Source organism: Blastopirellula marina DSM 3645, assembly GCF_000153105.1.
Lineage (GTDB): Bacteria > Planctomycetota > Planctomycetia > Pirellulales > Pirellulaceae > Blastopirellula > Blastopirellula marina.
In genome coordinates this window covers 2,209,120-2,266,790 of sequence record NZ_CH672376.1, presented here as the reverse complement: position 1 = coordinate 2,266,790, position 57,671 = coordinate 2,209,120, and the positions used below count along the sequence as shown (strand labels likewise).

Here is a 57,671-nt window from a genome sequence, read left to right as displayed (position 1 = left end):
CGCTCGATCGCTTTCATCCGCCTCACCGATTCGGCAGCTCGCACGGGCAAACGCGCATCATTCGCCAGGCCTATTTTGAGCACCCCAGCTATGTGCCGCTGCTCCAGCGCAGCTACGAACTATGGCGCGAGATCGAAGCGGCGTCGGAGCGTTCTCTGTATCACGAAGTCGGTCTGATCGAGATTGGTCCAACCGACGGAATCGTCTTGCCTGGCGTGATGCGCGCCGCAGCGCAATTCCATCTCGAGATCGATCGCTATAGTGCGGCCGAAGCGAAGCGGCTGTTTCCGCAGTTTGTCTTTCCGGACGATCACACCGTCGTCTTCGAGCGCCGCGCCGGCTATTTGAAAGTGGAAGATTGCGTCGCCGCGTTTCTGGCCATGGCGCAACGGCACGGAGCCGAAGTCATCGCCGATACCGAAGTGGCCCGCTGGGGTCATGACGGCGCCGGCTACTGCGTCTCGACGTCCACCGGAGAGTATCGAGCGGCCAAGTTGATCATCGCCGGCGGCGCTGGCGCGAAAGTCCTGTTACGCGGCATCAACGCGCCGCTGCAAGCGTTACGAAAGCATATGCACTGGTACGAGATCGACGATGCCCGACTGCAAGAGTCGAGCGGCGCTCCTTGTTTTTTCTTTGAATCGTCGCACGGCTACTTTTACGGCTTCCCTGAACTTGCCGGCGGCGAAGGGCTGAAAGTCGCCGAACACGGCGGGGGCGAAACGTGGGAACCCTCTTGGAACGATAACCAGTCGGCGGATCCCGAAGACCAGCGGAGGATCGAAGCCTTCTTGCAGCGCTCGATACTCGGCGTCTCTCGTCGACCGGTTCGCCATGAGACTTGCTTGTATACGATGACGCCGGACGAGAACTTTTTGCTGGGTCTGTATCCCGGCGACAAACGCATCGCCGTGGCGGCCGGACTGTCAGGGCACGGCTTCAAGTTTGCCGCCGTTCTGGGAGAAGCGCTCGCCGATTTGGTCGAGCAGGGGAGCAGCCAGTTGCCGATTGAGTTTCTCTCGCCCAATCGCTTCGCCGTTTAGGCGAAGTCTTCGATTGCGGAAATCATTTCTAAATGGCTGCGCGTGACTGCGACCTATACTTTCGCGCGCAGGCCGGCGCTTTGTCGGCGCAATCGCCAAAATCGATCCAACCCGCTTTTCCAGCATTGTACGAATCATGAACGGTTTGCTCGACTCCGCCCAACTTCAGTACTGGCGCAAAACAGTCGTCGAAAAGAAGTGGATGATCCTTGTTCCGGTGATCGTCTGCGGCCTACTTTCGATCGGCTTCGCATTGGTGAAGACCCGGCTGTGGAGCGCTACGCAAACACTGGTGGTGCGCGACGCGGCGATTGGGCACCTCGACCAGCAAGGCCGCTTTAATACGATCGACGATATGCGCACGGCGCAAGAGACGATCGTGCAGGTCGCACGCAGCACGGCTGTTGTGAAAAAGGCGCTCCAGGATGTCGGCCCGATCAAGACCACGCAAGATTTCCCCTCGCTCGATGACATTGATACGCTTCGCGGTCGAATCGGAGTCGCTCCGCCCAATGGCGCCGAATTTGGCACGACCGAAGTTTTGATTCTTTCGGTCGAAGGCGCTAGTCGCGAACGAGCGGCCGAACTAGCGACGGCTCTTTGTGACGAACTGCAGATTGCGCTGCAGCGCGTTCGCAACGGCAAAGCGGCCAGCGTGATCGCCGAATTGGAACGTGCGGTCGAACTAGCGCAAGACGACCTGAACGTCTCGACCGCCAAGCTGGAAACCTTCGAGCGATCGGTCGGCAGCGACCTGGGAGAACTACGCAGTTTGAACGAAACGAGTTCGGCCGATGGAAAAATGCAGGCGACGCATCGTCAAATCACCGACGAACTGCGCCAAGCCGAATCGCATCGGGACATGCTGAAAGAGTTGCTGAAGTTGCTCGCCGATTCCAAGGACAAACCAGAGAACCTGCTCGCCGCGCCCAATCAACTGTTGGCGGCGCAGCCCACGTTGCAACGTTTGAAAGATGGTTTGGTCGACGCTCAATTGAATAAATCGACGCTGCTGGGCCGCATGAGCGTCAATCATCCGCAAGTTCGCGCCGCGATCGCCGCCGAAAAAGAAGTGCGAGAAAATCTGCTCGCCGAATTGGCCAGCGCCCACATTGCCGTCGCCAACGAAATCCGCGTCAATCAGGCGTTGATCGACTCGCTTAGCCGGCAAGAGACCGAAGTTCAAGCGAAGCTGGGAGGGATCGCCGGGATGCGAGCCCAGTATGACAATCTCGCTTCCAATGTGCGCGATCGACTCGAAAATCTGGCCGCCGCGCAAAAGCAACTCGGCGACGCCAAAGCGAACTTGCTCGGCGCCGAATCGACCAGCTTGATCACGCGGGTCGATTCGCCGGTTGTGGGAACTTATCCGGTCGGTCCCGGCCGCACGACGCTGGTCTTGGCCGGCATCGTCGGAGGACTCGCGATCGGCGTGGGACTGCTGGTTCTGACCTCGCCTGGTCCTGTGCAGCTTGGCCGTCGGCTCAGTGACCGACTCTGGGGCAAGCGCGCCAGCGACCATCCGGATGGTCCTGCCGCCAGCGTTCAGCCTGGTGGGCGCAGATCGGTCGATCCCCCCGCTCCGGCGGCGCAAGCCGCAGAGAAAATCCAAGGAGGAGATCGTCGCACCGGTCGAGATCGCCGCGCCCCAAGCGAAGCGGAAGCGCAGCCCAAAGATCGCCGCGGCGCACCACCGATCGTCCCGCCGATTGTCGATGGAGGAAGTACGACAGCGCCGATTACCGACAACACGAACGCAAAATAATTTCTCTTCGTAGCCCGACGCGCGCGCGGGGGAAATGCGTCCGCAAGTAAACCACGAATGTCTAATGAAGCACGAAGCTCGAATAACGAAGTGCCTTCGTCATTCGGAAGTTTCATTATTCATTAGACATTGGGATTTCGACACTAGACATTTTGTCCAAACGCATTTCCCTCGCGCGCGTCGGGCTACGAAGAGAAGATGTCGGTCTAGAGCTGAGCGCCAAACTTGGCGCCGAACAGACCCGACGTCAAAAAGGCGGCCAACGCGCCCAGACTGACCGGGCCCTGCACTTGAAACTGCCAGAGGGTTGTCACCGACGCATCACCGGCAGCCAAGTAGAACGCCAAAATCGCTCCAATCGGTGCGGTCAGCACTGCCGTTAACAAACCGTAGGTGACCGCGTTGGTGAGATTGAATTGGGGGTCGTCCGCTTTTTCCGGCGTCCGTGCGATATTCGTGTTCATGGTAACTTCGGCGATGCAGAAATCGCCGCCTTGCTAGCAGATGAGATGAGTGGTGTGACGGTACTTCCATGACCGCCAGTAATACAAAGTACGGCTGAAACTCTTCAGCAGTTCGCACTTTCCTCAGCATTTTGCAATGTTCTTTGTTGCGCGAATGCGCCGCGATCCATTCCGATCGCACGTTCCTTAATATTGGCAGAATACACGAGATTCGTATGAGCCGGGGATGAATATCTCGATTTAGCGGCGATCAACCGTTTGTTGCCGCGGATCAAGCTCTGCCGAAAAACCGACGAGCAGCTTTTCGAGCGCTAGTCGTCCGCGCGCATCGTGCGAATGGGTTCCTTTCAGAGAAAGATCCAACCGCAGTAACTGCTGGAACAGCCGACCCGCGCGAATGCTGCCGAGCCGCTTCAGTCGCTCTTGCGCCTCGTCCAACGCTTTGGGCCAGTTAGGGAATCCGGCGTCCGCCAGTGCGTTGCGCAGCGACTTGGCCTCGCCGATGCGTTGCGCCCGCTGATAGATGCGGGCCGCCGCCGCATAGCGCCGCAACGACCAGGCGATCTGCCCGTACAGCTTTTGCGGTCGTTCACCCATCTGAAACAGCCGATCTAAGTCGTCCAGCACGCCGGCGGTCCGGCCTTCGACGGCGGCGTCCACCAGATCCCAGATTGCTTTCATGCGCAAACCGCCGACCACGTCACGCACGAGCTCGGCGCCAACTTTGCCGCCGGGCTCGACATACAGCGACAAACGAGCCAGATCTTGATCGATCAGTCCCAACTCGGGACCGATCAGCTCGACCATCATCTCGGCGGCGTCCCGCTCAAGCTTGATCCCATGCGATTTTTTGGCCCATTTAATCATCCAATCGTGCAGCGCTTTGGCGTCGGGGACGTTTCGCTTGCCCGCTTTCTTCTCGGGCAGATTGCAGTCAACCTGCAGACCGGTTTGATCTAGCTTTTTGAAAAGCTTGGTGTTTTTGGGCCAATTTTCGACCACCAAGACCAACACGCCGCTCCGTTTTGGTTTGTCGGCGTACTTTTCCAACTCGGCCCGATAACGCGTGACAAAATCGTCGGCCCCATCCAAGATGACCAGTCGCCGACTGCCGCCCCCAAATAGGCTGACCGTGCCGACTTCGTCAATTACGTCGCGCCAAGCGGCGGTCTTGCCGTCAAGTCGCGCGATCGGCACATCTTCTTCGTCAACGCCGACAACCGTCTGCCGAACCTGCTGCAGCGCCAAACGTGCGAGGAGCGCTTCGCGACCGTAGACGATCGCCATACCGGGAACTTCACCGGCGTCGGTATCGAGAAAATCAAAGCAATGAACGGTTTGCGACATGCCGAAGATGCGTCAAGCAGTTTGACTTGGCCCCGCCGCAGATCGACCGATCGCGGCAAAAAGCCGATACAGAACTGCTGTAGCCTAACGGTCTGTTAGCGGATTGTCACGGGTAGAGAGGCCTGGTTGGGGGAAGTCGAAGCAGGCTTGATCGACCTGATTTTCCCTTGCGGCGTTAGCCCGTCGTTGGCGATCGGTCGCGAAATCTTCGATTCATGACGATTGCCGGCCGCATCTGTCGCTACGATTTTCAGGTAGATATCGGCAGGCACTTCCGGCGTGATCCGCCACGCGAAGTGGCGATCGTTCGGCAGATTCTCGGCGACCGGTTTCCAGGGCCCCTCCGGTGAGCCTGCATAGAAGATGGAAATTGGATTCTCGCTGAGAAAGCGATCTTCCGCTTCCCATTCGATATCGAGCTGCCCGACGCGCGCCCCTTGGCCGTAAACCACATTCGCGATCTTGGCCGTCGGCGGCGTCTCGTCGACGACAATCCAAATATCGGCCAGCGATCCCGCTTGCGGACGTCGGCCGGTCAGGCCGTTGCCACCTTCGACCACGACGCGAAAGCCATACGTTCCTTCGGTTTGAACTTCGACATCGACCGGGCTAGTCTGATCAGGATCGATCCCGCCGGGCTCCCAAGTACGCCCCCCGTCACGCGTTATCCAAAGCTCGACCTGGCCGATTCCAGAAGGGCCGACCGCATCGACGCTGTAGTTCAACTCGAACTTCTTGAAGTTGACATACTCCGGCGTAACTCCAGGGGGCAAACCAAGATTCGGTTCCGGCGCCTTTGGTCCGGCGACCGGCGGTTCGATCGCACTGCTGACCGGCGCTTCCTGATTCGGGCCGGCCGAGTAATGCGAGTAACGCGATTGATCCGATGTGCTGCTGGTCATCTGCGTCGAAACGGGTTGAGCCGACGGCATCGCCGGGCCCGGCGAAGTGGGGGCCGGGTTTTCGGCCAAGGGGCCCGCCACCGGAGCCGCTGGCGAACCCGGGGCGCGATTGTCGGTCGGCCACGGAATCGACGGCGGTTGTTGATTGTCGCGCCGTCGGAACGGATCTTGCGGACCGCCGCCGCTGGGCGTTCCTTTATAAATATCGCCATCAGGAACGGGGCGCTGCCCTTGCACGCTCCCCCATTGCGGTCGCGTCGCTACCAGCGGAACCGTCGTCGTCTGCTGAGCGCTGGCGACATTGCCGGCACGGTCATGCGCTTCAAAGCGAACCATCAGATAACGGGTCGACGCATGGGGGTACCAACGCGTTTCGCCGGCGATCACGTTGTTCTGGTTGTAGGCTTTGCTCGCGTCGACCGTCACGTTGGTGAACGGCGAATCCGGCGAGGTCTGATACGACAAATAGACATGCTGCGGATCGCACAGCGGATCGCTCACCATCCAGCGGGCGATGATTTCGCCGCTCGGCAGCGGATTCAGCTCTAACTTGACGGCCGGCAGCTCGGTATCGACGCGTACCTTTAGCTCCGGCTTTTGGATCTTGCTAGAGACTTTACCGTCACGCGTCATCGTCCGGACGGCGAACCAATACTCGCCGTCATTGTTGGTTTGAAAGATAAACCGATTGGCGCTGGGAGCTTCGCTGCGGTACTGCGACCAATTGGTCCCCTGGTCGTTGGAGACCATCAGGTGAACCTCGACCGGCGGGTTGGGCCCTGCTTGGTTGACCTGAAAGGGAATCGCGAATTCCCGTTGCCGGGTCTCCATCACTTCCGCAACCGTCGGACCGCTGGGCCGTGCCTGCTGCGCAAGCAAGCCAAGTGGGCAAAGAAACAGCCCAACTAGCCCCAGCGAGATTTGGCGAACAATGGTAATCAATTTATCTAGCTGCCCTGACGACGTCTGCTGAAAGTCAATGACGGTTCTTCGTTACTATCGGACGCCAAGGAAATGTCGCTGGAGATAGCAGTCTCGTTTGGTCCCGTTAGTGAACCCTGGGAAACTTTGCCGACCACGCAGGGTTTTTAGATTCGCTATGAAACTGCCGATTGTGCCGGCCGTCTCACGACCCAATCGGCCGTTTTAACTTTCCCAAGGTGGAGACTACGACTCAAGTTCCCCATTCTGTCATCCGAACGAGCAAGCAGAGTGTAGCGCCCCCGACAAGAAAGTAGGGTTCGCTGTGCGGACCTAAGACTGCTGGTCCGCATCGCGGCGCCTACGACTGCTACGGCAGTACGTCAGCGACCCACACCTAATACTGCGGTTCGCTCAAGATGAGCTGCAATTCGTTGTAGACTTCCTCTTCGCCGCTCCGAGTCGACATATCTCGCATCAGATTCTGCTTGGTGATGTCGGGCAGCGAAAAGACTTCGCCGTCGGCCATCACGACATTTCCGGTCAGGCTGTTATTGAGCGTCGCGGCGTTCTCGGGGTCGTTTTCGATCAGCAGCGAGTCACGATTGAGCGTTAAATCTTCCGGCTGCGTCCAACTGACGCCGGGACCATTCTTTTCGACGACCATCAGCAGGGTCTCAAACTCGTCCTTGACATCCTTTTGCGAGATGCCGCCGCCATCGGGAAAAAGCGTCTCCTTCCCTTTAATCACGACAAATCGAGTCTCGAAGAACAAATTGTGAGGTTCGTCAAAGCTGCGATAGACGCTCGGCATCTCAGAGAGAATCCCCAGGTTTTGCGGATCGTCCCACGCAAGATTCATGTTGTAGCGTGAGTAAATGTCTTGGTGCCCTAAGAACGGCAGCAGCAAGACGCGCCAGGAATGCTGCGGTTGGCCTTTCGCATCGGTCGTAAAAGCAGGGGGATAGACGCCGTAAGTCGCGTGGTACGAGTTCATCGCTTCGGCGATTCGTTTCAGATTATCGCGTGACGCTTGGTTCTGCGATGTTCTTCTGGCCTGTTTGATCGCCGGCACCGCGACGCTGGCGACTCCGCCGCCGCAGATCGCGAGAATCGCGAGCCCTGCGAATGAGAAGCCGAGTATCAGCATGATCGTCGCCAACGGCATCCGTGCTTGATCGGCAGGCGAACCCGATTGGGGCGCCGCCAAGGGAGAATTCCCGACTGGCGCGCCAGCCGTACCCAAGTGCGGAATGGTGATCGCTTTGGCGCAGATGGCGCAGGGACCGGTTTGCCCAGCGTAGCTTTCGTCGATTTCCATGGGTGTCCCGCAGTGGGGACAAGTGAATGAGATCGGCATAAGATGAGCGTTTCGCGATGGAGGCGAGGGATACGGCCGATTATAGAGGGCGCTCGGCGTGATCGCTAATGACTTGCGCGGAAGTCCTGCACGATCTGGACGTATTGAGCCGCTAAGTCCGAGATCCGCTGCATATCGCCGCTGGCGACCGCATCTTTTTCGATCAGCGAACCGCCGACTCCCAACGCACAGGCGCCCGCCTTTAAAAAGTCGACCGCTGTTTTCAGATTCACTCCGCCGGTCGGCATCAGTTTTACCTGGGGCAGGGGACCATGCAGCGCCTTGAGATATTGAGGTCCGGTGATATCGGACGGAAAGATCTTCACCACGTCGGCGCCGGCTTGCCAAGCGGTCACGACTTCGGTCGGGGTTAGAGCGCCCGGCATGATCGCTTTGGAATAACGTCGGCAGAGCTCGATCGTCTGCAGATTGATCGCCGGCGAGACAATAAACTCGGCGCCTGCCAAAATGGCCAGGCGAGCCGTTTCGGGATCCAAGACGGTTCCGGCGCCCAAAACGATCTTCCCCCCCAAGCGGTCGGCGACCGCTTCCAGTACGCGATGGGCCTTGGGAACGGTGAAGGTGACCTCGATTGCGTCGACGCCGCCGGCGAGCAGCGCTTCGGCGATATCAATGACCGCTTCAGGGCGATCGGCTCGCAAAACGGCGACAATTCCGGATGCGGTGACTCTTTCGACGATGGTCGGCTGGGACATGGTTCAGGGCTTCCCAAAAATAGAAATAGGCGATGGACGGGGGGAACGCTCGCGGGAAAGAACAGGGCCTGCCGATCCGAAAAAACGGTAAGCTCTATTGACGACGTATTTTACGGAATGCTTTGTCAAACTGGCCGAACGTGAGATAATAACAAAAACAGACGCCGCTCGGGCCGCGCGGCTGTCGCCCGCTCTCCCTTCGCGCATGTTGATCGAGTATGGACGCAGAATCGTTTTTGAACCTAGGACAGGGAATTGTGCTACTAGTGCTTTCACTCGTAGCACTGGTACTAGCGTTCCAAATTATGAGAAGGTTTCGGGATCGCGCCGGCGACGACCTGCCAGAGCAGGAAACACTGCTATCAAACTTCCGGGAATTGCATTCACGGGGTGCTCTGAGCGACGAGGAATTCCGAAAGATTAAGACGGACATATCGACGCAAATCCGTAACTCGGTTGGAGATTCACTAGATGACCCGCCGGCAGGATCGCAAAGTGATGTCTAACTTTTTTGCGGTTAACTTCCGCACAAACGTAACGATGCATCCGTACAGCGAGGAGTTCAAGCCTGGGAGGCTGCTAGGTCGAAATCACACGGTGTGTGGCGCCGAGCCTGGAATGTACGGACGCTTAAGATAGATGTTGAAGAGAATTGATAGCTCGACTCTCTGCGGACAAGGATGCCCCCCGGGCCCACGGCTTCACCGCCAACGGCCAATCGAGCGACACCTGGGAGTTTGGAACCGAGTAGGCGAACGTCGCCCTCTCGCCCATGACGCGTTGTAACAGACGCGCTCGGTTCAACTTTGAGAAGCCGTAAATGGAGTAAGTGAATGCCCGCAGGAAAAGACCTCACAAGTGGTCGTCGCAGTTCGACGAACAAGAAGAACGCCTTCTGTTCGTTCTGCCGTAAAAGCTACCGAGAAGTGGGACCATTGGTCGAAGGTCCTGGCGACGTGTACATCTGCGGAGAATGTATTGATCTCTGCAAGTCCATTCTCGAACAAGAGAATCGACGTCGCGGCGCCAGCGGCAAATTGTTCAATCACGTGCCTAGTCCGCGTGAGATCATGACGCACCTCAATGAGTACGTCATTGGTCAAGGTAACGCCAAGAAGGTGCTCTCTGTCGCCGTCCACAATCACTACAAGCGATTGATGATGGGCGCCGAGGGATCCGAAGTGGAGATTGAAAAGTCCAACATCATGCTCGCCGGTCCGACCGGCAGCGGCAAAACGCTGCTCGCTCGCACTTTGGCTCGCATGCTCAACGTGCCGTTCGCCATCGGCGACGCGACCACGCTGACCGAAGCCGGCTATGTGGGCGAAGATGTCGAGAACTTGCTGCTCAAGTTGCTGCATGCAGCTGACTTTGACGTTGAAGCGGCCCAACGCGGCGTGCTTTACATCGACGAGATCGACAAGATCGGCAAGACCTCCAACAACGTCTCGATCACACGTGACGTCTCGGGCGAAGGGGTCCAACAAGCGTTGCTCAAGATGTTGGAAGGAACCGTCGCGAACGTTCCGCCGCAAGGGGGACGCAAGCATCCCGAGCAGCAGTACATCCAGATCGACACCAGCAACATTCTCTTCATCTGCGGCGGCACGTTCGTCGGAATTGAAGAGATCGTTCGCAAGCGTCTGGGACGCAAGTCGATCGGTTTCGGACAACAAACCGGATACAAGAGCGAAGCCGACTCGGCCGAGTGCTTGCGTCAGGTCAACAGCGACGACATCCTGGAATTCGGTTTGATTCCGGAACTCGTCGGACGTCTGCCGGTCGTTTGCTCGCTAGAGCCGCTGGATGTCGCCGGATTGAAGAGCGTATTGACCGAACCGAAGAACGCGTTGATCAAACAGTATCAACAACTCTTCGAGATGGAAAACGCCCAACTCGATTTCTCGGACGACGCCCTCGAAGCGATCGCTCTGCGTGCGATGAACAAAGGGACTGGAGCCCGCGGTCTGCGTTCCATCATCGAAGAAGTGATGCTCGACATCATGTTCGATCTGCCGGAAAAAGAACCAGGCAGCGTCGTCTCCATCACTCGCGAAGTGATCGAAGGTCGCGAAAACCTTTATAAGATGCCAGAAACGAAAAGTGCGTAAGGTAATCCCTCCCACTGTTTGACGTAGCAACTTTGACTCCGCAACTGATGTGAAACGCTGAGCCCCGACCGCCTCTCCAACGGTCGGGGCTTTTTTGTGCGCGCATGCCATTCGTCGCTTCGCAACTTCTCTACGTGGCCCGAAGCGTATCTTTAGGGGATGCAACGTGCGACAAAAGAAGAAATAGAACACGGTCAGACCACGGCGACCGAACGGAAAATCACGGTCGGAATGAAACGCCGAAAATTGTCACACTAGCCCGCGGCGCAAGCCCAGGGATTGCGGCCGGCGACCTGAACGGTGGTTCAAAGTATAGACGGTCACCGCACGCAGCTAGCTGCCGCCGAACTCGAGGAGCTTTCTCGCTCCTTGCTTGAGCAGATTTAGAGCGCGCCGGCGCCCGACAGTCCCAACATCCGCTCCAGCGAAAGACACAGCAAAATCTTCACGCCAACTCGCAGCCCTACATCGCCAGGCGCTAAACCTAGCTGGACCGCGACATCTTCAAAGTCGCTGACAAATTGCTCCGTTTCCATTTCGTCCAATTGTAGGACGCACTGCGCATAAAGCTCTACAAGCGTTTCGAAATTTGGCGTCGAGGTCATCTCTTCCTCCACGTCGAGCACCCCCTCTTCCTCCTCAACCTGGTCAACCATCTCCGATTCGAACGCCGTCGACTGACGTTGATACGTTGGCGGAGTCACCAAGTTTTGCGACATGGTCGTAGTCGAGTAGGGCGTGGTGGTTGTGGAGTAGGGAACCGTTGGTGTCGCCGGTATGGATGGCGTCGTCGTCGGAAGCATTGGTATCGTCGGCGTCGTCGGGACTGTTGGCGTCGCTGGCGTTATTCCCTGTACCGGCACGTAATACGGCGGCGTGGTCGTGTACTGGGGCGGGGTCGTCGTGTACTGGGACGGCGTGGTCGTGTACTGCGGAGGCGTGGTCGTGTACGCCGGCGGCGTTACCGTCATGCTTTGCGCCGACGCCGCCAGCGGCATCCACGGCAGCAAGACGATAGCGAGCGCGAAAGTGGGAAAATTCATAACAGCGATCTCCTGGGAATGCCCTGAGTCGTATCGGCGAGATGGGATCGAATCAGCCGGCCTTCATCTCTCGGGCAGATCTACTACGCCGAAAAAGGATTTGCAGAGACATAGTGCAAATTGCGTGCGGAAGGAGGTCGTTGAAGCATCCGTCATGTCTCACTTCACACAAAGTGGTTATCAGGCCCGCGGATAATGTCTTTGTTATAGGCGACGTAATCGTCGTGGGCGATGAAAAAGCAGAGGCGGTGCGCTGCAGGCGTGCTGGCTGATCGCCTCCCAATCATGTTTACCAAGCCTTTCGCATCGCGCACAAAAAAACGCCGACTGCGGGGTCGGCGATTTTTGTTCAATTCAACAGTTCGTCGCTCTAGCGGAACAGCGAAGTCCCGCCTGGTAAGTAATAGGTCGGAGCGTTGCGGCTCGTTCGCTCCCATTCGAGCAGCACTTTCTCTTTGACCGGCGGGCTTGGTTGGGCCGGGGGCAATGCCGCCGGTTGCGAACCAATCTGGCGCGTCGCCTGGTCGGCGGCGATGTTCATCGCCATGTCGTTGTGCGACGGCTCGCTGCCGCCGCGATGATAGAAACCTTCGCTCGACGCGGTGGCGTTCACTTGCATGAACGGCCGCGGCTGTCCGCTGGGCTGGGGAGTTGCGACCGCTACGGCGACGCTATTGTGGGGCGCTTCCGGGCTTTGTCCTCGCAAGACAAACGGCTCCGGTTCGTTCTGAGCGACTTGCTGTTGCGGGCCCCGAACGTTGGCGATTGAACTGCCGTCTCGCACCCAGCCGAGCCAGGCGACTTGCAAGTCGCTGAGACTGTGATAGCCGTAGAACTTGTTCGTAGTGCGGGTCCAGTTGTTCGACTTCATCCCTTCGCCGATGTACTCGACATACTTCGGCTTGCCTCCCTGGACGATCAAAAAGCGGGCGAGCGAATAGCCTTGCGCGTACAGCGGCAGAACGTCGGCAGGATAGTCTTCCATCGCGAACATCCGATTGAACGCGATGCCGCGATCGGTTGTCAGACATTCGTACAGCAGCTTGGTGTTTTTGTTCTTTTCCGAGTCATGCTCGACCGTCGTGCAGGCGCCTTCGTCAGCCCAGCGGGGCAGGGGACGACCAAAGTGGCTCGCGAAGACGGTGTGCAAGATTTCGTGCGGCAGAACCGAATCGAGGATCCGTTCGCGGGAACCTTGAATCTCCATGGTCCAGTTGAACGGCACTCCGCGGTTGAATGCGAACTGCGTAAAACCGCCGGCGCCGCCCCCCACTTTGACCAAGATCGGGCAAGGCTGCGACCACGGGGGAAGTTCACGACCGAGCCATTCGAGCGCCAGTTGGCGGCGAAATCCTTCGGCCGCTTCACAAGTCTGCTGGGCCATTTGCTTGTCGGGAGCGGTGACCACAAAGTTTTCGGTGCGGTGATTAGCGCCTAGCGAAAGTGCGGCGCCAAAGATGACTGCCGCGAAGCAGATACGAGCTTCCATGCTCTTGGAATCTCCAAGTTTTCTGGGATCTTGCCTGCGCGAGTCGCCTCCTGCAACTCGCTACTAGTCGCCGCGGCGGTTCCGGGGGAGAACGTTGGCGGCCAAAACGACGCTGATTCCGATCAAGCGCCGCATCTTTGTCGAAGGGTCGCCGTGCAGTGCGACTCTTGTGATCTTTGCTCAGCGACGGTCCCAAAATAGGGGCCAGCGACCCTCCATGCCGCAATCACCGTTTGTAAAGATTACAGAAAACCTAATCCAGAAGGCCGCGATCACCTAGAGCAATTTTCGTCAGTTCCGGAGAACCGCAGCCAACCATGCTAGCGGGGGGACGTTCCGCGCCTTCGTCGGTTACGCAGGCCGCCGCCGGTTCGTTCACGATTTGGGACGACGTTTTTTCTTTTTTACGGACGGTGGCTTTTCGCTCAGCAGAAATCGCTTTTCCGAGTTCACCAGAAAACGCCCCGCCAGCGCCGTACGGCCCAGCAACATTCGACAAAGCATCGTACGCCGACAAACGAGCCCCAGTTCGACCACGGCCTGATGTTGACCAATCTGGATCGTCGTTTCGACGATGATCCGATCATGCACGCTGCCGTTGCTCGACTTGATCCGCGTCCGACGTTTGATCGGCGCTTCGATCGTCACCAAATTGGTGCGGTTGAGCTTCGAGAGAGCGACATGAAACAGGACGCGATCCCCCGGCAGCTCTTCGAAATCGACCACGTCGATCGCGCTAGAACGAGCGCCGCTGTCCGACTTGGCCCGAATCGGCGGGACGTTCCACTCAGGCAACCCGATATATTCTTGCCAGCCGATGACGGCCAATTCGCGGATCTCTTCTGTCACTGCTACCCTCGCACCGATGCTTCATGCTCAGGCGAAAAGTATAGTCGATCCAGGGGCCTCTCGGGCAGTCCAAACCGGTCCAACCGGCTGGCCGCAGAGAGACGGTCAAGATTCCCCGGTCAATTAGTCGACCGGGGACTGATCCATGTCCAAAATCGCGCTGAAATACATCACAAATTTTCCGCTGCGCCGCCCCTTGATGGTATCAACCAGTTTTACCGCGGCGTTTAACACGTCGCGTCGGCTGATCTGCCCCACCAATTTGCCCGCTCTCAAGACCGGCAAACGCCGATACTCAGTGTTTTTGAAGATTTGAATGCACTGCAGCAAGTCGGTTTCTTCCTCAATCGTCCGATGGGGATCGGTATTCATGAAGGCGCGAACTTCGTTGGAGGGCAATTGTTCGTACATCGCATCGAGCAGGAAGCTCATCGATGTCTTTTCCGAAAATACGCCCAAGTACTGGCCTGCTTCGTCTACGACGGGAGCACCAGAAATCCGATAATGAAGCAGCTTGCGCACCGCTTCCAAAGCGTCATCTTCCGCGCGAAGCGTAATCAGTTTGGTAGCCATAAAATCGCGCGCCACCGGCGAACGATTCTGAGATGCTTGAAGAGACATCGTCACAGTCCCCTTTCCCTAAATGCATAGGTAAAAAAAACGGATGAGCGGGGAGAGTCTTTCGATTGTGATGAGAGCCGCTATTTTAACCCCCATTGCGCTGCTGCGGCAATCTTTTTTTCTCAACTTTGCGGCACAAAGAATCCCAATAATAAACCCATAAAGGAAGTCAGGTATCCACAAAGGGAGCCGTGCATTCCCATGCATCTGTTTCAGACCAAAGCGACTCCGGGCAAATGACGCTCTTTAATTTGACGAAAAATGATAACCCAAGTAACCTAAGATTGGCGCGCAGATTCCGTCATGCTTTATGTCTGGAAAGGAGACCACTATGTTTAAGCCGGGGGATCCCGTGGTCTATCGTAAGACCAAACACACGACCCATCCCGGTCCACGCGCTCACGATATCGACCCCGAACCGCGGGGTGAGTTTTATACCTACGACGTCGATAAGTACTGGGTGATCGAGCAAATCGATCAAGAAGCGATCGTGGTTCGCACACGACGCGGCAAGACCCACGCGATCCGTCGAGACGATACTCGCCTACGTGCCGCCAATTGGTGGGAACGCTTTTTCCTTCGCGGTCGATTTCCGGGTGCTGACGCTGGGCTAGAGAACACCACCTAGACGTCGACGCTTCCGCAGTCGACGTAAAAATCAACAACGCCGAACCAGGGGATCGATCTTCCCCTGGCTCGGCGTTCTTTGTTTCTTGACGCGCCGCAATCGCTACTTCGATTTGGCGATCAGCTCGGCGTAAGAATCGAGCAGCCGGCCCGGGCTTCCCATTTGGTTGTAGCCGCCGTCGACATGCAGGATCTCGGCCGTCACTCCTTGCGACATGTCTGACAACAAGTAGGCGCCTGCTTTGCCGACTTGCTCGTGGGTGATGTTGTCGCCCAGCGGCGAAACCGCGGCGTACAAGTCCGTCATCCCTTTGGCGCCCACCGCGCTGCTGGCCAACGTTTTCAGCGGTCCGGCGCTGATCGCATTGACGCGAACCCCATCCGGCCCCAGGTCGAACGCCAGGTATTTGACGATCGAATCGAGCGCCGCTTTGCAGACGCCCATCATGTTGTAGCCCGGCACGATGCGCTCGCCGCCGTAATAGGTCATCGCGCAGACCGAGCTGTTTTTGCTCAAAATCGGTCGCGCGGCGTTGGTCACGGCGATCATGCTGTAGGCGCTGATGTCCATCGCCAGCTTGAACCCGTCACGGCTGCATTCGACCGTCGGCACCCGCAGGTCCTCTAGCGACGCGTAGGCGACCGAGTGGAGCAAAAAGTCGATCTCGCCGAATTCCTGCTTCGCCGTTTCCATCACTTCGGCGATGTTCTCGTTCGACTGCACGTCGAGCGGAACCAAAAACTTGGCGCTGGGATTGCCGTCGATCAACTTGCCGACGCGATGTCGGTTCTTTTTGCGTTCGTCATCCGGCTTGTCAGGCAGATGCGTAAATCCGCACTCGCCGCCGCCGGCCATGATTTGCTCAGCAATCGCCCAAGCGATCGAGTGATTGTTGGCGACGCCGACGATCAGCCCTTTTTTGCCTTCGAATAATTGCACTGCGAGATCTCCTCCGCCTAGCCCAATGTCATGCGGCTCGTAAACCGTAGTAATAATCGCCCAGAATACCCGTTTCCGGCCCTCCTCAAAAGCGGACTTCCTGATACGGCACGCGTCGAACTCGAATCAATTTGATAACATAGGGCCGTTATCCTTTGACGACATCGGCGGAGCACGGCATGGGCGGAGCCCTTTACGACGAAATTGAATCGGCCCTCCTCTTGGGCGAACAGCGAGATCTCATCGGCGCGGCGCACCTGCGAGTCGTCGCGCTGGCTACCTCCGAAGATCGGCTCGACAAATACCTCCACGCGGCGCTCGACGCAATCTTTCAGCGGGGAGCGGCCGATTACCTGACCGTCGCCATCCGTGACAATCTCGGCCAATGGTCCCCCATCGCCGAAGCAGGCCGCCGGCATCCGTTGCCGACGCCGGCCTTGGTCGCGGCGGTCGACGCCGCCGAGCCGGTCCTGGCCGCAGATTGGCTGACCGTCGCGCTGCACGGCGACAAATCGCTCTCGCTGGTCTTGGCCGTTCGCAGCACGCCAGAGCTGATCAAAACGTTGCAATATCGCGCCGCTTTGACCGCGCATCTGCTCGGCTACGGCGTCGGCCTGATTCGCCAGCGCGTGGCGCGGTCGGCTCGTTTGAAACGGCTCGAACAACTGCTGACCATCATCGAGTCGTGGCAAAAAACGCGCGACATGCACACGCTGCTTACCGAAATGGCCGAAGCGGCCGCCGAACTGTTCGGATCCGAGCGGGCCAGTATCTTCCTCTGGGATCGCCCCAAAAAAACGCTCGTCGGCCGGCCCGCCCTCGGCATCGAAGGGGGCGAGCTGCGCGTGCCGGACGATCGCGGCGTGGTCGGGCACGTCGTTCAAACCGGCGAGCCCCGCCGCGTGGATGAACTCGATAAAGACGAGATTAACCGCGACATTGATCAGTCGCTCGCCTTTCATACACGTAACTTGCTGTGCGTGCCGCTGGTTGGACGCCGCGGGCGAATCTTCGGCGCGTTCGAGCTGATCAACAAACAACTCGGTAACTTTACTGCCGAAGACCAGCTTGGCCTGACCGAACTGGCCGCGCATGCATCCTCGGCGCTCGAAAACACCCAAGAGACCGAACGCATCTTGGCCAGCCGCAATCGTCTGGCCGACGCCGCCGCAGCCGCCGCCGAGCTGATCGGCGATTGCCCGGCGATCGCGACGCTGCGCGGCACGATCCGCCGTGTCGCCGAGTCGAATCTGCCGGTGCTGGTCTTGGGCGAAAACGGAACCGGCAAAGAAGTCGTCAGCCAGTCGATCCACTTTCGCAGCGATCGTCGCGCTCAGCCGCTGGTCGCGGTCAACTGCGCCGCGGTGCCTGACACGCTGCTCGAAAGCGAACTGTTCGGTCGCGAGAAAGGCGCCTTCACCGGAGCCGACGAAACGCGACCCGGCAAGTTTGAAATGGCCGACGGCGGCACCCTGTTTCTCGACGAGATCGGTGACCTCAGCCTTTCCGGCCAATCGAAGCTGCTGCGCGTGCTCGAAGACCAGCTCATCATGCGGGTCGGCGGCACGAGCGAGATCCAAGTCGACGTCCGCATCATCGCCGCAACCAATCGGGACCTGGGCGAACTGGTCCGCGAAAAGAAGTTTCGCGAAGACCTCTTCTTTCGCCTGCACGTAGTGACGATCGAACTGCCGCCGCTCCGCGAGCGGGGGACCGACATCCTGACGCTGGCCAACCACTTTTTGCACCATTTCTCTCTAAAAACTGGCCGCCAAACGCCGACCCTCTCGGAAGCGGCCCAACGCCGCCTGTTGGCTCACGCCTGGCCTGGCAATGTGCGCGAACTGCGCAACACGATGGAGCGGGTGATCTTTCTGCACAGCGACGAAGTGATCCAGCCCGAGTCACTGCAGTTCCACTCGCTCGATTCGCATGACGACGCCCCGATGAATCTGCCGTTAAACGACGCAACCGCTGAATTTCAAAGGCGTTACATCCAACGTCACGTCGACGCCGCGCAAGGCAACATCAGCGCCGCCGCCGAAAAAATCGGCATGCACCGCTCCAATCTCTACCGCAAGATGAAACAGCTAGAAATGCTCTCCGACAGCACCCCCAGCAGCGCCGGCGAATAAAAACGGACCGGAAAACATGGTGACCGCCTTGGTAACGGCCGATGTTAGCGTTACATTATGGAATTCCGAGGGAAGCGAACCTGCCAACAAGCAGATGCGTCCCCTAGAAAACGCTCCTTTAGCTCAATCGGCAGAGCAACTGACTCTTAATCAGTAGGTTGTTGGTTCGACTCCAACAGGGAGCACTCCCATCAAATTTCGATCAGCTGGCCCTCACGGGTCAGCTTTTTTTATGCGCCAATTGGCAGCCGTCTAATCCCCGCAATCGGACCGGACCGGATCGTTTTTTTTGTAGCATGTCGCGGTCATTCTCCGGTTCCCTTTTTCTCAAACCGCGCAAACACCAGCCAGAAGCGCGAGCCGATGGATTGCGGCCGGCCACTTCGATCCGCGCTGGGATCGATCGCCGACCCTCTTCCATCGGCTCGCGCCTCTGGCTGGTCTTGCCTACGACCTGCCGGCGGCGATACTTCGTGACAAGCTTCGCAACGCGGACTGGACCGCCGCGCGTTTTTTTTCGGAGCGGCCGAGTGGACAGGACCGGATCGTTTTTTTGTAGCATGTCGCGGTCATCCTCAGGTTCCCTTTTTCTCAAACCGCGCAAACGCCAGCCAGAAGCGCGAGCCGATGGATTGCGGCCGGCCACTTCGATCCGCGTTGGGATCGCCGACCCTCTTCCATCGGCTCGCGCCTCGGGCTGGTCTTGCCTACGACCTGCCGGCGGCGATACTTCGTGACAAGCTTCACAATGTGGACTGGACCGCCGCGCGTTTTTTTTCGGAGCGGCCGAGTGGACCGGACCGGATCGTTTTTTTTGTAGCATGTCGCGGTCATCCTCCGGTTCCCTTTTTCTCAAACCGCGCAAACACCAGCCAGAGGCGCGAGCCGATGGATTGCGGCCGGCCACTTCGATCCGCGTTGGGATCCGCCGCCCCTCTTCCATCGGCTCGCGTCTCTGGCTGGTCTTGCCTACGACCTGCCGGCGGCGATACTTCGTGACAAGCTTCGCAACGCGGACTGGACCGCCGCGCGTTTTTATTCGGAGCGGCCGAGTGGACAGGACCGGATCGTTTTTTTGTAGCATGTCGCGGTCATCCTCAGGTTCCCGTTTTCTCAAACCGCGCAAACGCCAGCCAGAAGCGCGAGCCGATGGATTGCGGCCGGCCACTTCGATCCGCGTTGGGATCGCCGACCCTCTTCCATCGGCTCGCGCCCAGAAGCGTCCGGGATTTCAGGTTTTTCATCGTTTCGGCCGCCTGGCGTGCGTCATGTGTTGGGATGAGAGGCTGGTGTGCTGATCTTGCGGTCGGCGCCGGTTCAACATCCGCGCAGGCGGCGGCGCGGCTTGCCGTCGGGGTTAGACGCCAGCTTATTACGACTCGGCTTTCTTTTTTGCGCGGCGCTTCGCGGCCGATGCTCGTTCCACGTCACGCTGTCGTTCGCGCTCGCGTAGGATCGGCGCGATTTCTTCCCACGTCGCTGCGCCGCAGGCGACTTGCTCCAGCATCACGAACATATACTTGCTCGGACGATGTCCCAAGTGCAGATAGGTCAGCAGCGCCGCGATCACCGCGACGTAGAAGCTGAGCAGCACGCCCGAGCGGTGATGACTGATCAAGTGATTGAAATTGGCGAAGCATTTCAACCAGCGGAAGAAGAGTTCGATCTGCCAGCGCTGTTGATAGAGCTGGGCGATGACTTCGGCCGACACGTCGAGCAAGTTCGTAATCAGACGCACGGTTTTCGTTTCGTCCTGCTCTTGATACTCGATAATCACCTCGCGCAACGGCACATCGAGAACGATATGTCGCGCTGCTTTCGACGAGCGAAAACGGCCGCGCCGATCACTGACGACGCCTGCTGCGAGATCTTTTTCGCTTAGCGGATTTTCGTCGGCGTCAGCCAGGTGCGGCGCATTGCCGCCAGCCGGTTTGTAACGGATAACGAACTGCGCGCGGGGAGTCCAAGATTCGTTTTGCAGATGATAATGCGCGTTGATGACGTCGAAGCCGCTGAAGCCGCGATCGTACAGATAAAGCCGACCATCTTGCACGTTAGCCGCGGCCGACGCCGACTCGCTGTGCCCCGGTTCGGCGACGACAATCATCTCTGGCGCCCAACTCGTAACGCCGACTTGAAAATCGAGTCGGATATACGAATTTTCTCGTCCATGTTGATTTGAACCGCGCACGGCCCACGCGACCTCGGCCGCCGCTTCTAAAAACGTTCCATCGACGGCGACGGTCCGCTTGAGCAATTCGGATAAGTCGTTCGCAGCGCGGCCGAGCCCGGCCTCTTTGCGGCTCAACTGCTCGCGCAGCGCCTGCAGGATCGGCTCGAGCCGCTGAGGATCGACGAGTCGATGGAAGTCGGAAAGCGTAGTGCGGCAGATTTTTTGAATCGAGAGATGCCGCTGGACTTGCTGCGTTTGACTAAAATCTTCGATCGTTCGCAGCGTGCGAATCGTTGGGTTAAAAAAGGCGAGCAGGTAAGTGACGAAGACGTCATCGAGAAACAACTCGCGATTGCCATGAGAATCGTCACGGCGCCGCAACTCACTAAGCTGCTTCTGCAATAAGCGCACGAACTTCCCCCCCATGACCTGATCAGGCCACAGTGGCAATTCGGCCAACTCCCGTTTCGTTCGGCGCTGTCGCGATTTCGGCTGCATGTCGAAATCATGACAAACTGAAGTCGCTGGCGCAAGTGAAGAAATTGCGAAGAAAATCCCGGACGCTTCTGGGCTCGCGCCCCTGGCTGGTCTTGCCTAAGACCTGCCGGCGGCGATACTTCGTGACAAGCTTCACAATGTGGACTGGACCGCCGCGCGTTTTTTTTGGAGCGGCCGAGTGGACAGGACCGTTTTTTTTGTAGCACGTCGCGGTCGTTCTCCGGTTCCTATTTTCTCAAACCGCGCAAACACCAGCCAGAGGCGCGAGCCGATGGATTGCGGCCGGCCACTTCGATCCGCGTTGGGATCGCCGACCCTCTTCCATCGGCTCGCGCCTCTGAACTGGTCTTGCCTACGACCTGCCGGCGGCGATACTTCGTGATGAGCTTCACAATGTGGACTGGACCGCCGCGCGTTTTTTTTCGGAGCGGCCGAGTGGACAGGACCGCGTCGTTTTTTTGCGCGTGGACAATCCGACCGGCAGTTCCCATTCATGGTGAATGCCTCTCTGAATTCCCATTTTCAAGATCCAGTTTGGGTACGAAGCAGGGACAGGACAAACAGGCGACGGCAACGTCGCCAGCATCGAAAACGATAAGCGGTCATCGCAGGTGCCCCACGCTTCGCAAAGCAGGCGCCCGATATTCGACCGCCGCGCAACCCTCGTTCCGAGCGCGGATCGTCACCCCACACTCGACCCCAAGTCCGTTCGCATTGTCAATCGACAATCTTCGCCGCACGACGCGATTTATCGGTCGCGTTAAAGCGCCGTGTGCCGCTGGCTCTTTTCAGCCAGTACCTTCATTCCGTGTGCGGCAATTGTACCCCTGCATGGTCCAACAATTCCTGGGGCGGAAACGATCGTTTCGGCAAGCGAGGATCAACGGTCCCGCTTCAATAAAACCAAACACGCGAGCACGTCCCATCGATCGTTCTTCCACGGGAAGATAAAGCAACCATGCGGCCGAGTCAAAAATGCGGGAGATAAAGGTTTGCGGTTGCTGCTGAAGTTGCGAGTCGTAGGGAGAGCAGACCCTGGCTGAAGGAGGGCCAGAGGCACACGGAAAAGGAGCCTTTGTCAGGGCCAACCAGTCGTTGCACTACTCATCCAACTCCTACCTATCTTTAAACCGCAACTGATTGGACGCCGTATTCATGGCCACGCAAGGCCGTGGCCATGGCGCCTAATTTCTCTAGAGCAGTTCCCACTCAGTCTGGAGCGTTTCTGTGGGCCGTGGATATGGCGCCCTTGCCAACCTGCCGCAATCGGCGTGACCTCGCAGTTTTTCGTAGCCTATAGTTGTGATGTTGACCCTCTTAGGAACCAGTTCGTAGGCGCCAGCGCGGTTCCGTGCTCGCGATCTCTACGGCGAAGAGAGCATTGCCCCCATGAAGAAACTCACTCTTGCAGCCGTCGTGGCTGCGGCGATTTGCTTTGGCCTGGGGCGAATCGGTTTGTTTGGCGATCTTGCCGGTACGCTCACTGGGCAATCGCAGGTGATGCCGGAGGGGACGACGGATGTTTTGGGGACTGCGTTCGCTAGGCAGATTAGTGGAATCCAAGTCACCGGCGAAGGCGTTGTGACCAAGCTGCTGGCCGACGATCTTGAAGGGAGCCGTCATCAGCGGTTCATCTTGAAGCTATCCACGGGACAAACGTTGTTGGTGGCGCACAACATGGATCTTGCGCCTCGACTCAACTTGCTGGAAGTCGGGGACACCGTCGCTTTTAACGGCGTGTATGAATGGAATTCCCAAGGGGGCGTTCTGCATTGGACGCATCACGACCCGAGCGGACGTCATCAAGCGGGCTGGCTCCAACATAACGGGCTGATCTTTGAATAGACGGCATGGCGAGCGGCGTTGCCACGGCCTTGCGTGACAACGATTGCGTATCGAAATTCCGTCTCACTCCACCATGAATTGACGCAGGTATCGCTGAAAGCAACGGAACTGCTCCGCGCTTTACCCAAGCGTTACGTCATGTGAGCATTTTCGAGCAACACCACCTTCGCTTCCGACCGCATTCATCGCCACGCAAGGCCGTGGAAATGGCGCCCAAACCTTGCTGCGTTGGGCTAACTCCATAGAGCATTTGCGTACTTGACGAACAGGCGCACAAACGGGATCGCCATCACGATCACGATCGAGGTCGTGATCAAAATCGCGGGCAAGTATTCGGCCGCAAAGGAGACGAACGCACCCAAGAGGGCGATTGCGAAGACGAATAAGTAAAGCATTCGTTGCGCCAGAATTTGGCCGTTGCTGTGATGGATCAGGCTATCAATCGTCCCCGGCGGGATTTCGCGAAAACTCACGATCTCGTGGTTCTCGAGATCGATCGATTCTCGCAGCGCCGTTTCGTGGGGGAACTCGTGTCGCCATTGATGACGCCGGCCGTACTTCTTTTCCTTCAACACAACTTCGTAAACCGGCATGGTCGCTATCCTCGCGGGGTGTCGCTGAACAGGGGCCGGCGCCGTGGGGCAAGTCAACGGTCGGCGGCTGGCATCCATCACATTCCTCGGCCGCGATCTCCTTGTCGGCCGGCTGCAAGATAAATGATCGCTCCTAAGATGTGGGTGACCAAGATCACCACGACCCAGATGATTCGCTGGTTGTCAGAGAGCCGGGGATTGCGGATCGCATCGACCAAGGCCCAGATCCAGAGGGCCGAGAGCAGCACGACGAAGCTGAAAATGCAAATCATGCCGAGCCCGAGCCCGATGCCAACGTAAGGTCGTTCAATCGGTCGTTGCGCCAGCAGCAGCCAATCAATCATCGATTTCTCTTTCTAACTGGAGTGTGGATCGGCGAGCGCCTATGCACGCCGCGGTCGAAGGGTTCCTCGCGTGTCATGTTTCTACCATGAGATCCCCTGGTCGCCCAATCGTCAGGGAAAGGCTTGCTGCGAATATTTGCAGCAGCAAGCTCATGCGGAACCCGATGAGCCGTGGGTTTTCGATCAGCCGATTTTTGCGCAACTTCTTAACAATTCCTTAACACTCAGGCGATTGCCCGTGTGTTACAAATTAAGCTCGAAATTCAGCGAGTTGGCAACACGAGAGAAGGTGACGTTGAATGGCCTCGACTTTGGCGATTGTGGGCTTTTTATTGGCGGCGTATTCGATTGTCGCGAATGATGCGATCCAGACGCTGGGGACGTTTATCAGCTCCAATTCCAAGCGTCCTTGGTGGGTGCTGTGGGCGTTCGCTTCGACGGTGCTGTTGTTCGTCTTTATTTACGGCTGGTTGACCAATGACGGCGATGTCTCGTTTGGGCGTTTAGCGAAATTCCCCGAGCCTGCCGGCGGGCTGACATGGTTGCATATCATTCCGCCGCTGGTCATCTTGCTGCTGACGCGCTACGGTATTCCGGTCAGCACCACCTTTTTGGTGTTGGCGGTGTTCGCACCGGGCAATCTGACGGGAATGCTCTCGAAGTCGATGCTTGGCTACATCGTCGCGTTTTTCGTCGCGATCGGCATCTACCTGGTCATCACCAAGTCGTTTGAGAAGAAGATGATCGCGACGGCGGAGAACCCGCCGACAACGGTCTGGGTGACGTTGCAATGGATCTCGACGGCGCTGCTATGGAGCCAGTGGCTCGTGCACGACCTGGCGAACATCTTCGTCTATCTGCCGCGCAAGCTAACGCCGATGTACTTTGTCTTCGCCGCGTTGGTGATGCTGGTGCTGCATGCGGTGATATTTGCTCGGCGCGGCGGATCGATTCAACATATCGTGACCTCAAAGACCAATACGCAAGATATCCGCTCAGCGACGATCATCGACTTCATCTATGCGATGATCTTGATGATCTTCAAGGAATACAGCAACATGCCGATGAGCACGACCTGGGTGTTTCTGGGCCTGTTGGCGGGACGCGAAACGGCGATCTCGCTGCTGCTGAAAGTGCGGCCGATGAAAGAAACCGGCGGCATCGTCTTTAAAGACGCCGGCAAAGCGATGACCGGTCTGGCTGTGAGCGCGGGACTCGCCTTTGGGCTGCCGATCTTCCATCAGGCGGTCTCGGGAACCGAGCTACTCGCCAATGAGCCTGCCCCCGCCAAAAACGTGGTCATCGCCGATTCTGACGCCGCTTCGATCGCCGCGTTGCCGACCTATGTCGCCCAGCCCAACTTGACCGGCGAAGTCCGGACGGTCGGTTCGGACACGCTGAAGGAAGTGATGCAGAAGTTCGCCGCACGCTTTCAAGAGCTTTCTCCCGGCGTCGCGATTTCGCAAGAGTCGGCAGGTTCGGCCACGGCGCCCCCGGCGCTGATCGCCGGCGATTGCGAGATCGGTCTGATGAGCCGCAAGATGACGTCGGCCGAAATGAGCCAATTCCGAAACAAGCATGGGCACAACCCAGTGATGATTCGTATTGGGCTCGACGCGTTGGCTGTTTATGTCAACGCCGAGAATCCGGTGCGCGGCTTAACGCTGGCGCAGTTGGATTCGATCTTTGACGCTCAGGCCGAGGCGCAAAAATTGCGGTGGGGCAAGTTCGTGATGCCGCCGTTTCCTAACCATGAAATTGTGACCTATGGTCGCAACGAACAGTCCGGCACACGCTACTTCTTTCGCGAAATGGCTTTGAACGGAGCGCCGTTTCGAGCCGATATGCAATCGTATCAGGACTCGGCCGAAGTGGTGAAAGCGGTTGGCGGCTCGATCAATGCGATCGGCTTTTCGGGGATGGGGTATCGCGACCAAGAGGTTCGCGCCATCGCGATCGCACGGTATGAAGATGATGAGTATCTGAATTACTCGCCCGACGAATATCAGAATGATCCCGATCTGGCCAAGCGTTTTCAATACGTCTATGACGGACAGTATCCGTTGTCGCGATTCCTGTATATTTACGTCAATAAGCCCAGCGGCGAAAAATTGGCGCCGCCGATTGACGCGTTGCTGCGTTTCATTCTCTCGCAGGATGGGCAACAGATCGTCCTGGACGCAGGATTTATTCCGTTGACGCCCAACCTGACCAGCCAACAATTGGATAAACTGCAGGCCGGATACGAGCCGCGTTGGTACGAGTAAGGTCGGCGACCACGACGAATGTCGGATGAATGATGCAGCGGTTTCGAGATTCGTACGTTTCGGGTTTCGTTAGACCTTCGTCACTTGTTTGCGACCGCCTTTACCTCGCTTGCGCAGTGGGCTACGAAGAGAAATAGGGCCGAATTTTCTCATCGCACAACTTCCAAAATTGCGCCTCCAGGAGCCTGATCGATGACCGATGACGAAATGCCGATGGACCTGGACCGGATTCAAAACGAGTTACTCGACTCGTTGGACGAAGAGTTTGAAGCGGAACTCGAAGATGCGCTGGAAGAACGGCATCGACCAGACGGCTATGATGGCGAATCGAATCTGTCGCGGAAGGTTTACTTTAGCGAACTGCTGCGCATGCAGCGCGAGTTGATCAAGCTGCAAGACTGGGTCGTCGCCAGCAACGCGAAAGTCGCGATTCTGTTTGAAGGACGTGACGCGGCGGGGAAGGGGGGCGTGATCAAACGGATCACCCAGCGGCTCAATCCACGCGTCTGCCGAGTCGTCGCGTTGCCGGCGCCGAACGAACGGGAGCAGTCGCAGTGGTACTTTCAACGATTTGTTCCCCACTTGCCGGCCGCCGGCGAAATCGCCCTGTTCGATCGAAGCTGGTACAACCGAGCCGGCGTCGAACGCGTCATGGGATTTTGCAGCGATCAGCAGTACGAAGAATTTTTTCGCTCGGTCCCCGACTTTGAACGGATGCTCGTTCGCGCCGGCATGTATGTGATCAAGTACTGGTTCTCGATCACCGACGAAGAGCAGCAGTTTCGCTTTCAATGCCGAATTCACGATCCGCTGAAGCAGTGGAAACTGAGTCCGATGGATCTCGAATCGCGCCGCCGCTGGGAGCAATACACCGTCGCGAAAGAACGAATGCTGGAAGAAACGAACATCGACGAAGCCCCTTGGTGGATCGTCGAAGCGGTCGACAAAAAGCGGGCGCGACTAAACTGCATCCATCATCTCTTAGAGCTGTTGCCGTACCGAGAAATCCCCAAAGAGACCGTCGTCTTGCCGCCGCGCGAGCGCAACGAGGATTACGCGCGAAAGCCCAGCCCGCCTGAGGCCGTGGTCCCCAATATCTACTAACGCAAATCAAGTTGCCGTTGAGCGAAGATAAGGGATCCTCACCAGGTCGAACTCGGGCAATTCATGAAATGCCCGCGAAAATGAACCTCTTTGTGGTGACGCGCCCTTGTTCTCTCGGCAGAAGCGGATATCGTGAACACCACTGAGACTGAGTCTCATCGATGTCTTTTGCCTTCCGCCAGAGAATAGCCAGCACCTTCTTCGGGTCAGCCAAATCTAGCGAGCACTGCTCGGCAGGCTGATACTTCCCCCCCTGATTTAGTTCTTGGAGACTCCGATGACCACGGATGTCCGCTCTACCCAACGCATTGGTTTCACGCTGGTTGAACTGCTGGTCGTGATTGCGATCATCGGCGTCTTGATAGCGCTGCTTTTGCCGGCGGTGCAACAAGCGCGCGAAGCGGCCCGCCGGATGAGTTGCGGAAACAACCTGAAACAGTTGGGCTTGGGACTGCACAATTATCACGACACCTTTGGGCGGCTGCCGATCACGCAAGAAACGGTCACCGAAGCAAGCGGGCAAAAGCGAGCCCTAGCGAGTTGGTCGCGGGCCATCTTGCCGTTTATCGAGCAAGGGAATATCGCCGACGCTTGGGACGAAACCGTCAATTACGGCAAAGCGCCCAACGCCCAGCTGAATCAAACGCCGATTTCCGCTTTCAAGTGTCCCACTTCGCCGGCCGAAGAAGTGGGGACCTGGGCCGTCACCGGAGACTATGACAATGACCTGGCCGCTGACGAACCTTATTTGGCGGGGGTCTGCGAATACTCGGCCTCGTCCCAAGTCTATGACGGGACCACGCACTTGGCTGGCATGATGAACTATCAAGATCCCGTGTCGGTCCGATTCCGGGACGTGACCGACGGACTTTCCAACACGTTTATGTTGGGTGAAGCGTGCGGTGGACCGAAGGACTACGACGGGAAAAGACAATACCTGACGGGAGAAGATCAGAAAGATCGTTTTCATCACTGGGCTGGTCAAAACCGGATCTCGTTTCGCCGCTTCTCCTCGGACGGGCTCACGCAGTACGGCGGCAATTGCCTGATCAATTGCCGTGCGGATGGATCCAACATGTACAGTTGGCACCCCGGCGGCGCGCACGCGACGCTTGGCGACGCTTCGGTCCGCTTCGTCGGAGAAACGACCGATGTCAACATCGTCGAAAATCTGGTGCAGTTGCAAGACGGCAATGTCGTGGGCGAATACTAGCAGCTGGTTAATACCGGGATCGGTCGCTAGTCGCGGCGTTTGTTGAAAAATCCTCCCTTTCACGTGATCACTGAACGATGCCTATCGCTCTTCGACTATGCCTCTGGATCATCGCCGCTTCGCTGCTGCCGGGCTGCGGTGAAACGGCCTATGACGATGGCCTGATTAAGCACCAGGTCACCGGTTTCGTGACCGTCAACGGGCGACCGCTGGACCGAGTGATCGTCCGATTACAAAGCACCGATCGTTCCCAGTCAGGAAACGCAGCGCAGCCGGTTGGGGTGACGGACGCCGAGGGAAAATTCGCTCTCTCGACCAGCGGCGATAAAGATGGCGCCGTCGCCGGCGAGTATGTGATGATGTTCCTCCGCACCGCCGAAAATTCGGAGTCCGGCGATGACCTGTTCCACAATCGCTTCGCCAAACCGTCGCAATCGAAACATAAAGTAACCATCCCCGATCATGATCTTGAAGTTCCGCCGATTCATCTGGAGGTTCCCGCCGCCTGGTTGACTGCCGCGCCAAGCGAAGAAGACTAGTCGGAATGATGTTCCTGTTCTCCTACGAGATTAACGCGGATGAAACTGATCGCCCGGCGAATTTGGTTGCAGGTCCATCTTTACTTGGGACTGACGGCGGGCTTGATCTTCGCACTGGCCGGGCTGACCGGCAGCATTCTCGTCTTCGAGCATGCGTTTGACGAAAATCTGAACGCCGAGATGATGCTGACCGAGAACCGCGGCGAACTGCGTTCTTTAGGGGAAATCACCGCGCTTGCTCAGCAGCAGTTTCCGGAGCTTGGTCATGTCGAGCGAATCGCCGTTCCGCGGACCGCCGAAAACGTCTACTACGTTCGTTTCAAGGCCCAATCGCGCGGCGGGAAGCCAAGCTCGACCGAGGTATTTTATGATCCCTATACCGCCGCAGCGCTGGGCCAACGCCCCGAGCGCAGCGGGCTGATCGCTTGGATCTATGACCTGCACGCCAGACTTCTGTTCGGTAAAAGCGGCCGCATTCTGATGGGAGTGATCGCGCTGACCGTGATCATCTCGGTCATCACCGGCATCGTGCTCTGGTGGCCGCTGCAAAAAGGGGGCTGGCGAATTGCCTGGGGAATCCGCCGCAATAAGCTGAACTTTGATCTGCACAAGACCAGCGGTCTGCTGATGACGCCGCCGCTGTTGCTGATCGCATTCACAGGCGTCTATCTCGGCTTGCCGTTTTTGGTCAAACCGGTGATCGGCATCTTCTCGACCGAGACCAAAAACCCGCAAAACGTGACTTCGCTGCTTCCCGCAACACCGACCGAGCCGATCGGTCCTGATCGAGCGGCCCAGTTGGCCGCTGAGGTGATGCCCGGCTCCGAACTCTTCTTTGTCCATCTGCCGCAGCGCGCGGACGACACCTACAAGGTCTTCGTCCGCCAGCAGGGCGAAGTCGGTCGACTGCGTGGGGCAGGGCGGATCTGGCTCGACCAATACAGCGGCGAGGTCCGAGCAACCCGCGACTGGAACAAGTTCACCTTCGCCGATACCTACTACCGTATTCAACTTGCTTTGCATTGCGGCGACGCATTCGGATTCGGCGGCAGATTCCTGTTTTTTGTGGTCGGCTTCGTTCCGGCGGCGCTGTATGTGACCGGATTTTTGCTATGGTGGCGCAAGAAGATGTCCCGTCGCCGACAATTGCAAAATCGAGCGGCAGTTCAGTCTGGCAAATCGGTCGAAATGTCGCCGCTCGCCGCAAAGTTAACCGCAGAAAAAAGCTCGGAACTCGAATCGGCGTCGAACTAAGCCGACTTTTGCCGGTGAAAGATCTCTGATATTCGGGCGTTCGAGCGGGATTGCTCCCATAGTCGCCCTGTCGATAGATTGCACCGAGAGAATGTGCGCCCATAGACTTTTCAGTGGGATCGCCTATTCTAAAGTGGTAATTGGCCTAGGCTTTCGGGCGACAGTCTAGGTTAAATAGTCTGCTGCAGGTCAGACTGACAGGAGCAATATCTCCTGACAATTTTTTTCAAACATCGAGCGCTTAGCGGCGAATAGCGACGGACATGGAACTCGAGCCCGCGGATTCAATGCCCCCACAAGACGATAGCGACAACTTCTCCGCCGGATCGACCGCTGATCGGCGGCGCAGCTCACAGCGTTGGGATGTTACGATCATCGGCTTTGGCGTCACTTTGGCGGTTCTTGTCGCCGGCGCCATTCTTGGCTACATGAATACGGTGCGATTGATCGAAAACAATCGCCGCGTCTTCGCGACGCAAGAGATTATCTCCGAACTCAACAGCTTGCTCTCGTTGTTGAAAGACGCCGAAACAGGGCAACGGGGCTATCTGCTGACCAACGAATCTAAGTACCTAGAGCCGTACCTCGATTCGATCGGCAAGGTGGAGTTCGAGATTGTTCACCTCCGATCTCTGATCCAAGACGACGCCGAACAGCAGAGTCGGCTGATTGAGGTGGAGCAAGATGTCACCAAGAAGCTCGCCGAGTTGCAGGAGACGATCAATTTGCTCGACTCCGGCGACCGCACCGCCGCTCTGCAAGTTGTCGACAGTGATCGAGGGATTGCGCTGATGGAAAAAGTGCGCGAATCGATCGCCACGATGCAGCTTTCCGAGCATGAGCAATTGCGAACACGCGCCCAGGAGTCGGAATCCAGTTTTCGCACGGCGATCACCACCATTTTGCTTTCTGCGCTGGTCGGAATCGCGCTAGTTTGCGCCGTCTATTATCTTCTTCAGCGAAACCTTCGTCAAAAGGAGAAAGCGGCTGCGATTTTGGCGGAACAAAAGGAACGCTTGCGAATCACGCTCGCCAGCATCGGCGACGCGGTTATCAGCACCGACGTCGCCGGCAATGTCACCTATCTGAATACAATCGCCGAAAAACTGACCAACTGGAAAGACGACGACGCGATCGGCCAGCCGTTGACGACGGTCTTTCACATTGTCAACGAAACGACGCGTCAAATCGTCGAGAATCCAGCGCTCAAGGCGCTGCGCGAAGGGGCCATCGTCGGCCTGGCCAATCATACGATTTTGATCGCCAAAGATGGCGCCGAACATTTTATCGATGACAGCGCGGCTCCAATTCGGGACCGACATGGCAAGATCGCTGGCAGCGTCTTGATCTTCCGAGACATTTCCGAGCGCCGACAATCGGAAATCGCCCTGGAAGAAAAAAGACGACTTCTGCAATTGGGCGCCGAAATCGGGGCCATTCTGACCAAGGAAGACAGTCTCCCAACCATGCTGCAAGACTGCGCCAAATCGCTGGTCGCCAATCTAGACGCGGCTTTGGCCCGTATCTGGACTTTGAATGAAGCCGAGCAGGTCTTAGAGTTGCAAGCCAGCGCCGGCATGTACACCCACATCGATGGCGGACATTCTCGCATCCCCGTTGGCCAATTCAAAATCGGTTTGATCGCTGAAGAGAAAACTCCCCACCTGACCAATTCGGTGATCGGCGATCCGCGTGTTCCGGAACAAGAATGGGCGCAGCGCGAAGGCTTGGTCGCGTTCGCCGGCTATCCCTTGATTGTCGCAGATCGGCTTGTCGGCGTGATGGGAATCTTCGCCAGGCAGGCGCTCAGCGAGCGAACGCTCCACGCAATGAATTCGGTCTCCAAAGAAATCGCCCTTGGGCTTCTCAATCGCCAAATCATGCAGGAAGAGCGGGAGCACCGCGAATTGCTGCGGATCACGCTCGCGAGTATCGGCGATGCGGTTATCAGCACCAATGCCGCGGGACGAGTCACGTTCCTGAATCCCGTCGCCGAGTCGCTGACCGGCTGGAGCCAGCAGGATGCGATCGGATGTCCGCTACCCGAAGTCTTTTCAATCGTCAACGAGTCGACGCGACTGCCGGTCGAAAATCCGGCCGAAAAGGCGTTGCGAGAAGGAAAGATCGTCGGCCTGGCGAACCATACGGTGCTCATCGCCAAAACGGGAACCGAGCGATTTATCGACGATAGCGCCGCACCGATTCGCAACGCGGAGGGCGAAATCGTCGGAGCGGTCCTCGTCTTTCGCGATATCTCGGACCGCAGAGCGATCGAAAGCGAATCACGTCTGCACGAAGAGCGCTACCGCACCCTCTTTAATACGATCGACGAAGGTTTTTGCGTCGTCGAGATGATCTTTGACGCTGCGGGCAAACCGGTCGATTATCAATTTCTGGAGCTCAATCCGGCATTTGAAAAACAGACAGGGCTCACCAACGCAATCGGCGAACGGATGCGCGAGCTGGCGCCAGATCATGAAGAAAAATGGTTCGAGATTTACGGCCAAGTCGCGCAGACCGGCGAGTCCACTCGCTTCGTCCATCAAGCGAAAGCGTTGGAAGGCCGCTGGTTTGACGTCTACGCGTTTCGGGTCGGCGGCGAAAGCAGTCAACGCGTCGCGTTGCTCTTTACCGACATCACCCAGCGACGGAAGACGGAACAAGATCGCCGCGATAGCGAAGAGCGCTTCCGCACTTTGGTCGAGCAGGTCCAGGATTACGCGATCTTCATGACCGATCCGCAAGGACGAGCGACCAGTTGGAACGAAGGGGTCGAGCGCGTCCTTGGTTTTGACGAATTAGAGTTTATCGGGCAAGACATCGTCTCGTTGATTTTCACGCCGGAAGATGTCGTCAGCGGCATCGCCCAGGCCGAGTTGGATCAGGCCGCCGCCGTTGGCAGCGCCAGTGACGACCGCTGGATGCTGCGCAAGGATGGGACGCGGTTTTGGGCCGCCGGCGTAACGACCGGATTGCTGGACGAGAACAACAAGCTGCTTGGCTTTATGAAAGTGATGCGAGATCAGACCGAACGAAAACGACTAGAGGACGAACTTCGCCAGGTCGCCGCCGACTTGTCGGAATCGGATCGCCGCAAGACCGAGTTTCTCGCCACCTTGGGACACGAACTGCGCAACCCGCTCGCTCCGATCCGCACCGGATTGGAAATGATGAAAATGGTGAAAAACGATCCAGAGTTGATCGAAAACGTCCGCGGCACCATGGAACGCCAAACGCAGCAAATGGTGCGACTAATCGACGATCTGCTGGATGTCTCCCGGATTACTAGCGGAAAGATTGAACTGCGAACTTGCCAGATCACATTGAACGAAGTCATCCGCAGCGCCGTCGAAGCGACGCAGCCGTTTATTGACGAAGCAGGACACACGCTCCAGGTAACCTTGCCAGAGACGCCGATCGTCTTGGATGCGGATCCCAATCGCCTGGCCCAGGTTTTTTCGAACCTACTGAACAACTCGTCCAAATATACGCCGGACGGCGGTCATATCTGGCTAGCGGCACAGTGCGAGAACGGAAAAGCGATTGTCACCATCAAAGACGACGGACTCGGGATCCCGCTCGACCAGCAATCCCAAATCTTTGAGATGTTCGCCCAAATCGATCGCCCGCTTGAAATGGGATACACCGGTTTGGGAATTGGTCTGACTCTGGTCAAGCAATTGGTCGAGTTGCACGGAGGAACGATTGACGTACAGAGCGAAGGCGCCGATCAAGGAAGCGAATTTTTCGTTCGCTTGCCCATCGTTGGTGAGCCGAAAAGAGCAACGCCGGCCGAACTGACGGCAAGCCCGCAACCAACCAAGCTGCGAGTCCTGATTGTGGATGACAACAAAGCGGCCGCGACCATGCTGAAAATGGTGGTCAAAATGCTCGGCAATGAAGTCATGACAGCGCACGATGGAGAACAGGCGATCGCCGCGGCGGTCGAATTTTCGCCCGACATCGTGCTGATGGACCTCGGCATGCCTAAAATGAACGGATACGAAGCGGCCCGCGAAATTCGCCGGCAGCCCTGGGGCCAAAAGATGGTCTTGGTGGCGCTGACCGGCTGGGGCCAAGACGAAGATCGCCAACGAACCGCCGAAGCCGGGTTCAATCACCACCTGGTCAAACCGGCTGAACCCAACGACTTGCAGAAGTTGTTCGCCACGGTTCACCCTGAAAACTCCTAGCGACGAATATTGATAAGGGCCATTGAATGACCGCCGACAACGGAGCGACATCCGCAGACGCCGCCGCTCGCAAAGAGCAACTGCGACAACTGGGACATGACATCAAGTCTTATCTTGGCGTCGTCACGATGGGCTTCCAGGCGCTCGACGGAGCCAAAGGGGATCCGGAAGAATTTGCTGAGTTGTTTGGCATCATCCAAGAGGATGGAATCAAACCGCTGAAGCAGACCGTGCTGGATATGGTGAAACTCGCCTGCGAAGAAGAGTAATACGCAGCCGAACCACTGCTGGATTTGCTGCTTACCCCCAACGAAATCAGCCGCACGGCGTTAGCCGCGGTTTCTTCGCCGCTTGTTCCTTGCGACTGAGTTCGCCTCAGAAACCGGGGCTAACGCCCAATGCCGCTTACTTTGTGGCTATTCAGGGGGTGGCGGGTCAGGTGATTTTGTTTTTTTGCGGAGTGACTTTTGAAACTTCGTCGTCTTTGCGCGGCGAGGATGGGCGACGCGAGGGTAGCTGCGCGGCGACTTGCGATTGGGGAGTCTTCGCTTCGACGCGCTGACCAAGGCTTTCGTAAATGCCTTGCTCCACTGTTCGAATGTTTCGCATGACCTGCCCAGCAGTTGGACTTGAAAGCTCACCCAGACTCCGGTGAAGCTCAGTCGTCGCGGCTCGACTCGGGCCAGCTTCGCGGCGCCGCGACGAAGTTGCGACACCAAGTTGTACGCAATTACGGAACCCATCAACTCTTTCATTACCATCTCGACGCTTTTGGCGCGCAGGTTCTCCGTATCCATTGTCACCTTTAAATCGCGAATATCGAATTCAATGTCGTAACGCCGACGGTAAAGCTCCGCCAAGCACAACGCGTCGAAGCTCATTGACGTCACCAGCGCCAACGTCGCCCCGTCTTCCAGTTCGACTTCGTGCAGAAATACATCCAAGGAAGCGTCCGCTGGCAAGTCGGGATTGGTGTTGCGTTCCTTGGCCGAGGGACGCCAGGTCAAGCGGCAGCTCTTATAGCCTTCGCCTTGATCGATGAGCTCGGCTTTCTTGCGATGCGCTTTTAACCGTAGCATCGACAGACGAAACAGAAAATCGTGCCCGGCGGCTCGCGTGTGATGGGCCACGCTGAAGATCCCGAAACAGCTGTCCGCTAAAACGATACTGCGACTGGGCAGGTCGCCGACAATCTCGCGTGCTTGCTTGGCCTCGCTGGAATTGTTCGGGCCGTACATGGGATCGATCTTGGGAACTAAGATGCAGCCGGTTTGCATCTCGGCGGCCACCATCAGCATCGCGACTGGCCAAACCGTTTCGCCAAGCTGGTTGGTCGCCGGCGGAAACGCCTTCTTCAGAACAGGCGTTGGCGGTAGCGTGATCGTGGTCCCGTCGATGATGAACACGCGTCGATCATCGAAAACAGGCTCGACGGTCCGTCCGAGATGATCGCAAACGCATCGCGAGAACCTTTCGATCGCATCCAGCGGCAGGCGTTTGCGTGCGGCGCTAAACGAGGAGGTGTTCTCCCCCAACGTGCCTTCATGGACCCGCTTATTGTCAGGAAATAGATCGGCTTGATGCTCGACCGCTTCCGAGACGACCGTTTGCAGCGATGCGCCGCCGCGAAGTCGTTGCAAAATCAACAGCCAAATGGTGACGGCCTGGGTGTAGACCATCTTGGTGTTAGGTCGATCATCAAAATCAACGATCGCCTCGATTTGCGGAACGCGCAGAATCTCACTGAGCAAAGTTCTGGCGGCGACAAACTGCTCTTCGGGCGAATCAGGCAGGCTGGGAGGTGCAATCATGACTTGCCGCCATTGTGACAGAGAAATCAAATCTCTCAACTTGGCGCAAATCTCGTACCCAAACCAAATCGCGGCTAGGATTTCGTCAAAGTAAGCGGCATTGGGCTAACGCCCTGCGGCTGATAATTACGCGGGGCCTTTTTACTGATCTGCACGCTCACAATTTGACTCTCCTCCGATTCCTGCAACAATTTCCACCCAACCCGGAAAACCCGCAACGCGGCGTAGATCGCGGCATCCAACCGGGAGTGAGAAGGCGTTTCGCGAACCGATCCCCTGATTTCCACCTTAGCCTGCCCCCAGTTCGCGGGTGTTTTCTCCCTCTTTTGTCGTTGGGCTGCGCCTACCACGCAGCGGCTCGGCAACTTGACAGCTGTCGCGGATAGCAGTATCCTGACCGGATTGCGACGGACACTAAGTTGTGTGCTTGAAACAGTTTTCGCCTCTTTCACGCAGTAAAAGAGGCGAAAATGACCGGGGAAGTTGCAGGCTGACTCAGCGTGAAACGGCATGGCCGAAGTTAGCTTGAAACGAGTAAGCAAGTCTTACTCCAGCAATCAACCGGCGGTTCGCAACTTGGATTTGGAGATCGCCGACGGCGAGTTCCTGGTTCTGGTGGGTCCTAGCGGGTGCGGTAAAAGCACGACGCTACGGATGATCGCCGGACTCGAGGACGTTACGTCAGGTGAGATCCAGATCGGCGGCAAAGACGTCACGCACGTGGCGCCAAAAAGCCGCGATGTCGCAATGGTGTTTCAGAACTACGCTTTGTACCCGCACATGACGGCGTACAAAAACATGGCGTTTGGTCTGGAGCTCCGCTACGGCGGGAATTGGCTCGAACGACTGCTGCGGCGACTTGTTCGTCCGCAAGCGGCGGCCGAGTTGGAAACGCGTCGTCGGGAGATACCTCAGCGAATCGAGCAGACGGCCCAAACGTTGGGCATTGCTCCTTTGTTGCAGCGTCTGCCGAAAGAACTGTCTGGAGGCGAGCGGCAACGTGTCGCCTTGGGGCGAGCGATCGTACGCGATCCGCAGCTGTTTTTGTTTGATGAGCCATTGTCAAACTTGGACGCCAAGCTGCGGGTAGAGATGCGGCGAGAGCTTAAGCAACTGCATCGCCAGTTGTCGGCCACCATGGTCTATGTGACCCACGATCAAGTGGAAGCGTTGACTTTGGGGGATCGCATCGCGGTGATGAAAGATGGAGTGATTCAACAAGCGGCGGCTCCGATGGAGGCGTATCGCAACCCGGCGAATCGCTTTGTCGCGAGTTTCCTCGGCTCTCCGCCGATGAACCTGATCCCGGGTCGAGTCGCAAGACTTGACTCGCAGATCCGATTCATCGGCGGCGGGCTGTCGATTGATTTAACGCAATCCGGTTTTGCCCCTGCGGCGCTGGACCAACAAGAAGTCGAACTCGGCGTGCGACCTGAAGATGTCGCCGTGTTCGCGGATGAGGCTCCTGAGCACTTGGCCGATCTCGGCCTGGTGGACGCAGGCAAAGCCGAAATCAGTTTGGTCGAGTCGCTGGGGGACACAGAACTGTTGCATTGTCGATTAGCAGGCTCGACGCAAGAATTAGTCGTGAAGGCGGATGCCCGGATCGGGTCCCCTCGGGGAGCGATCCAGATTGCGGCGGCGCCTGATCAACTCCATTTGTTCGCTGCGGATGATGGTCGCAACTTGCGACGACCCGCTTCGAATTAAACCCGATTTTTTCCAGAAACCGGGGCTCATCGATCTCCTGACTCTTTGTCGAGTCGGCGGAGCGGGGGGTGTCGGTTATTTGGTTTTTGGTCCCCAAGTCTCTGACGAGTCGAGACCGACTAAACGCCAATTTTCGGTGAAAGTGAAGGAAGCATGAATCCGACCGAGGTATTGCGGATCGTTGACGCGATTCACCGTGATAAAAATATCGACAAAGAAGTCGTATTTCAGGCAATTGAATCGGCCTTGGTTTCCGCTACGCGCAAATACCACTCGGAAGAGTCGGAAGTCGTTATCCATATCGACCGCGAAGATGGTTCGATCTCGGGTCACATCGATGGTGAGCCGGTTGATCCGGAAGAAGCGGTCGGTCGAATTGGCGCGCAAACCGCCAAGCAAGTGATCATCCAGAAGATTCGCGAAGCCGAACGGGACTCGCTGCACGACGAATATGACGAGATGGTTGGCCAGATGGTCAACGGCACCGTGCATCGCGCCGAAGGGGGCGCGGCGATTGTGGCGCTCGGCAACGTCGAAGCGATTTTGCCCCGTTCCGAACAGATTCCCGGCGAATCATTCCACGCGAATGACCGCGTTCGCGCAATCGTGCTGGAAGTGCGCAAGCAAGGGAGCCGCGTCAAAGTGGTTCTCAGCCGCGCCAACAAACGATTCGTGCAGCGTCTGTTTGAGCAGGAAATTCCTGAAATCACCGATGAAGTAATCGAAATCAAAAACATCAGCCGCGAGCCCGGCTATCGCAGCAAAGTCGCCGTCGACAGCAGCGATCAACGCGTTGATTGCGTCGGCGCTTGCGTCGGCGTTCGCGGCAATCGCATCAAGAACATCGTCGACGAACTGTCGGGCGAGCGGATCGACATCGTCCGCTGGACCGATGATCCGGAAACGCTGATTCCGAACGCATTGCAGCCGGCCGAAGTGGAAGAAGTGATCCTCTGCAAGATGATGGGGCGAGCGATCGTCCTGGTGCGAGAAGATCAGCTTTCGCTGGCGATCGGTCGTCGCGGACAAAACGTCCGTCTGGCGAGCAAGCTGTGCGGATGGGATATTGAGATCATGCTCCGCGAAGAACTCGAAGAGCAGATTGAACGTGCGGTCACCGCATTCACGGGCATCGATGGAGTCACCGACAGCGTCGCCGAACAATTGGTCGGCGAAGGCTTTTTGTCGTACGACGATCTTTCGGTAATTGAGTCTGACGCTTTGATGGCGATGGGCGAGTTCACCGAGGAAGAAATCGAGCGCATCCGCGACGAAGCGGAAAATCGCGGGATGGAAGCGGAGCGAGCGTTAGAAACCGAACGCCGCCGCAACCGATCCGAACAACAAAATCCTGGCCCAGCGCCTCCCAGCGCTCCGCCGGCGACACCCCCCTGCGACACGACGCCGTCTCCGGAAGGAGAAACGCCGTAATGTTGTTGCGGGAAACGACACCGAAGTCGTACTCGTACTATTACAAGACAATGACCGTCGCCTTGTCGGCCGGCGGAAGTGTAACGCCACGGCTCTTTGAAGGTTGCCCAAAGAGCTACTCCATTAGCGGAGAATTAGGGATGACATAAGCGGTAACCGGAAAGACCGGGGCGAAATCGTTCGACCGGCAATGACAGGAAGGCCAAAGTGCCCATACGTATTTACGCGTTAGCGAAAGAGCTTGATATCGACAGCAAAGAGCTGGTCGAGATCTGCAATCGCGCCGGCGTCACTGGCAAGGGTTCTGCTCTCGCCAGCTTGACCGACGACGAGCTCGATAAAGTCAAGTCTTACATCTCCGGCGGCGGCAAGAAGCAAGATCGCAAAGCCAAAGCGAGCGGCGCTGCGAAAGAGGCGGTCATTGACCAGCCGATTCGTGAAGAGCGCCCCGTCCAAGCAGGCCGCCCCAAAGAAATTCGCACCATTCGTACCGGCAATGCTCCGCTAGCCGTCCATGGTCGCCCCGCGCGACCCTCCGACGTCAGCGTCGAAGAGCAGCCCGAAGAGCAGGAAGCGGCCGCCGAACCGGAAGTCGAAGCTACTCCACCGGTCGAAGCTCCCGTCGCCGAAACGGTGAAGCCGCCGGCGCCTCCCGAACCGGAGATCAAAGAAACCGTCGAGGTCGAAGCCGAAAAGCCGGTCGAGCCCCCTGCGGCGCCCGAAGAGGCCGCGGCCGAAATCAACGCGATTCGCCGCACCGACTACATCGCCCCCGGCGGCGGCGGGCGCGGCAAGGTCCGTGTTCTGGGAACCACGCGTGCTCCCGATGGTCCTGGCGACGCCAGCAAACGCGAAGCGGCGAACAAGCCGAAACGAGTCGCGACGACCGTAAAGATGGCGAAGATGCCAACTCCGGCCGCGCCGACTCAGCCGGCCAAAAAGTCGGGTGAACCCGCTCCGCAAAAGCCGATCATGCAACTGCCGAAGGCCGCCATTCAAGGCGCCAAAGCAGGGCAGAAGGCGCCGCTGGAAGAGTTCACCAAGCAGCACGAGAAAAAGCGGAAAGACAAAGAGCGCCGTCCAACCGACGCGCCGGTCGCCGATACGGATGAAGCCGCCGGAGCCGGTGATCGCCGCAAGAAGTCGAAAGGCCTCGCGGCGATGGCAGGCGGACGCGAAGCTCGCGCCGCTGGTCGAAGAACGAAAAAGCCGGGCGAAGATGATTCAGGCGATCGCATGCGTCGTCGCTCGCGTTCGAGAACGCAGCGCAAAGGCGCTAACACCGCCGCGCCGCGCAAATCGAACGTCGAGCTGGAGTTGCCCTGTTCGATTCGCGACTTCTCCGAAGCGACCGGGATCGCGACGATCAAGATTTTGCGGACGTTGATGACGCTGGGAACGATGGCCAACATCAACACCATCATCGACACCGAAACCGGCGAATACCTGGCCGCAGAACATGGAGTCGAAATCGATCTGAGCGAAGCTCAATCGGTGGAAGACAAAGTGATCACCAAGATCGAGGAGATGGAAGACGCTCCCGATTCGCTGCACGAACGCCCGCCGGTCGTCACCTTCCTGGGTCACGTCGATCACGGTAAGACGTCGTTGATGGATCGCATCATCGGCCATAACGTCGCATCGGGCGAAGCCGGCGGCATTACCCAGCACATTCGCGCCTACATCGTCGACAAAGACGATAAGAAGATCGCGTTTGTCGATACGCCGGGGCACGAAGCGTTTACCGAAATGCGTGCTCGCGGCGCCAATGTCACCGACATCGCCGTGTTGATCATCGCTGCGGACGACGGCATCATGCCGCAAACCGAAGAAGCGATCAGCCATGCGAAAGCGGCCGAAGTGCCGATCATCGTCGCGCTCAACAAGATCGACTTGCCAGGCGCCAATCCTGACAAAGCGATGCAGCAGCTTTCGCAACATGGCTTGCTGCCGACCGAATGGGGCGGCGACGTCGAAGTTGTGAAAACCAGCGCCGTTTCGGGCGAAGGGATCGACGCACTGCTCGAAACGATTTTGCTGACGGCCGAACTGCACGAGTACAAAGCGAACCCGGATCGCCCGGCGGTCGGCGTTTGCTTGGAAGCCGAACAGGAATCGGATCGCGGCGTGCTCGCCAAGGTCATCGTGAAGAACGGAACGCTGAAACTGGGCGATGTCATCGTCTGCGGCCCCGCTCATGGACGCGTCAAAGCGATGTACGACACGCAGAACGGTCGTAAACGCCTAACCGAAGCTCCGACGTCGACCCCGGTCAATATCACCGGTCTCGATCAGGCGCCCGGCCCCGGCGACAAGTTCTACGTGCTGGACGACATCGCCCAAGCTCGTGAAATCGCCGAATTGCGATCCAGTCGCAGTCGGGCCGAATCGCTCGGCGTTCATAAGGTCAAGATTTCGTTTGACGAATTCCAGGAACGGCTCGAATCGGGCACCCTGGGCGGCGACAAATCAGTCACGACGCTGAACGTCATCATTCGGGCTGACACTCGCGGTTCGATCGAAGCTCTCCAGAAAGAAATGGAAAAGCTCGATCATCCCGAAGTTAAAGTCCGCGTGCTGCAAGCCGCGGTCGGCGCCGTTTCTGTGGCCGACGTCACCCTTGCTTCGGCTTCCGAAGCGGTGATCATCGCGTTCAATGTGATCCCGGACGAAGCGGCTCGCTCGCTCGCGGATGACAAGGGAATCGAGATTCGTCGCTACAACATCATTTACAAGGTGACCGAAGAACTCAAATTGCTGCTTGAAGGTCAGTTGCGACCGGAAGAGCGGATCAATGAGTTGGGACGCGCACTTGTGCAGCGCGTGTTTGTGGTCAGCCGACTTGGCTCGATCGCCGGTTGCCGCGTGTTGGGTGGAATCATCGAACGAGGTTGCCGCATCCGCGTCAATCGCGACGGCCGCACGATCGGCGATTATCCGCTCGAATCGCTGCGTCGTGAAAAAGATGATACGAAAGAAGTCCGCGAAGGCTACGAATGCGGCATCCGACTGCAAGGCTTCAACGACATCAAAGATGGCGATATTCTCGAAGCGTACAAGATCGAAGAATTCGCCCGGACGCTTGATTAACCATTCTGTCGAGAAGCGCCGCTGCGGCGCTTCTCGACTTTGCCTTTATCGGAGCCCAGACTCCACACGGCTTGCAAAACGAAGGACCGCCAACTTCTTTTCGCCGTCGCATCACTGCGACGCATAGCCGCTTGTTGGGATCGTTGATATGAGTTCACGCCGCCTACTAAAAGCCGCCTCGGCTATTCGCGAAGTCGTCAGCATGGCGATCATTACCGAGCTGCGCGATCCCCGCGTCACCGGAGTAACGGTCACCGCCGTCGAAATGTCGCCTGACATGCGCCAAGCCAAAGTGCACGTCTCGATCATGGGACACGAGAAGAAGCAGGCCGATTGCCTGGAAGGGCTGAAGCGTTCGGCCGGTTTCCTGCAAGCGAAGATCAACGATCGCATCGACACGCGTTATACGCCGAAGCTGGAATTTGTCATCGACAAGGGAGTCAAGCACTCGCTTGAAGTGGCGCGTATCTTAAAGGACGTGCTGCCCAAAGATGACGAGCCGGAAGAAGAGGACGACGACGAGGAACCGGCGCCACTCGACCTGCCGACGCCACCTGAAGAGTAAGCGTCTTCTTCACACGTAGGCGTTCGCCTTAGAAACACACCACGGGAGCATACGACGTAATCACCATGGCCGCTACGAACCGCGCGGGTCTCATCACCGCCAGCCACAAAGTCGTAAAGAAACATTACACGTCGGCCGACACCGATTCGCGCCCGCTGCTGGAGCAATTAGCGTTTGCAGCGCTGTTAGAAAATTCGCCGCGCGCCGCCGCTGAGCAATGTTTCAGCGTGCTCTCGACTAACTACTTTGACTGGAACGAAGTTCGCGTCACGTCGTTGGTCGAACTATCGGAAGTCTGCGCAAAGCTGCCGCAGCCGCAATCCTCGGCCCACAAGCTGAAGTCGATCCTGCAAAATGTCTTTGAAACGCTCTACACGTATGACCTGGAAAGCCTGAAAAAGCTGAACCAGGGAAAAGCGATCAAACAGATCGAGCGTTTCACCGGCATCACGCCGTTTATCGTCGGCTATGTCACGCAAAACGCGCTCGGCGGTCACGCGGTTCCGACCGATGACGCGCTGGTCGAGTTGATGCGGATCCTCGGAATCATCTCCGACGGCGAAGCGAAAAAGAAGAGCGTTCCCGGCATGGAGCGCGCGATCCCCAAAACCAAAGGGGTCGAGTACAGCTCGCTGATCCACGAGTTGGCGGTTGATTTCTTAGTGAATCCCTACTCGAAGAAAGTCCGCGACTACATTCTCGAAATCGCGCCGGACGCCAAAACGCGTTTCCCCAAACGTCCGACCGCCAAAGAAGAAGCGGCCGCCGAAGCCGCCGCCGAAGAAAAGCGAGTCACCAAAGCCCGCAAACGGGCCGCCGCAATCAAAAAGGCGAACGAAAAGCCGGTCAAACCGACCGCCGGAAAGCCCACCAAAAAAGCGCCGAAGAAAAAAGGGCCCTCCATTGTTGAGAAGAGGGTCCCCGAGAAGAAACCGGTAGAGAAGCCGGCCCCCAAAGCGGCGGTCGACAAGAAGACGGTCGAAAAGAAACCGACCAAAAAGAAGGTCGTCAAAAAATCGACCGGCGCCATCAGCAAGCGAAAGCCGAAGTAATCGCGATTGGTCCGCTGCGGCAGGATCATCTAGAATAGGAGAGACGCGATCTTTCCTTGTTCGATGATTCAACCTGCGGTTCGCATGAAACAAACGCTTTTACTTGGCCTGACATTGCTGGGAACCTGCTCGCTGTCGCCGATGGCGAGCGCCCAGACGTTGCCTGTCGAACTTCCCCCGGTTCTGGTTCCGCGTGAGCCGCCGACCGAAGCGGACGCCAATCGGACGACGACCGAAGCCCTGCTGATCGAAGGGCGAATGTTGCAGCAGCGCGAAAAGCTCGCCGCCGCACAGCGTCGTTATCAACGGGCCCACCGCTTGTCGCCTGACTCTCAGGCAATTTTGCAATCCATCGTTCAGGTCGCTTTCTCGCAAAAGCGAATGGAAGAAGGGTCGCGATACGCGCTGTTGTTGGCCGATCGGCAAACGGACGCGTCCGCCGACTTCCTGTTGCTGATGGGCGCCTATGCGATCGAGACCGGCGACTTACGACGCAGCGCCCAATACTATGCACGTGGCGCAGCCGCGTTGGAAGAACGGAAAGCGATCTCCCAACTGCTCGCGACGCGCCTGCGTCTGCTGGATCTCTACGCCAAGCTAGACGACGCGCCCCAAGCGGCGCAAGAAGCGACGACGCTCGTACAACTGATCGACCAGGCGCTGCCGGAAGTCGAAACGATCATGAATTCGGATGAAGGCCGCGGCGGGATGACCATTCACCGCGCCCTGGGCGAAGCGTTTCTCAAAAACGGCGACTTTCAAGCGGCGGAAAACCAGTTTCGCGCCGCGATCGGCGAAGCCGAGCCGGATCAATTAGAGCTGCAACTTGCCCGCGTCGACCTGGCCGCCGATCATCTTGACGTCGCCCAGCAGCGCGTGCAAAAGGTGATCGCCGCTAAACATGACATCGCCGCCGGCGATCTTCCCTATCGATTACTCCGTGATATTTGGACCCAACAGGGCGCCGCGCCTGCCGAAGTCCGCGCCCGGTTGCTGAAAGAACTCACCCCGTATTACGACGCGAACCAACAAGACGCGGCGCTCGCCTATTTCCTCGCCCAAGTTCAACTGGGTGAAGAAAATTGGGCAGCGGCGATAGCCCTGGTTCAACCGCATCTGGAAAAATCCGCGAGTCGCGACGCCTACCAGACTTTGACAATCGCCCAGTGGAAAACGAAAGACTGGGAAGCGTTGCTCGACACGCTGACCGCCGTCGCCGCGCGCAATCGGAATCTCTCGACGCTGCAGGACCAACTCGAGCAAATCGCCGCCGATGACGTCGCGGCTAATGCGTTGATCGCCGCCGCCGAAAAGCGGCGTATGGCGAAAGCAGGGTTGAACGTTCCCACGGCTCAGGCAATCGCCCAGCTCTGCAAGCTGCGCGAACAAGGGGCCGACGCTTGGAAATGGCTCGAAATCGCCAACCAACGAGATTCGGTTGCGACGGCGCCCTCGCTGGTCGATTTCGGCTTGGCCTGGATGGTCGCCAAGCAATACGACCTGGGAGAAAAAGCGCTGCGAACAGCGGCGGCCGCCAAAATGCCAAAATCGGGCCGCGCCGCAACCTATGATTATTTGGCGGCGTTACTCGCGATGAACGATCGACCTGACGAAGCGCTGGCAGCCGCCAAAAAAGCGATTGCGCTCGATCCCAATTCGGCCGCGTTGGCCAGTCGAGTCCCTTGGATTTTGTTCTACGCCCAGCGCAAAACTGAAGCCGAGCGAAGTTATCGCCGCCTGCTGGCGCAATTCGATAGCGAGCGCGAAGACGCGCCGACGCGGCAAGTGCTGCGACAAGCAAGGCTGATGCTATCGGCCTTGGCGGAAACGGACGAAGAGCGCGAAGAATGGCTCGAACAGATTTTGGATGAATTCCCAGAAGACGTCGGCGCGATGAACGACCTGGCCTATCTGTGGGCGGACGATGGTCGCAATCTCGGCCGCGCATCCCTCATGCTGGAAACCGCTGTCTTGGCCGACCCCGATAACGCCGCCTATCGAGACAGCTTGGGCTGGGCCTATTTCCGCCAAGGTCGTTTCGATCTGGCCGTTGGTCAATTGCAACAAGCGGTCGCGAAGATCGAAGAGCCCGATCCCGTGCTGCTAGAACATCTAGGAGACGCGCTCTCCGCCGCCGGACGACCAGCCGAAGCGATTGACGCTTGGCGAGAAGCGGTTGCGCTGTTGACCGCCGAAGACGCAGAGCAACGAGCCGCACTCCAAGCCAAGATCTCCGCAACCTCGCAACCCAAAGAGTAGCGAAAGTTCTCTTCGTAGCTCGCTGGCGCAGCGGGCTACGAAGAGGAAGATGACTATTCAGCAGCCGGGGGCTCTTCCGTAGCCGACTTTTCTTCCGCCGGTTTCTCCGGCGTTTCGGCCGGCTCTGTCGCCGCTTCTTCCGTCGCCGGCTTGGTTGGCTCTGGCTTGGTTGGCTCTGGCTTGGTCGCCGGCTCCATCGTTTGGACCGGCGGTTGTTGCACCGGTTTGGGAGTCGGTTGCAACATGAACGGCACGCTCGATTGAGGTTGCTGCGGAGGAGCGGCCCCGGCAGGCGAATCGATCAGCTTGTTCTGCGTCAGCAGGATCTTGCGATACTGCTCGTTGGAAATCACGTAGTACCAATCGGCGAACCGAGAATTCATCTCGAAGACTTTCCGCAGCGCGGCGTTCTGCTTTTCGCGATAGGCGTCGAGCGCGCGATCGTTCGCCAATTTGATCGCGGCGATTTCGTCGGCCAATTTCTTCACATCGACGCCGTCCCCTTCTTTCAGTTCAGGAACCGCCGTCATCTCTGGCGGCGGCAGCGCCGCTTTGTCGAGCTCGACTTGCACCATCAAATAACGGCGTGGTCCTTCTTCGCCGCCATCTTCTTCTTTGCCGAAGAGCAAGCGATATTTCAGCGCGTCTTTCGTATGAATGTTGATTTCGCCGCTATCGCCGATCAAGGTCATCGGCGCCGAACCGTATGGCAAAAATCCGTTCAGGATCAGCGTATCGAGTCCCTCGTTGTTGAATTGCCCGTCGACCTTCAAATTTTCGGCCAGGCCCGCCGGCTTTTTCACGACATCGACCAATTGCAATTCATCCAACGCTGTGCGCGCCGCGGTCAACGCCGTGTCGTTCAGTTTTTGCTCCGGTCCCAACTCGGCCGGCGCTAGGCGTCCGTTTTGCAGCAGCTTCAGCGAACTGAGCGTCCATTTGTTGTCGATATCGTTATAGTCGACCACCGCTTCCATCTTGTCAGCACGATCTATCCGCGCTCCGCCGGCGCCCCCTTGCAACAGCGCCGCGTTGTAGTCGCGAAACGTCATTTGCGTCACGTCAAAAGGACTCAGCTCAAGCAGGTCGCTGTCAATCCACTTTTCAAATTCGATCGGAAACGCGTCGGCTTCCAGGTGCACGACATAGACGCGATCGCGACTGGGAATACGGACGTAGCGATTCTCCGGTTGCTTGTCGTCCTGCTTGCCGATGATCAATTCAGCCAACGGCTTTTTGTCGGCGTTCGAAATCACCACCAATTGCCCCACGCCGCTATCAGTAATGTTCAGCGTCTCGGCGTCCGGTTTGACCAGGGCGAAATCGGCCAACTGACTCGGCATCGCATCGAAGGCGCCGATCACTTTCAAACCAATCAGCGCCGTCGCTGCGTTGCGAACCTGATCGGCCGCATCCGCCGGATAGCCTCCTTCGGATGAGACGACCCAACCGGTCGGACTTTCTTCCAACGTCAGCGAATTGAGCGTGACAAGCTCACTGTCGTATTTGGTGATCGAGAGCGAAGCCGCCTGGTCGGGATTGTCAAATTCCGGAAAGAGCGGCTGGCCGACTTCGTCTTCTGGATCGCTGGGGGCTAGGACCGGTCGCGAAATGATCGCTCCGATCGTAAACAGGGCGGCGACCCCGACAAAGATTGACGTTTTGACTAATTCGTTCATCGCTACTGGCTCCCCTAACGGGATCTCGACGTCGGTAGATGAAATATCGGATTCAACAGATTTTGTTACGCCTACGGCGCTGCTTCGCTTACTTGACGATACGATCCTTCGACAATCCTTCGCGTTCTTTGATGCGGCGGATGACGAAGACGATCAGGCCAACCAAGATCGGCGGAATCGGCGGCAAAATAACGGCGAACATCTTGAACGTATTCTGTGTTTTCAGCACCTGACGATCGAGATCGCGCTGGATGTGCTGTTGCGTTTCTTGCAGTTCTTTCGTGATCCGTTCCGCTTCGACCTGCAGTTTGCGATTCGCGACCGCTTCCTGCTCGCGAACGCGTTTGGCCAACTTGGTAAGTTCGATCTGATCTTCCGCGGTCATCTGCTGGCGAGCCTGTTTCGCCTGTAATTTCGTAATCAACTCTTGCAGCGCTTCGACCGGCTTGTTGATTTCTTCTTCTTTCGCTTTTTGTTCCGCTTCAAACTCCGTCTTGGCCGCTTCTTCTTCGCGCGTGCTTTCTTCGACGGCATGTTTGGTCATCGTATCGACCATCGTCAGACGAGCCAAACGGGGACTCTTGCCGCGAATGGTCGTAAAACGATCGTCCCCAGCCAGGTTGTCCAACAGGTTTAATACGAAGGTCGTATTGTCGAGACTCAACTCGATCTGGTCGTTCTTCTCGGCCTGCAAGCCGACAAAGGCGCTGTGCAGCAAGTCGATATCGGCGACCATTGCGACGCGAATCGGCGTGGTCGCGGCCGTCTCCGTTTGCTTTTGGTTCGGATCGGCGAGCTTATCAATATTGCTGCTCGGCGTACCCTCAATCAGCGCCGCCAACGTATATTGTTCGCCGGTAAGCGCACGCTGTCCCGTCGGATCGTTTCCTTGACGCGTCAATCCATCCAACGTCACGGTGCCGGTTAAACTTCCGGTCCGAATCAAAGGCGTGAAGGTCATCGACTGCGGAAAATTTTTGCTGCGAAGAATCGCGCCGGGATAAACGAACAAGACTTCCGACAAGTTCTGCGAGATGTCGATATCAGGATTGAGCGGCGACAGCGCATCCTCGGCGATCGGCGTGTTGCGATCGACAAACACCCATTCTGGCGTAATCTGTCCACCGCCGCCGATTCGCAGCTTGGGATGCGGATTATATTTCTGCCAGATGATGTTGGCGTTGAAGTATTGATCTGTCACCAGTTGTTGGCCGCTGAGCGTCACGCCTAGCAGATTCCAAAGCTGGCGAATGTCGCACTTTTGCGGCGGAGGTTGCTGGCGACCGAACATGGCGCTCCCTTGCGGAGCCTTCGGCGCCGAAATCGGCGGCGCTTGATTCATCGTCAGCGGCACCGGATCATCAAAGACCGCCGTTGGCACGCCGGCTTTGATCGCGGTGAGCAAGTTATCCAACTGCGGCTGCGTCAAGCTCGAAGGTTGTACAGCGACCAAAACGTCAAACTTGGTCGGATCAATCGGCTCACCGGGATCGACCTGCTCGACGTCGTATTGCTTTTCTAGCTCGTCGACGATCCGCTGTTTGGGGACGTTCTGAAAACCGCCGAACGGATTGGTCGGATCAGGGCGAACTCCGCCGAACAACATCGCGTCGGTCGTCAACACGCCGATTCGCTTGCGCTGTTGATCGGTCACGGTGCTGATCGAACGAACCAGTTCGTATTCGACCGGAATGCGATTCCCAAAGAAAGGAATCACCACTTTCTCAAGCCCACGCTGCACGGCGGCGCCCAGGATGATTTCTTTGGCCTGCATAATGCCGCGGGTTTCGCCGACCACTTGCACCGGCATGATCCCGTATTGATCGCGGGCCTTTTCGGCCAGTTCGCTGAACGGCTCAAGATCGTCGTAGATAAAGACGTCCATCTTGGCGCCGCTGGCGCCGCGAAATTCGTTCAAATAGCTGATCAGGTCGCTTTTCACTTCGGCGTACGACTCGGGGACTTCAGCGCTGATGAACGCTTCGATCCGGACAGGCTCGTCCGACTTCAGGTTGCGGATCAGCTTCATCGTTTGCGGTGAGATCGAACTGGTCTTGCCGGCGGTCGCGTCCCAGCGCGAATCATGCAGCACAAAGAACAACGTCGCCGAACTAGCGATCACCACCAGCGAAATCGTCCGCAACAGATAGTGTCCCAGACGGGATTCGCCATCTTTTCCGCCCAGCCAATGCCGCCGTCCAATCAGCACCATGCTGAGATAGACGCCGAACACCGTCAACATGATGAAGTAGACGAGCGACGACAGACTGACCACTCCGCGGCCGAAGTCCTCAAACTGGCTGCCGATGCTCGCTTGGCTAAAAAATTGAATCCAGCCGGTTCCGGTCACAAACGCGTCGGCGTATTGCAGCATGACGAACGGTGCGTTGATCAGCACCCCCATCACAAAGCCGAGCGTCAGGTTGTGGGTAAGGAACGACGCGACCATGCCGAGCGAGATCATCGCCAGGCCGATAAACCAATAGCCGATATAGGTTGTCAAAAACAAACCGATATCCATGTCCCCTTCCGACAGCGCGTTCAGCACCAGGAAGTTGCAGAACTGCGAAAAGAGGAGCGAAACGCTAAACACGGCGACGGCGGCCAGGTACTTGCCCATCACGATGTCAAAGTCGGTGGCCGGCAACGTCAGCAACAGCTCGTCGGTGCCTTGGCGTCGCTCATCGGCCCACAGTCCCATCGTGATCGCCGGCACAAAGACCAGCATGATCAAGCCGATATTCTGGTTCAGCTGAGCGAGATTCGCCAGATTGGCGTTGAAGAACTCATGTGGCCAAAATGCCGCCATCGACGTCAACAACACGAAGATCGCGAGAAAGACATAGCCCGTCGGGTTGCTAAAGTACGATTTAAAATTGCGTTTCATCACCGCGTAAGCGGCTTGCTTGACCAGCAACAAGGGAATCATCGCGACGAAAAAGGCGCCTGCGAAAATCAGATCGAAGCAAACCAGCGTAATTGCGTTTATCCAAGCCATGATAGCGTCAGTGCTTTCGGGAAAGTCGTAAGCTTTGCCAAGTGGATGGGGTAAGAGTCAATCAGGTCGTTGCAGGAGTGAGCGCGTTCACTCCCTTGGTCATGCGATAGAAAGCGTCGTCCAGCGATTCGCCTGGCTGCTTCATCGCATCGATAGCGCCGTCATAGATCAGGCGTCCTTCGTTGATCACAATCGCACGCGTCGCCAACGCGTCGACTTCCTGGAAGATATGGGTCGAGAGCAAAATGGTCTTTTCCTCTCCCAAGCGGCGAATCATCTCGCGCACGCCGCGGATTTGATTGGGGTCCAGTCCCGATGTCGGCTCATCCAGGATCAGCACTTCCGGCTCATGCAAAATCGCCTGGGCCATGCCGACGCGTTGCTTGTAGCCCTTCGACAACTTGCTGATCGGCTTGTGCAGGACCGTGTGCAAGTTGCACAGATCGACCACCGCTTCAATCCGTTCTTTACGCTGGGCGGGAGTCATGCCGCGCGCTTCGCCAAAGAACATCAGCAAGCTGTGGGGCGTCGCATCGGGATACAGCGGGCCATTTTCGGGCAAGTAGCCCAGCATCGACGACCCCGCCAAGCGATCGGTCATCATGTTGTGACCCGCAATCTTGGCGACCCCTTCGCTGGGCGAAAGGTATCCGGTCAGCAGCTTCATCGTGGTGCTTTTACCGGCGCCGTTGGGGCCGAGAAAAGCGACCACTTCGCCGCGATGGACCTGGAATGAGACGTCGCGCGAAGCGGCGAAAATTCCATAGAACTTCGAGAGGCGATCCGCCTCGATCATCGGGGTTCCGCTCGACTGTGCCATACTTGCCAACCGTCGTTTTTGAATCGATGAAGAAATGGAGAGGATTTTGTGCGCAGTTCGCTCGATGCGCCGCTCATTGGCGGAACAACAACAGCGTAAACGGCGTAGTTTAATTCAAATCGGCGTTTGCTAAAACTCCAGCAACGGCCGTATGAACCAAGGTTTAACCGGAACCGGCTAAATGAGGAGCAACAATCAGGGAAGGGGAGGGGAGTTAATCGATAGGATAGCTGAGATGGCGATTCCAGTGCGCATCGTCGATTTGCGGGTAGTCCATCCGTAAATGGACCCCGCGCGATTCGCGCCGGGCAAGCGCCGACTGAGCGATCGCCCGCGCCACGAGCAACATATTTTGCAGCTCCCAGCCGGCGGGATGATCGAATTGTTGTAAGGAAACGTAGCTGCGCCATGAATCGATCATGTCGACCGCTTCGGCAAGTCCCGCCTGTTCGCGGCGGACGCCGACCGATCGCCACATCAAACTGGTGAGCGAATTGCGAATATCTTCCAAATCGAGCGGCTCGGCCGACGGCAACTGCGGATTTTCGAGATTCAGCGCAGTAAACCGATCCGGCATCTCCAGCGCCGCTTGCGAGGCGCCGTGGCCGCTCCTTTTTCCATATACGAGTCCTTCTAGCAAACTGTTCGACGCAAGACGATTTGCCCCGTGCAATCCGGTCGAAGTCACCTCGCCGGCCGCCCATAGCCCCGGCAGCGTCGTCCGCCCTTCTAAATCGACCGTTAAACCGCCGATCATGTAATGAGCGCCCGGCCGGACCGGGACGCGATCTTTGGTGATGTCGATCCCAAACTTGCCGCAGGCCTGGGCGATGCCCGGAAATCGACGGCGAACAAAATCGGCGTCGAGATGGCTGAGACTCAAAAAGACGCAGGGAGCCTTCGTCCGTTCCATTTGCGAGACGATCGCCTGCGAAACGACATCTCGCGGCGCCAATTCGCCCCGCAGGTCGTAATCGGCCATAAACCGATTGCCGCTGCGGTCGAGCAGATGAGCGCCTTCGCCGCGAATCGCTTCGGTAATCAAACTGCGGCCGCTACCGGCGATGTAGAGGACCGTCGGGTGAAACTGCATAAACTCCATGTCACGCAGCTGCGCTCCGGCTCGAATCGCCAGCGCCAAGCCGTCGCCGGTGGCGACCTTGGGATTGGTCGACTCGCGATAGATCTGCCCGACGCCGCCGGTCGCGAGAATGGTTTGCTTCGCCCAGATCAGCGTGCGGCCATGCTTTTGGTCGGAAGCCAGCGCGCCGCGGCATTCCCCTTCGTGCGTGATCAGATCGAGGGTGAATTCATTTTGCCAGATCTGGATGTTCTCGCGACTTCGCACATGCTTGACGACTGCGCGAATCACTTCGCGGCCGGTCGAGTCTCCCAGCGCATGGACGATACGCGAACGTCCATGACCTCCTTCGCGGGTCAACGCGAGCTGGCCATCTTCTAAGTCGAACTCTGTCCCCCATTGAATCAGCTCGCGAATACAGGCCGGCCCTTCGCGCACCACCATGTCGACCACGGCCGGATTGCACAAGCTGCCGCCGGCGGTGATCGTATCGGCGACGTGATCTTCGTACCGGTCTTCCTCGTCCAGCACGCCGGCGATCCCACCCTGGGCGTAGTTGCTGTTCGATTCCAAGATCTTATCCTTGGTCACGATCAACACCGACAACGCCGGGTCGACCTCCAGCGCCGCTCGCAGGCCGGCGATTCCGCCCCCCAGCACCAAGACATCGGTGAAGTAGTGAGAAACCCGCTTCGGATGAAACGGCACAAGGTAACGCGGCGTCGATGTGGTCATGCAGAAAAGCCAGCACTAGCCGCAGCTGCGCAGGCGAGGTGGGTCAGGGTGAATGATCAGCGAGGCGCCTGTTTGGCGGAGCCTTTGAGATAAGCCTTGTATTGTTCCAGAAAAGCGGCCGGAGGGCGCGACCGGTTGACATCCGCGGCGCCCCCTTGCTGAGCCGAATTCGACTCGTTGCGGCGAAGCTGATCTTTGCCCGGCGTCAGTCCCAGACTGCGCAGCGCCTCGTCCAGCTCTTGCTTCGCTTCACTGCCGGGCGCGGCGGCGTCGGCCGCTTGCTTCATCGCTTTCCAGCGCTCGGTAAACTCGCGGAACTGTTCTTTCGACCAACCAAGCTGATTCAACAGCTCTTGATCGGGTTCCTTTTGGTCATGCTCCAGCTTGTCGAGCACCAGATCGGTCGCTTTGCGGGCATAGTCTAGGTTCGCCTCGTCGCCGCCGTGCTCGGGACCGCCGGCGTCTGGCGTCGCGTTTTGATCGCTGGGCATGCCTCCGCCGCCGGTTGGATTGCCGTCGCCATATTGATTCGACTCGCCGCCTGATTCGGGTTTTTGGCCGGTTTGCTCGTTCGGTTCGCCTGGCTTCCCACCGCCTGACTTGTCGCCGTCCCCCTTGTCGTCACGGCCGCTGCCCTCTCCTTGTTCTTCGCCAGGGGCGCCGGTTTTCTTATCGGTCTTGGCCTGATCGCCCCCTTTAGAGCCTTCTTCGCCATCGCCGCGCTGCTTAGATGCGGAAGTTCCCTTGTCGGCGGCGCTCGACTCACCAGGCGAATCATGACCTTCTTGTTTGGCCGATTGCCCACCGCCAGAGTCGCCGCCGCCTGAGCGATCGCCGTCGCTTTCGCCTTTGCTATTGTTTTGCTTGTTCTCTTTGTGATCGCCGACGGCGCTTTTGGGGCCTTGCTCGCTCTTCTCTTCGCCGCCGTCCGGCTTGCCCATCTTGTCGGACGGGGTATTCGGTGCGCCTTCGGGCGAGGAGGGACTTCCTTGATCTTCGTCGGCGCCGGGGTTTCCTGTTCCCGACTTGCCGGCATCGCCGGCGCCGTTATCGCCGGTCCGCTCTTCGCCCATCGGATCCGATTTTGGTTCGGACTCGGTAGGAGCCCCCTTTTCCGAGTCGCCGCCCGATTCGTCCCCTTGTCGATCTTTCATCTCGCCCTCGCCGCGTTGACGACCGGCCTGTTGATCTTCGGGCTTTTCGCCTTCGGACTTCATGCCGCCTTCTTGGCGTGAGTTGTCAGCGTCTGAATCGACGCCAGACTCTGACGGTTTGGGCTCGCCCCCTTTTTCGGGAGTTTGATTTCCGGTCGCTTCGTGATCACGATCTGGCTGGCCCGAGTCTTTAGGCTGCGAAGCGCCGCCATCGGCTTTGTCACCAGGCATCGCGCCCTGTTGCTCGCCGCTCTTTTCGCCGCCGGCGGCTTCCTGCTCTTTCTTCTCGAGATACTTCTGAATGCGCTCGAACGCGTCGCCCGCTTGCGAGTCATCGGCCGCTAACGGCTTCGGCGGAGCATTCTGATTGGGGTCTTGCGCCCCTTGCTGACCGCGTTGCTGCGAACCGCCTGGTTGGTTCTGATCGCCGGCGCCTTGCTGTGGGCCGCCCATTTGGTTTTGGTCACCACCTTGCTGTTGACCGCCACCTTGCTGGTTCTTGCCACCGCCTTGCTGCTGATCGCCGCCTTGTTGGTTCTTGCCACCGCCTTGCTGCTGATCGCCGCCTTGCTGGTTCTTGCCACCGCCTTGCTGCTGATCGCCGCCTTGTTGGTTCTTGCCACCGCCTTGCTGCTGATCGCCGCCTTGCTGGTTCTTGTCCCCGCCTTGCTGCTGATCGCCGCCTTGTTGGTTCTTGCCACCGCCTTGCTGCTGATCGCCGCCTTGCTGGTTCTTGTCCCCGCCTTGCTGCTGATCGCCGCCTTGCTGGTTCTTGTCCCCGCCTTGCTGCTGATCGCCGCCTTGCTGGTTCTTGTCACCGCCTTGCTGTTGATCGCCGCCTTGTTGGTTCTTGTCACCGCCTTGCTGTTGATCGCCGCCTTGTTGGTTCTTGTCCCCGCCTTGCTGCTGATCGCCGCCCATTTGGTCGTTGTCACTACCTTGCTGCTGATCACCGCCCATTTGGTCTTTGTCACCACCTTGCTGTTGATCACCGCCTTGCTGATTCTTGTCTCCACCTTGCTGCTGGTCACCGCCTTGTTGGTTCTTGTCCCCATCTTGTTGTTGGTCGCCAGCTTGTTTCGGTGGGATTTGTTTTTCGGCGCCTTGTTCTGGATTGGTGATCTCGATCGTCAGCGAGCGTGAGATCGTCACGTTGGGCGTTGGTCGACCGGCCGCGTCGGTCCGATTGTCTTCGGCCAGCGCGTAGATGGTGACCTGGTCGCCTGATTTCAGTTTTTGCTCGCCGGGAACAAAGCGATAGGTTTCGATCACGTTGCCGGTGGTCGATTGCTGCAGCAGCGGAGTGCGGAGTCGTTCTTTGCCATCAACTTCGCCGATCACGGTCAATTGCCGGACCGCATAATCGGGATCAATGGCGCGATACTCCAGCGCCGCGCCGCCGTTGGCCGGAACGCGAATCTTGTCGCCGGCAGGACGCAACAGTTCGACCTCAGGCGAGAGATCGCGAATCACTTCGATTGGATAGGCGACCGGGTAAGGATTCAAATCGCCTGCGGCCGTTTTGAAACGCAACTGATAGCGACGATGCTTGGGAGTCGCTTTGATTTTTTCGGGATTGTCGGCAGAGGGATGACGCACCAATTCGATCACGAACGTCCCGATCGCGCTGGTCGGATCGTCGGCGCTGACGGTCATTTTCGTCCGCGCCGTATTCGCGTGATCGCCGGCGTCGGGATCGAACTCGATGAACGCATCTTCCATCGGCAAGTTCGAGACCGCTTTGACGGTGACGCGTGTTCCTTCCAGCGCTTTGACGGCGCCGTCTCGCACTTGCGTGATCGGCGTTTCCATGGTGTAAGCCGGATAGTCATAGCGAATGTCGACCACTTCGATCGACGGCGCCGCAGTAGCCGTGATGTGGTAGTCGCGCGTCGTCGCGTCGCCGGCCTTGATAAAGTAGGCCAGGTTGTGCTGGATCCCTTGTCCTGCGGGCGCAATCACGCCGCGAAAATAGAGCCCGCTCTCATCCGGCTCGAGCGTCACCTTCTGATCGACGATCCGCCGATCGGCTGACGAGAAAAAGAGCTCGACCTGTTCCTCCTCGTCAAAATTGTAGACCTTGACCGCAACTTCGACAGTTTGGCCTTGGTAGATCTGCACGTCGCCCGGCAGGACTTCAACAATATCGACGCGCGACGGTCGCGCAATATCGGCCCACGGAGAAATCACGCGGTGCACGGTGGTTAACGGATCTTTAGGCGAAGCAATTTTGTAAACCACAAACGCCAGCGCCACCGCGGCGAACACATACCCCACGCGAATCGCCTTCGAGAAATCGACCGTCGTTTCGGTCGCGTATTCTTTTAAGTCGGAAGCGGCGCGCTGTTGCACGGTTTCGAGCACGGCGCGATGGATCGGCTTCGCTTCTTGTTTGAGCAGCAAAAAGTTGATCAAACCATTTTTCAGGGCCGGCTGTCCCTGCTCGATCATCCGCGCGGCGTAGACCGGACTGATCGTCCGCCACAGCAAGGGCAAGATCATCGTCCAGGCGAAATAGCCAGCACTTCCTAAAAAGGCGGCCAGCGCCGCGAGTCGCAACGGAAAGCTGAGATTGAGCACCCAATGATCGACAACCGCCAACAACAACAGAAAAGCGATCGCGCCGGCGGCGAACAACATACAAGCGGCCGCTAATTCGGCGATTTTCAACTGCCAACGCGTCTTGCGCAGCTTCTTTTGAATCAGGCGATCGTCGTTGACCTGATTGCGGAGCGCGTCAGAGATGGGGGAGTCTGTGGTATCAGTCGCCATGACTAGCCGGGGGAAGAGCGGTAACGTGTTGCGATACCATGTTTTATATCGCGCTGGCGCATAAACGTCAGCTAAAAAGGGGATTGTCTCTCTATTATAGACGCTTGCTGCGGGCGGAGCGTTTTTTTCGGCCGGTGAGGCCCCGCCGAATAGGCGCA

Annotated in this window: 38 protein-coding genes and 1 tRNA gene (1 of these 39 running past the window's edge); 20 read left to right on the top strand and 19 right to left on the bottom strand. The window is 57.8% G+C overall.

What is annotated here, in order from left to right; all coding sequences use genetic code 11:
* Positions 1-1,043 carry the 3' portion of an N-methyl-L-tryptophan oxidase gene (gene solA / locus DSM3645_RS11125; protein ID WP_002652257.1) on the top strand. Its footprint begins 97 nt before the window's first position, so 1,043 of the gene's 1,140 nt are visible here — the last part of the coding sequence; the start codon falls outside the window, past its left edge; it ends in the stop codon at positions 1,041-1,043.
* 136 nt (positions 1,044-1,179) lie between these two features.
* Positions 1,180-2,808, top strand: coding sequence for a GumC family protein (locus DSM3645_RS11120; protein WP_002652255.1), 1,629 nt, complete (start codon positions 1,180-1,182; stop codon positions 2,806-2,808).
* 206 nt (positions 2,809-3,014) lie between these two features.
* Here DSM3645_RS11120 and DSM3645_RS11115 read toward each other — a convergent pair whose 3' ends face one another.
* The 5 genes from DSM3645_RS11115 to DSM3645_RS11095 all read right to left on the bottom strand — a co-directional run bounded on the left by DSM3645_RS11115 (position 3,015) and on the right by DSM3645_RS11095 (position 8,518).
* Positions 3,015-3,272, bottom strand: coding sequence for a hypothetical protein (locus tag DSM3645_RS11115; protein WP_002652254.1), 258 nt, complete (start codon positions 3,270-3,272; stop codon positions 3,015-3,017).
* Positions 3,273-3,512: 240 nt separating this feature from the next.
* Entirely contained in the window at positions 3,513-4,619 is a 1,107-nt protein-coding gene (holA, locus tag DSM3645_RS11110) for a DNA polymerase III subunit delta (protein ID WP_002652252.1), read from the bottom strand.
* A 95-nt stretch (positions 4,620-4,714) separates the two neighbouring features.
* On the bottom strand, positions 4,715-6,463 hold the full coding sequence (locus tag DSM3645_RS11105; protein WP_131282442.1) for a hypothetical protein: 1,749 nt from the start codon (positions 6,461-6,463) through the stop codon (positions 4,715-4,717).
* Positions 6,464-6,839: 376 nt separating this feature from the next.
* Positions 6,840-7,763 (bottom strand): DUF1559 family PulG-like putative transporter, encoded by a 924-nt coding sequence (locus DSM3645_RS11100; RefSeq protein WP_002652250.1) that lies wholly within the window; start codon positions 7,761-7,763, stop codon positions 6,840-6,842.
* A 104-nt stretch (positions 7,764-7,867) separates the two neighbouring features.
* Positions 7,868-8,518: a bifunctional 4-hydroxy-2-oxoglutarate aldolase/2-dehydro-3-deoxy-phosphogluconate aldolase gene (locus DSM3645_RS11095; protein ID WP_002652249.1), complete on the bottom strand. Its 651-nt coding sequence runs from the start codon at positions 8,516-8,518 to the stop codon at positions 7,868-7,870.
* 833 nt (positions 8,519-9,351) lie between these two features.
* Between DSM3645_RS11095 and clpX the strand changes: the two genes are divergently transcribed.
* Entirely contained in the window at positions 9,352-10,629 is a 1,278-nt protein-coding gene (clpX, locus tag DSM3645_RS11085; protein WP_002652247.1) for an ATP-dependent Clp protease ATP-binding subunit ClpX, read from the top strand.
* Positions 10,630-11,012: 383 nt separating this feature from the next.
* Here the strand turns inward: clpX and DSM3645_RS11080 are convergent, their stop codons facing one another.
* The 4 genes from DSM3645_RS11080 to DSM3645_RS11065 all read right to left on the bottom strand — a co-directional run bounded on the left by DSM3645_RS11080 (position 11,013) and on the right by DSM3645_RS11065 (position 14,631).
* Positions 11,013-11,672 (bottom strand): hypothetical protein, encoded by a 660-nt coding sequence (locus DSM3645_RS11080; protein WP_040351775.1) that lies wholly within the window; start codon positions 11,670-11,672, stop codon positions 11,013-11,015.
* Positions 11,673-12,042: 370 nt separating this feature from the next.
* Complete coding sequence (locus DSM3645_RS28110; protein ID WP_002652244.1) at positions 12,043-13,161, bottom strand: hypothetical protein; 1,119 nt, start codon at positions 13,159-13,161, stop codon at positions 12,043-12,045.
* A 375-nt stretch (positions 13,162-13,536) separates the two neighbouring features.
* Positions 13,537-14,010, bottom strand: a complete 474-nt coding sequence (locus DSM3645_RS11070; protein ID WP_002652243.1) for an ATP-dependent zinc protease family protein — start codon at positions 14,008-14,010, stop codon at positions 13,537-13,539.
* 123 nt (positions 14,011-14,133) lie between these two features.
* On the bottom strand, positions 14,134-14,631 hold the full coding sequence (locus DSM3645_RS11065) for a CBS domain-containing protein (protein WP_002652242.1): 498 nt from the start codon (positions 14,629-14,631) through the stop codon (positions 14,134-14,136).
* A 331-nt stretch (positions 14,632-14,962) separates the two neighbouring features.
* Between DSM3645_RS11065 and DSM3645_RS11060 the strand changes: the two genes are divergently transcribed.
* Positions 14,963-15,259 carry a hypothetical protein gene (locus tag DSM3645_RS11060; protein WP_002652241.1) on the top strand — a complete coding sequence of 99 codons (297 nt, stop codon included), beginning with the start codon at positions 14,963-14,965 and terminating at the stop codon, positions 15,257-15,259.
* A 102-nt stretch (positions 15,260-15,361) separates the two neighbouring features.
* Here the strand turns inward: DSM3645_RS11060 and DSM3645_RS11055 are convergent, their stop codons facing one another.
* A complete protein-coding gene (locus tag DSM3645_RS11055; RefSeq protein ID WP_002652240.1) occupies positions 15,362-16,198 on the bottom strand; it encodes an enoyl-ACP reductase FabI in 837 nt (278 codons plus the stop codon).
* Between the two features lie 179 nt (positions 16,199-16,377).
* Here DSM3645_RS11055 and DSM3645_RS11050 point away from each other — a divergent pair, with 179 nt between their 5' ends.
* Positions 16,378-18,333: a sigma-54 interaction domain-containing protein gene (locus DSM3645_RS11050; RefSeq protein ID WP_002652239.1), complete on the top strand. Its 1,956-nt coding sequence runs from the start codon at positions 16,378-16,380 to the stop codon at positions 18,331-18,333.
* 112 nt (positions 18,334-18,445) lie between these two features.
* Positions 18,446-18,518: transfer RNA gene (locus DSM3645_RS11045), tRNA-Lys, on the top strand.
* A 1,187-nt stretch (positions 18,519-19,705) separates the two neighbouring features.
* Here the strand turns inward: DSM3645_RS11045 and DSM3645_RS11030 are convergent.
* Positions 19,706-21,004 carry an IS4-like element ISBlma1 family transposase gene (locus tag DSM3645_RS11030; protein ID WP_002652236.1) on the bottom strand — a complete coding sequence of 433 codons (1,299 nt, stop codon included), beginning with the start codon at positions 21,002-21,004 and terminating at the stop codon, positions 19,706-19,708.
* Positions 21,005-22,393: 1,389 nt separating this feature from the next.
* On the opposite strand from DSM3645_RS11030, the gene DSM3645_RS11020 reads away from it, so the two are divergent.
* Positions 22,394-22,849, top strand: a complete 456-nt coding sequence (locus DSM3645_RS11020; RefSeq protein WP_002652234.1) for a DUF3465 domain-containing protein — start codon at positions 22,394-22,396, stop codon at positions 22,847-22,849.
* A 233-nt stretch (positions 22,850-23,082) separates the two neighbouring features.
* Here DSM3645_RS11020 and DSM3645_RS11015 read toward each other — a convergent pair whose 3' ends face one another.
* Both DSM3645_RS11015 and DSM3645_RS11010 read right to left on the bottom strand, forming a co-directional pair.
* Positions 23,083-23,442, bottom strand: a complete 360-nt coding sequence (locus DSM3645_RS11015) for a hypothetical protein (protein ID WP_002652233.1) — start codon at positions 23,440-23,442, stop codon at positions 23,083-23,085.
* A gap of 77 nt (positions 23,443-23,519) precedes the next feature.
* Positions 23,520-23,786, bottom strand: coding sequence for a PLDc N-terminal domain-containing protein (locus DSM3645_RS11010; RefSeq protein WP_002652232.1), 267 nt, complete (start codon positions 23,784-23,786; stop codon positions 23,520-23,522).
* Positions 23,787-24,085: 299 nt separating this feature from the next.
* Here DSM3645_RS11010 and DSM3645_RS29405 point away from each other — a divergent pair, with 299 nt between their 5' ends.
* The 7 genes from DSM3645_RS29405 (at position 24,086) to DSM3645_RS10975 (ending at position 34,625) form a co-directional block, all read left to right on the top strand.
* The gene (locus DSM3645_RS29405) at positions 24,086-26,053 is read left to right on the top strand and encodes a substrate-binding domain-containing protein (protein ID WP_002652231.1); all 1,968 of its coding nucleotides are present in this window, start codon (positions 24,086-24,088) and stop codon (positions 26,051-26,053) included.
* Positions 26,054-26,245: 192 nt separating this feature from the next.
* Complete coding sequence (ppk2, locus tag DSM3645_RS11000) at positions 26,246-27,157, top strand: polyphosphate kinase 2 (RefSeq protein WP_002652230.1); 912 nt, start codon at positions 26,246-26,248, stop codon at positions 27,155-27,157.
* 277 nt (positions 27,158-27,434) lie between these two features.
* Positions 27,435-28,370 carry a DUF1559 domain-containing protein gene (locus tag DSM3645_RS10995; protein ID WP_002652229.1) on the top strand — a complete coding sequence of 312 codons (936 nt, stop codon included), beginning with the start codon at positions 27,435-27,437 and terminating at the stop codon, positions 28,368-28,370.
* A gap of 77 nt (positions 28,371-28,447) precedes the next feature.
* Positions 28,448-28,909 (top strand): hypothetical protein, encoded by a 462-nt coding sequence (locus DSM3645_RS10990; RefSeq protein ID WP_002652228.1) that lies wholly within the window; start codon positions 28,448-28,450, stop codon positions 28,907-28,909.
* Positions 28,910-28,948: 39 nt separating this feature from the next.
* Positions 28,949-30,163 (top strand): PepSY-associated TM helix domain-containing protein, encoded by a 1,215-nt coding sequence (locus DSM3645_RS10985; RefSeq protein ID WP_002652227.1) that lies wholly within the window; start codon positions 28,949-28,951, stop codon positions 30,161-30,163.
* Positions 30,164-30,450: 287 nt separating this feature from the next.
* Positions 30,451-34,356 (top strand): PAS domain S-box protein, encoded by a 3,906-nt coding sequence (locus DSM3645_RS28105; protein WP_161603323.1) that lies wholly within the window; start codon positions 30,451-30,453, stop codon positions 34,354-34,356.
* Between the two features lie 26 nt (positions 34,357-34,382).
* The gene (locus tag DSM3645_RS10975) at positions 34,383-34,625 is read left to right on the top strand and encodes a hypothetical protein (protein ID WP_002652225.1); all 243 of its coding nucleotides are present in this window, start codon (positions 34,383-34,385) and stop codon (positions 34,623-34,625) included.
* A 147-nt stretch (positions 34,626-34,772) separates the two neighbouring features.
* Here the strand turns inward: DSM3645_RS10975 and DSM3645_RS10970 are convergent, their stop codons facing one another.
* On the bottom strand, positions 34,773-36,167 hold the full coding sequence (locus tag DSM3645_RS10970; protein WP_002650043.1) for an IS4 family transposase: 1,395 nt from the start codon (positions 36,165-36,167) through the stop codon (positions 34,773-34,775).
* Between the two features lie 510 nt (positions 36,168-36,677).
* Between DSM3645_RS10970 and DSM3645_RS10960 the strand changes: the two genes are divergently transcribed.
* The 6 genes from DSM3645_RS10960 (at position 36,678) to DSM3645_RS10935 (ending at position 46,274) form a co-directional block, all read left to right on the top strand.
* Entirely contained in the window at positions 36,678-37,877 is a 1,200-nt protein-coding gene (locus DSM3645_RS10960) for an ABC transporter ATP-binding protein (RefSeq protein WP_002652223.1), read from the top strand.
* A gap of 153 nt (positions 37,878-38,030) precedes the next feature.
* A complete protein-coding gene (gene nusA, locus DSM3645_RS10955; RefSeq protein WP_002652222.1) occupies positions 38,031-39,308 on the top strand; it encodes a transcription termination factor NusA in 1,278 nt (425 codons plus the stop codon).
* A 207-nt stretch (positions 39,309-39,515) separates the two neighbouring features.
* On the top strand, positions 39,516-42,398 hold the full coding sequence (infB, locus tag DSM3645_RS10950) for a translation initiation factor IF-2 (protein WP_002652221.1): 2,883 nt from the start codon (positions 39,516-39,518) through the stop codon (positions 42,396-42,398).
* Positions 42,399-42,546: 148 nt separating this feature from the next.
* Positions 42,547-42,963 (top strand): 30S ribosome-binding factor RbfA, encoded by a 417-nt coding sequence (gene rbfA / locus DSM3645_RS10945; RefSeq protein ID WP_002652220.1) that lies wholly within the window; start codon positions 42,547-42,549, stop codon positions 42,961-42,963.
* Between the two features lie 65 nt (positions 42,964-43,028).
* Positions 43,029-44,015, top strand: coding sequence for a hypothetical protein (locus tag DSM3645_RS10940; RefSeq protein WP_002652219.1), 987 nt, complete (start codon positions 43,029-43,031; stop codon positions 44,013-44,015).
* 84 nt (positions 44,016-44,099) lie between these two features.
* Positions 44,100-46,274, top strand: a complete 2,175-nt coding sequence (locus DSM3645_RS10935) for a tetratricopeptide repeat protein (RefSeq protein WP_161603322.1) — start codon at positions 44,100-44,102, stop codon at positions 46,272-46,274.
* 53 nt (positions 46,275-46,327) lie between these two features.
* Here the strand turns inward: DSM3645_RS10935 and DSM3645_RS10930 are convergent, their stop codons facing one another.
* The 5 genes from DSM3645_RS10930 to DSM3645_RS10910 all read right to left on the bottom strand — a co-directional run bounded on the left by DSM3645_RS10930 (position 46,328) and on the right by DSM3645_RS10910 (position 57,513).
* A complete protein-coding gene (locus DSM3645_RS10930) occupies positions 46,328-47,953 on the bottom strand; it encodes a DUF4340 domain-containing protein (RefSeq protein ID WP_002652217.1) in 1,626 nt (541 codons plus the stop codon).
* Between the two features lie 88 nt (positions 47,954-48,041).
* The gene (locus DSM3645_RS10925) at positions 48,042-50,951 is read right to left on the bottom strand and encodes a Gldg family protein (protein ID WP_002652216.1); all 2,910 of its coding nucleotides are present in this window, start codon (positions 50,949-50,951) and stop codon (positions 48,042-48,044) included.
* Between the two features lie 61 nt (positions 50,952-51,012).
* Positions 51,013-51,747 carry an ABC transporter ATP-binding protein gene (locus tag DSM3645_RS10920; protein WP_116344478.1) on the bottom strand — a complete coding sequence of 245 codons (735 nt, stop codon included), beginning with the start codon at positions 51,745-51,747 and terminating at the stop codon, positions 51,013-51,015.
* A gap of 238 nt (positions 51,748-51,985) precedes the next feature.
* Positions 51,986-53,587 (bottom strand): L-aspartate oxidase, encoded by a 1,602-nt coding sequence (nadB, locus tag DSM3645_RS10915; RefSeq protein ID WP_002652214.1) that lies wholly within the window; start codon positions 53,585-53,587, stop codon positions 51,986-51,988.
* Positions 53,588-53,643: 56 nt separating this feature from the next.
* Positions 53,644-57,513, bottom strand: coding sequence for a hypothetical protein (locus tag DSM3645_RS10910; protein ID WP_002652213.1), 3,870 nt, complete (start codon positions 57,511-57,513; stop codon positions 53,644-53,646).
* Between the last annotated feature and the right edge of the window lie 158 nt (positions 57,514-57,671).

Excerpts from the sequence above, each read along its gene's own strand:
- DSM3645_RS10970 (WP_002650043.1), bottom strand. The coding sequence starts at position 36,167 with ATGATTGCACCTCCCAGCCTGCCTGATTCGCCCGAAGAGCAGTTTGTC.
- DSM3645_RS10935 (WP_161603322.1), top strand. The coding sequence starts at position 44,100 with ATGAAACAAACGCTTTTACTTGGCCTGACATTGCTGGGAACCTGCTCG.
- DSM3645_RS11080 (WP_040351775.1), bottom strand. The coding sequence starts at position 11,672 with ATGAATTTTCCCACTTTCGCGCTCGCTATCGTCTTGCTGCCGTGGATG.
- DSM3645_RS10960 (WP_002652223.1), top strand. The coding sequence starts at position 36,678 with ATGGCCGAAGTTAGCTTGAAACGAGTAAGCAAGTCTTACTCCAGCAAT.
- DSM3645_RS28110 (WP_002652244.1), bottom strand. The coding sequence starts at position 13,161 with ATGGAAGCTCGTATCTGCTTCGCGGCAGTCATCTTTGGCGCCGCACTT.
- rbfA (WP_002652220.1), top strand. The coding sequence starts at position 42,547 with ATGAGTTCACGCCGCCTACTAAAAGCCGCCTCGGCTATTCGCGAAGTC.
- ppk2 (WP_002652230.1), top strand. The coding sequence starts at position 26,246 with ATGACCGATGACGAAATGCCGATGGACCTGGACCGGATTCAAAACGAG.
- DSM3645_RS11095 (WP_002652249.1), bottom strand. The coding sequence starts at position 8,518 with ATGTCCCAGCCGACCATCGTCGAAAGAGTCACCGCATCCGGAATTGTC.
- DSM3645_RS11065 (WP_002652242.1), bottom strand. The coding sequence starts at position 14,631 with ATGTCTCTTCAAGCATCTCAGAATCGTTCGCCGGTGGCGCGCGATTTT.
- DSM3645_RS11115 (WP_002652254.1), bottom strand. The coding sequence starts at position 3,272 with ATGAACACGAATATCGCACGGACGCCGGAAAAAGCGGACGACCCCCAA.
- DSM3645_RS11120 (WP_002652255.1), top strand. The coding sequence starts at position 1,180 with ATGAACGGTTTGCTCGACTCCGCCCAACTTCAGTACTGGCGCAAAACA.
- DSM3645_RS11015 (WP_002652233.1), bottom strand. The coding sequence starts at position 23,442 with ATGCCGGTTTACGAAGTTGTGTTGAAGGAAAAGAAGTACGGCCGGCGT.
- DSM3645_RS11100 (WP_002652250.1), bottom strand. The coding sequence starts at position 7,763 with ATGGAAATCGACGAAAGCTACGCTGGGCAAACCGGTCCCTGCGCCATC.
- clpX (WP_002652247.1), top strand. The coding sequence starts at position 9,352 with ATGCCCGCAGGAAAAGACCTCACAAGTGGTCGTCGCAGTTCGACGAAC.
- DSM3645_RS10985 (WP_002652227.1), top strand. The coding sequence starts at position 28,949 with ATGAAACTGATCGCCCGGCGAATTTGGTTGCAGGTCCATCTTTACTTG.
- DSM3645_RS10940 (WP_002652219.1), top strand. The coding sequence starts at position 43,029 with ATGGCCGCTACGAACCGCGCGGGTCTCATCACCGCCAGCCACAAAGTC.
- DSM3645_RS11010 (WP_002652232.1), bottom strand. The coding sequence starts at position 23,786 with ATGATTGATTGGCTGCTGCTGGCGCAACGACCGATTGAACGACCTTAC.
- DSM3645_RS10930 (WP_002652217.1), bottom strand. The coding sequence starts at position 47,953 with ATGAACGAATTAGTCAAAACGTCAATCTTTGTCGGGGTCGCCGCCCTG.
- DSM3645_RS28105 (WP_161603323.1), top strand. The coding sequence starts at position 30,451 with ATGCCCCCACAAGACGATAGCGACAACTTCTCCGCCGGATCGACCGCT.
- DSM3645_RS11050 (WP_002652239.1), top strand. The coding sequence starts at position 16,378 with ATGGGCGGAGCCCTTTACGACGAAATTGAATCGGCCCTCCTCTTGGGC.
- DSM3645_RS10990 (WP_002652228.1), top strand. The coding sequence starts at position 28,448 with ATGCCTATCGCTCTTCGACTATGCCTCTGGATCATCGCCGCTTCGCTG.
- DSM3645_RS10995 (WP_002652229.1), top strand. The coding sequence starts at position 27,435 with ATGACCACGGATGTCCGCTCTACCCAACGCATTGGTTTCACGCTGGTT.
- DSM3645_RS29405 (WP_002652231.1), top strand. The coding sequence starts at position 24,086 with ATGGCCTCGACTTTGGCGATTGTGGGCTTTTTATTGGCGGCGTATTCG.
- DSM3645_RS10910 (WP_002652213.1), bottom strand. The coding sequence starts at position 57,513 with ATGGCGACTGATACCACAGACTCCCCCATCTCTGACGCGCTCCGCAAT.
- DSM3645_RS10925 (WP_002652216.1), bottom strand. The coding sequence starts at position 50,951 with ATGGCTTGGATAAACGCAATTACGCTGGTTTGCTTCGATCTGATTTTC.
- DSM3645_RS11030 (WP_002652236.1), bottom strand. The coding sequence starts at position 21,004 with ATGCAGCCGAAATCGCGACAGCGCCGAACGAAACGGGAGTTGGCCGAA.
- DSM3645_RS10920 (WP_116344478.1), bottom strand. The coding sequence starts at position 51,747 with ATGATCGAGGCGGATCGCCTCTCGAAGTTCTATGGAATTTTCGCCGCT.
- holA (WP_002652252.1), bottom strand. The coding sequence starts at position 4,619 with ATGTCGCAAACCGTTCATTGCTTTGATTTTCTCGATACCGACGCCGGT.
- DSM3645_RS11020 (WP_002652234.1), top strand. The coding sequence starts at position 22,394 with ATGAAGAAACTCACTCTTGCAGCCGTCGTGGCTGCGGCGATTTGCTTT.
- DSM3645_RS11060 (WP_002652241.1), top strand. The coding sequence starts at position 14,963 with ATGTTTAAGCCGGGGGATCCCGTGGTCTATCGTAAGACCAAACACACG.
- nadB (WP_002652214.1), bottom strand. The coding sequence starts at position 53,587 with ATGACCACATCGACGCCGCGTTACCTTGTGCCGTTTCATCCGAAGCGG.
- nusA (WP_002652222.1), top strand. The coding sequence starts at position 38,031 with ATGAATCCGACCGAGGTATTGCGGATCGTTGACGCGATTCACCGTGAT.
- DSM3645_RS10975 (WP_002652225.1), top strand. The coding sequence starts at position 34,383 with ATGACCGCCGACAACGGAGCGACATCCGCAGACGCCGCCGCTCGCAAA.